The sequence below is a fragment of the Actinomadura sp. ATCC 39365 genome (assembly GCF_054392275.1).
In genome coordinates this window covers 1,743,821-1,799,969 of sequence record NZ_CP184335.1, presented here as the reverse complement: position 1 = coordinate 1,799,969, position 56,149 = coordinate 1,743,821, and the positions used below count along the sequence as shown (strand labels likewise).

Genomic DNA, 56,149 nt, shown 5'->3' with positions numbered 1-56,149 from the left:
CGTCACGACCCTCCTCGGCCGGACCGCCCTGGCCGTCGCCCGCGCCCAGCCCCCTTCACAGGCCCTCGCCGACGCCTACCTCACCGTGTTGCTGGACGGCCTGCGCCCCACCGGATGACCGCTCGGCTCGCCTGCCGCATCACTTCTTGATGCAGTATTCGATCTTCGCGGCGGCCATCGTGATGTTGACGACCCGCTTGCCCAGCCACTTGTCCTGGAAGTCGCAGAAGTATTCCCAGGTGCCGTCGCTGTAGTCGATGTACCCGGACCAGCCGCCGGGCTCCAGCTTGTAACCCTTGGAATTGAGCGAGTGGTCACCGCTGCAGTTCTGGCTCCAGCGGCCGATGGTGCCGTCCGACTTCCAGTACTTGTAGACCAAATAGCTCGACTGGCACCAGGCCGACGCCGACGCGGCGGCCGGGCCGGGGGTGGCCACGATCGTCAGCGCCGCTCCGGTGGCGGCCGCCACGGCGAGCAGTTTCCTCGTCCGCTTTCCCGTTCCGAACATTTCTCGTCCTCTCCGGCCGCGCGGAACCACGGCGACACGAATGTTCAGCGATTTCACCGGGCCCTGTTCGCCCCGATGACGGAGAGCCTGCCTCACCGGAAACCCGCCCCACAATGCCTTTTAGCCCAGGCTAAAAGGGCCGCCACCTGCCCGGGAGCCGCACTTGATTGGCGATTCATTGAATACGCCTTGACCCGGACCGAGATAGGCTTGAGCACCACCCCTGCGGATAAGAGCAGTGAGGGGGAATCGAAATGCCGAATCCCAGAACATTCCTCAACGCGATCGCCGCGGCATTCTTGGCATTCGCCGTTCAACCGCCCGCTCTCGCCGACGTGGACAGCAGTCGCGACCGCGGCCCCGACACCTGGATCACCAACCCGATCACCGGCGGACAGCTCTTCGTCGACATCCCCAACACCTGCCGGTACAACTTCGAGAACCCTGACTGCGTGCTCGGCTCACGCGTCCGGCTGGGCGCCCGGGTCGGCGGAAACTACCATTCCTTCTTCTTCGAGAGCCCTCCCGGCGGCGGCAGCGGTGACCTGATCAAATGGACCAACCTGAACGGCACGAAATGCCTCGACGTCGCGAACGACGGCAGGGGCAACGGCACACCCGTCGTCCTGTGGGGCTGCCACGGAGGCCCCAACCAGCAGTGGGTGACGCATGCGTTCTACAAGGGCCCGCACAAGGGCTTCAGGATTCTGGTGAACGTCAGCAGCGGCAAGTGCCTCGACGTCGAGAACGGGGCCTACCCCGACTGGCCGCGCCCCGACGCCCCGCTCCAGATATGGGACTGCTTCCATCCCACGGACCTGCGAAAGGCGGCCAACCGCGTCAACCAGGTCTGGGAGTACCGGCGGAGGTGACAGCGGCCTGCGGCCTGCCCCTGGTCGCGGCCCGGCTCACAGCAGGACCCTAGAATCGGCGGTCGAACACCGATCCGAGAAGGGCTGGGGGCGGAGCGTGGAGCCGAGCGGTGCGCCGGCCGGGGCCGACTGGCAGTCGCATCGCTCCGCCGTGTTCGGGGCGGCCTACCGGATCCTCGGCAGCGTGGCCGAGGCCGAGGACGTGACGCAGGAGGTCTGGTTGCGCGCCGCCGCGGCCGACCTGTCCGACGTGCGCGATCTGCGGGCCTGGCTGGTGACCGTGGCCGCCCGCACGTCCTACAGCGTGCTGAAGTCGGCGCGGGTCCGGCGGGAGTCCTACGTCGGGCCCTGGCTCCCCGAACCGCTGCTGACCGTGTCCGACGCCGCCGCTCAGGTGCTCGTGGACGACTCGGTGGGCACCGCGATGCTGGTGGTCATGGAGACGCTCACCCCGGCCGAGCGCGTCGCGCTGGTACTGCACGACGTCTTCGACTTCCCGTTCACCCGGATCGCCGAGGTGCTCGGCAGCACGCCCGCCGCCGGCCGCAAGCTCGCCTCCCGCGCGCGGGCGCGGGTCGCCGCGGTCAAGGAGCGGCCCAGGGCGTCAAGGGCCGAGACCGAACGCCTGCTCAGGGCGTTCAAGGCGGCCGCCGACGCGGGGAACATGGCTGAGCTGGTCGAGCTGCTGCACCCCGAGGCCGTCTACGTCGCCGACGGCGGCGGCAGGGTGACCGCCGCGCGCAGGCCGGTCCACGGGGCCGAGACGATCGCCCTGCTGGCGGTCAGGCAGATCGAGATCAGGCGTCCCGACGCGTTCCAGATCATCGAGGTCAACGGGCAGCCGGCCCTGGCGACCTACCGCGGCGGCGAACTGGTCTGGCTCGACACCGTCGAGATCACCGACGGACGCATCACGACGTTGCGGAGACTGGCCAATCCGGAGAAGTTCCCCCACATCGGTCACATCTGAGCCCGCTGTCTTGTCTCCCTGCCGACCCCGGCTCACCAGGGGCAGGCTGAGAGAGGACGACACCATGGCACATGTTGTGATCATCGGAGGCGGTTTCGCGGGCGTGTGGAGCGCGGCGGGCGCGGCACTGGCACGCGAGCGGTCAGGCGGAGCCGCGGACCCGCGCATCACGCTGATCGCGCCGAACGAGCACCTGGTGCTGCGGCCACGCCTGTACGAGCCGGAGCCGGACCTGGCCAAGGTGGAGCTGCGCAGGATCCTCGGGCCGATCGGCGTCAGGCACCTGCGCGCCTCGGTGAGCACGATCGACACCGGCCGCCGCACGGTGGTGGCCGACGGCGAGGAGATCGGCTACGACCGCCTGGTGCTGGCGGCCGGCAGCCGGCTGGTACGGCCCCACGACCTGCCCGGCGCCGAACGGCTCTTCGACATCGACACCCTCGACGGGGCCCGGCGGCTCACCGGCTTTCTGCGCGACCGGGAGGACTTCACGGCCGTGGTCGTCGGCGCCGGGTTCACCGGCCTGGAGGCCGCGACCGCGCTGGCCGTCCGCGGCCGGGTGCTGCTGGTGGACCGGTCGCCGGTGGTCGCTCACCAGCTCGGCCCCGGCCCGCGCCCGCAGATCGAGGCGGCACTGGACGGGCTGGGCGTCGAGCGCCGCCTCGGTACGACGGTGACCGAGGTCGGCGAAGGGTACGCCGTCCTGTCCGACGGCACCAAGGTCGAGGCGGACGCGGTGGTCTGGTCGGTGGGGATGCGGGCCAGCGAGCTCACCCGGCAGATCTCCGCCGAGCTCGACCACCTCGGCCGGATCCCGGTGGACCGGTGGCTGCGCGCACTCCCCGAGGTGTTCGTCGCCGGGGACACCGCGGCGGCGGCGTTCGACGCCGAGCACACGGTCATGCAGGCGTGCCAGCACGCCACCCCGCTCGGCAAGGTCGCCGGGTACAACGCGGCGGCCGACCTGCTCGGCGTGCCGCCGCGCGACTTCACCCCCGGCCCGTACGTCACCTGCCTGGACCTGGGCGACGCCGGCGGGATCTTCACCCGCGGCTGGGACCGCAGGGTGATGGCCTCGGGCGCCGACGGCAAGGACATCAAGGTGCGGATCAACCAGGCGATCCACCCGCCGGTCGACGACGCGGAGAAGATCCTCGCCGCCGCCGACCGCGTGCACATCGAGCTGCCCTTCTTCCCCCGCGACGAGGAGACCGCCGGCTGACCCCGCACCCTCCACCACGAGCGGCCGGGGTCGTCCTGTCGGGCGTCGGCGTCAACGGCCGCTCCGCACGTTCCCCGGCCTCGCCGCCGAGTGGGCCGTGCCGGACGGCGTCGGGGCCAGGTGGCCGAGCGTGAGGGGCGGCGGGGGCGGCAGGGGCTCGGCGTGGTCGGCGCGGAAGGACTGCAGCAGATACGCCACCAGCCGCCGCGACGCCGCCGCCACCCCCTCCCCGGCGCCGGCGCCGTCGTTGGCGCCGGCGACGATGCCGCAGTTGGCCCTCAACAGCAGCACCAGGTCCGCGGAGGCGAAATCGGCCCGCAACCGCCCGGCGGCCTTGGCCCGCCGCACCACCTCCGCGAAGCCTCGCTCGGCCCGCTCGCGTGTGCGCTCGTAGTCGACCGCATCAGGGAACGCGGTGAGGAAGGCGTCGGTGAACCCGCGGTCGGCGACCTGCATCGCGCACACCTTCTCGATCGCCCCGCAGAACCCGTGCCAGGGATCCGGGTCGGCCAGCGCCTCGTCCACGACCGACGCGCACGCCGCCAGCTCGTCCGCGAACACCTCGGTGATCAGGGACTCGCGTGACGGGAAACGCCGGTAGAGGGTGGCCACGCCGACCCCGGCGCGCCGCGCGATCGCCACCATCGGCACGTCCAGACCGCGCCTGGCGAACGTCTCCCGCGCGGCCTCCAGGATGCGCGCCCGATTGTGCCGCGCGTCGGCCCGCATTTCCCTGGCGGGCGCCAACTGAGAGCGAGGAATGGGCATCTTTCTCACATTAGCGTAAATGGAGAGCCCCGTCCGTTTAGCGGGCTAGCGTCGTCCCATGGAGACGAACGAGATGCGCGCGGCCCTGTTCGACCGGTACGGACCGCCGGAGGTCCTGTACGTGGGCACGGCGCCCAAGCCGGTCCCCGCCCCCGGACAGGTGCTGGTGCGGGTGCACGCCGTCAGCGTGAACGGCGGCGAGGTGCACGGCCGGACGGGCCGGCTGCGCCTGGTGACCGGGCTGATGCAGCGGGGCTTCCCGAAACGGGTCGGGATCGACCTCACCGGCGAGATAGTCGCCCTCGGGGCCGGGGTCACCGGCCCCCGGGTCGGCGCCCGGGTGTGGGGCACGCTGGGCCGCACGTTCGGAAGCGCCGCCGAGTACGTGGCGGTCCACCCCCGCCGCCTGTCCCCGGCCCCGGCGTCCGTCGACCTGGTGGCGGCCGCGGCGCTTCCGGCAGGCACGACGGCCATCACGGCGCTGCGCGACCAGGCCGGGCTCAGGCCGGGCGACCGGCTGCTCGTCCGCGGCGGCAGCGGTGGGGTGGGCGCTGTCGCGGTGCAGCTCGGCAGGGTGCTCGGCGCCCACGTCACCGCCCTCGCCGGGGCAGGCAACCTCGACCTCGTCCGCGACCTCGGCGCGCACGAGGCGTATGACTACGCCGCCGTCGTCCCGGCGGATCTGGGCAGGTTCGACGTGATCCTGGACACCGCCGGCACCGAGCACGCCGCTTTCCGCCGCCTGCTGACACCGTCCGGCCGCATGGTGGCGATCGCCTTCGATCCGCGCAGGATCGCGGCGTCCGTGGCGTACATCGCCGCCTCGGCCGTCCACGGCCGGCGGCGCGTGCGCTTCTTCAGCGGCAACCCCACCACCCGGCTCCTCACCGACCTCACCCGGTACGTGGACGGCGGCGCCATCCGCCCGGTCGTCGACACGGTCTTCCCGCTCGACGACATCGCCGCGGCGCACCGGACGTTGGAGGCGGGCGGCGTACGCGGCAAGGTCGTCGTGCGCATCGCCTGAGAGCCGTACCCGGCCCCGGGCGGGCCGGTACGGCTCTCACGAGGGACGAGGGCCGTCACCTGCCTCTTCCAGAGCACGGAAGGAGATCCGGGTCGCGGCCAGGTCGGGATCGCGGACGTGCTGCTTCGCCTCGGACTGCGGAACCACCCGCCGGTGCTGTATCTCGAACTCCGGCGCCCACTCCTCGAGCCGGACCTCCGCACGCCAGTAGGAGCGGACGAGCACCAGGCCGAGCTCGCGCCCGCGCACGCATTCGCTGCGGACGTACCCGAGCAGGCGGCTGCCGATGACCGTGACGCACGCTTCTTCGAGCATCTCCCGGCGCAGGGTCTCCTCGATGGTCTCCGTTCCTTCGGGCCGCCCGGCGGGGAAACCCCAGTGCTCGCCGTCATGGCTGATGAGGACCAGCTCATCGGCGGCCGTCACGCAGATGCCGGCGGCTCCGTGAGACCTGCCTTCCGGCGGGTCGTCGGCCGGGTGCCAGGACACCTGCCAGTCCTGGCCGTTCGAACGCACGGGCATCCGCTCCCCGTCACGGGCGGGGACGACAGCTGCCATACGACTCTCCCCGTCTGATTGCTCCCAGCCATTGAAGACGGTATTCGGATTACTCGGAAGCCCTTTCCGCCCACCGACCGCATGGTCGTACAGGAAGGCGGAAACGCCCGCGGCGACCAGCTTCCGGAGCGCGTCCTCGTCGTGCGGGTCCGCCCGGTGACGCACACCACACGGCCACGGCGTCACAGGATCCCCGGGAGCGGAGTCTCCATGGACAGCGCGGCGACGTCCGCGACACATCACCCGCCCGGCACGGAAAGGAAGTCCCACCCATGAACGAGTACCCGTCACAGCCGAAGGTGGCCCTGATCACCGGCGCGAACAAGGGAATCGGCCGCGCGGTCGCCGAACTGCTGGCCGCGCAGAAGGTGACCGTCCTGGTCGGCGCCCGTGACGCGCGCCGCGGCGAGGAGACCGCGGCGGCGATCCGCGCCACGGGAGGCGACGCGCACGCGCTCGAACTGGACGTCACCGACCCCTCCACCGCCCAGGCGGCCGCCGCCTGGATCGGCGACCGCTTCGGCCGTCTGGACGTGCTGGTCAACAACGCCGGGATCACCGGATCAGGCCAGGCCGCGCCTCAGGACGCCCTCGACCGCATCCCCAGCGCCGTCGACGTGGAGGTGGTCCGCGAGGTGTTCGACACCAACGTCCTCGGAGTGATCAACGTGACCAACGCGGTGCTCCCGCTGCTGCGGCGGTCCCCCGCCGCCCGGATCGTCAACCTCTCCAGCCACGCCGCTTCGCTGGCGCTGACCGCCGAGGTCGACGGGCCCTTGTCGGGGCTGACCTCGGCGGCCTACTCGCCGTCCAAGACCGCGCTGAACGCGCTGACCCTGCAGTACGCGAACGAGCTGCGCAAGGAGAACATCCTGGTCAACGCCGCCGCCCCTGGTTACGTCGACACCGACATCAACGGCCACAGCGGCTTCCTCACCCCGGCGCAGGGCGCGGCCGTGGTGGTGCGCCTGGCCACCCTCGGCGAGGACGGCCCGACCGGCGGCTTCTTCAGCGAGGACGGCCCACTGCCCTGGTGACGATCCGGCAAGAGGACATGGCCGACGGCCGTCCGAACTGGTCACAATCGGGCGGTCGTCGCCATGGTGACGGCGGTCAGCGCGGCGAGCAGCGCCCAGGCGGGCGCGAAGCTGCCGGTCAGGTCCGTGAGCAGGCCGAGCACGGGCGGCGCCAGAATGACCGCCACCTGGTTGACGGCCATGGCCAGGCCCAGGGCGAATCCGGTGTGGTCCGGCGGCGCCGATTCGGCGGCGTAGGCCACCCAGGGGCCGTACCAGCCGATGCCGAAGAAGCCGAGCCAGATGAACAGCAGGCAGGCCGCGACGGCGGATCGGCCGACGGGGGTGGCCAGCACCGTCATACCGATGATCACGGCGGCCAGGCAGACCGCGACGCAGGCGTAGCGGCCGGATCCGTGCCGGTCGCTCCAGGCCGCCAGGCAGATGCGGCCCAGCGCGCCCGCGCACTGGACCGCGACGTAGACCAGGGCCGCCGAGGCGGCGTCCATGGACGCCACCTCGTGCAGGTGCAGCACGGTGAGGACGCCCACGCCACTGTGCACCGACACCATGCTCGTGCCGGACAGGATGATCTTCTTCAGGTACGGTTCGCGGAGCAGTTCCAGCCGCACGCGGGACGCGGTCGGCACCGGACGCCGGCCCGGTGGGCGGCGGTAGAAGGCCATGAAGACGACGGCGCCCGACAGTGCGACGAGCGCCCCGACCACGAGCGTCGACCGCAGGCCGAAGGTCGTCGCCAGTGCGGGAAGCGCGAACGCGGCGAGGACGCCGCCGAGCGGAAGTCCCGCCTGGCGGATGCCCATGGCCAAGCCGCGCTTCGAGGCATCGAACCAGGACGCCACCGACTTACTGCCGCCCGGCTGAATGGCGCTGTACCCCGCACCGACGATCAGCAGGACGACGAGCAGGGAGACGTACCCCGAGGCCGCGCTGCCGGCCGCCAGCGCGGCGGCGACCACGAGAGCGCCGATCCCGACGACCCAGCGTTCGTTGTGGCGGTCCAGCAGCCGTCCCGCCACGAGCAGTCCGGCCAGAGGTAGCAGCTGGGCCGCCGACTGCAGCAGGCCCAGCTGGGTCGTGGTCAGCTTCAGGTCCCGTTGCAGGTGCACACTCATCGCGCCGACGCCCTGCACGAAGAACGCGGCCGCGGCCTGGGTGAAGGTCGCGACACCCAAGATGATCCAGCGGTATCGCGATGTCCTCACGGCTTCCGGCACAACAGGGGGTCGGGGTGGTCGGCGAAGCCGAGCTGCCGGTAGAGCGGTTCCGCCCCGCGGGAGGCGGTGAGATCGACCCGTACGGCGTCCCGGTCACGGAACCAGTCGAGCAGGCCGAGCATGATCGCCCGGCTGTGCCCACGCCGCCGGCACGACGGGTCGGTGACCATGCCGATGACGTGGCCGATCCTCCCGTTGCGGGAGTGGGGGCCGGGGAACCACTGTTCGATCGTGCCGATGCCGCAGGCGGCCAGGCCGGTGTCGCCGTCCACGACCAGGATCTGACAGTCGGGTTCGGCCAGCTTCTGCCTGAAGACCCGGGCGAGCGCGTCGCGCCAGTCGTCATCGGCGTTCGGAGGGTTGAAGAAGTCGCCGCCGAGGTCGTCGAAGAGCAGTGCCCGAAGGCGGACGAGTTCCGGAACATCCTGCTCCGTTGCTGTTCGCGTCATGACGTACAGGCTGATGTAATGAGCTTGTGCACCTCAACCCTTACGGCGCGGACGTGGTGAATTTCGCCGCGGAACTGGCGAACCGCCCACCGGCGAGCGCCGACGAGCTCGCCCACCGCTGCCGCACGGCGGGTCTGGTGCTCGAACGCCCCGTCGAACCGTCGGATCTCGACCAGACCCTCGCCGTCATCGCCGCCTGGACGAACGTCGTCGACGCCGCGGGCGAGCGCGAGAAGGCCGAGCTGGTCAACGAGATGCTGGCCCGGTCGTCCGCCTACCCCCGGCTGACCGACCACGCCCATGGCTGGCACCTGCACTATCGCGACGACCTGCAGCCGCTCGGCGCGGTGCTGTTCGCGCTGATCTCCGTCGGCACGGCGATGCATCTCGTCAGCCGCGGCATGGACCGGCTCGGACGATGCGCCGCCGCCGGCTGCGACACGATCTTCGCCGACACCTCACGCACCGCACGTCAGCGTTACTGCTCCCCACCGTGCGCCAACAGAGACGCGGTACGCCGCCACCGCGCCCGCCAGCCCGCACCGGCCACCAGCGCCTCTCAGAAGCCCCCGAAACGACAGGATCCCGCCTGATCCCGATGATCAGCCGGGACCCCGTCTACTTCAGTCCATCGGAGATCGCGGCCACGAGGACGCAAGGTGCGACCGGGCTGCCGGCCTGGGCTGGCCAGGTGCCGAGGGACCAGGCCGTTCCCGGGTGGTTGCCCGGCCGGAACTCCAGCACCAGCGTCTCCCCCTGACGGATGTAGCTCGGGGAGATACCCCCCGCCCCGGAGCCTCTCCGGGCGCACACCGAGCAGCCTCGTGCACGCGACATGGCGCTCACCCAGCAACAGGAAGGGGCCGTCCTCAAGGCGCTGGGACCACGTCGTCGCCGGGATGCCGGACCTCAGACAGTGGTAACCCGGCACCGAGGTGCGGTTCGCGCACTACGTATGGCGACCAGAGAAGAGTGACACCAAGACCCGCAGGTCATGGCGCACGCTGGAACCGCCCCGTGAACTCGATCTCCGGCGAGAAGCCACGGGTTGAGAGTCCGAGCGAGATGCTCCCCGATTGGCTCCCATCGACTTCCAGACATGAGAAAAGGGCCTCCGGATTGCTCCAAAGACCCTTCTCACCTGCAACTTCCTGGTGGAGATGAGGGGATTCGAACCCCTGACCCCTTCGATGCGAACGAAGTGCGCTACCGGACTGCGCTACATCCCCAAGGACTCGACCAGATTAGCAAACTCCCAAGGGTCCTCGCGCCATCCTCTCAGTCCCCCACCGCCCGTTTGGGCGGTTCGGCGTACTGGTCGAACAGGACGTCGGCGTGCAGCGCGGTCAGGTCGATCACCTCGGCCTCCACCTCGGCCTCCGCCCGGCGCCGCTCGCGAGCCCGTCGCAGCCGCTCAGAGCGCGCCTGGAGCGCCCGCTCGCGGCGTTCGCGATCCACCTGTACGGCGATCCGCAGAAAGGCCATGTACGACAGCATGACGACCACGGACGGCGCCACACCCCACCACGGGATCATCTCGACACCGGCCGTGACCACCGAGGCCAGCACGAGCAGCGCGGTGAAGAACAACAACCTCCGGCGGCGCGCTACGATGATCGCCCTACGCCGAAACCGGAACTGCCGGACATCGACCTTTTCGACCTCCGGCGCGTCCTCGTCGCCGAGGGTGGCGTCGAGGTTGTCCAGGTCGGGCAGGGCGTGCTCGCCGGTGTAGTGCTCTTCGAGTTCGGCCAGCTCCTGGAGGTTCGTCTTGTCCCGGCGCAACCACATCGGGATCAGGACGCACAGCCACATCACCACAATGGCGACATAGAGGAAGGCGCTGCTCACGACCACCTCCGGGCAGCACGAAAGCGCGTCTGTGCTCGTCGCGCCTTCATTGTGCTCACGTCACGCACCGTAAGACCGTGTGTCACTGATTGACGAGCATTCGGTGCGGTGTGTCGCGAGATCGTCAAACCTCTTCGATCGGAGATCCGCCGTGAGCGGCCGCCTCACGGGCGCGCCGCCACTGTACGAGCAGCCCGCCGGGGACGTCCTCGACGGTCAGCGCGTAGCAGATGTGGTCGCGCCAGGCCCCGTCGATGTGGAGTTGGCGACGCCGAATGCCTTCTTCCCTGAACCCGAGCTTCTCCACCACCCTACGGCTGGCCTGGTTCTCAGGACGGATGTTCGCCTCTAGCCGATGCAATCCGGTGGTGAAAAAGCAATGATCGACGGCCAGGGCCAGGGCGGTGGGGATGATGGCCCGCCCGGCCAGCGCGCCGTCCACCCAGTAACCGACCTGGGCGGAACGGGCAGATCCCCACACGATGGCCCCCACGGTGAGCTGCCCCGCGAAGCGGCCGCCGTAGGTGACCACCCAGGGCAGCGCCAGCCCCTGTCTGGCCTCGCGGCGCAGGGTGCCGACCATGGAGATGTACGGGCCGAGCCCCGTTCTGAACAGCGGGGTCTCGGGGTTGCTCGGTTCCCAGGGACGCAGCCAGTCGGCGTTGCGCAACCTGGTCTCGCGCCAGACGCGTACGTCGCTCAGCCGCAGCGGCCGCAGACCTACCGGGCCCTCGTTCAGAATCGCCGGCCAGCCACGAAGTCGATCCACGCCTCTCATCATCCCCCCATCGGGCTCGATGTCGCCACGGATCATCGATCGGCAGACCGAAACCTGGTCAGCGGGGGTGGTCGCCGCCCTTCATCTGCTCGACGGCGTGCCGCAGGACGGGCGCGAGCACGGCCACCCCATCCCGGACGCCACCGGACGAGCCGGGCAGATTCACGATCAACGTGTCACCCGCCTGACCGGCCAGCCCCCGGGACAGGACCGACGTGGGCACCTTGTCGCGATTCGCCAGGCGAATGGCTTCCGCGATACCGGGAATTTCCCTGGTGATCACGCGGGCGGTCATCTCCGGCGTCAGGTCGAGGGGCGTGAGCCCGGTGCCGCCGGTGGTGACGATCACGTCGTAGCCCTGCGCGACACCGTCCCGTAGGGCCGCCTCGACCGCGTCGCCGTCGGGGACGACCACAGGCCCCGTGACCTCGCAGCCGGCGTCGGACGCCAGCAACTCGGCCAGCAACGGCCCTGATTTGTCGGCATAAATCCCGGCGGATGCGCGGTTCGACACGGTCACCACGAGCGCCCTGATCACGTGGCTTCCCTGGTCCACAGACCGGTCTTCCCGCCGACCTTCTCCTCCACCCGGACATCGGTGATCACGGCGGCCGGATCGACCGCCTTCACCATGTCGATCAGCGCCAGCGCGGCCACGGTGACGGCGGTCAGCGCCTCCATCTCCACCCCGGTGCGGTCGGCCGTCTTCACCCGGGAGGTGATCGCCACGCCCCAGTCCTCGACGTCGAGCACGACCTTGACTCCGTGCAACGCGATCGGGTGGCACAGCGGGACGAGGTCGGGCGTGCGTTTCGCCCCCATGATCCCGGCGATCCGGGCCACCCCCAGCGCGTCGCCCTTGGGCACCTCGCCCGACCGCAGCAGCGCCACGACCTCGGACGACAGCAGCACCCGCCCGGTCGCCGTCGCGGTTCGGGCGGAGACGTCCTTGGCCGAGACGTCGACCATGCGCGCCGCGCCCGTCTCGTCGATGTGCGTGAACTCGCTCACAGCCGGATCACCTCCACGGCGGCCCCTTCGGGCACCTCGGTGACGTCCTCCGGCACCACGATGAGCGCGTTCGCCGAGGCCAGGGCCGCGAGCTGGTGGGAGCCCTGCCCGTGGACCGGCGCCACCGTGCCGTCGGCGGCCAGCACGCCGCGCAGGAACGAGCGGCGGCCCGACGGCGAGCGCAGCGCCGCGGTGGCCCGGGCGGTCACCGTCGCCGGGCGGCTGGGCAGGCCGCGCATCTTGTCGAGCGCGGGGCGGACGAACAGCATGAACGACACGAAGGAGGACACCGGGTTGCCCGGCAGGGCGAAGATCGGCACCCGGTCGTCGCCCAGGACGCCGAACCCCTGCGGCATGCCGGGCTGCATCGCGACCTTCTCGAACCGGACCGTGCCGAGCGGCGACAGCGCCTCCTTGACGGGCTCGTAGGCCCCCATGGAGACCCCGCCGCTGGTGATGATCGCGTCGGCGCGCACCAGATGGGTGTCGAGCTGGTCGAGCAGCACGGCGGGATCGTCGCCGACGGACCCCGCGCGGAACCCCTCGGCGCCCGCCTCGCGCACCGCGGCCGTCAGGGTGAAGCTGTTGGACTCCCAGATCTGCCCGCGGCCCAGCGGCGCCCCCGGCTCGACCAGCTCGGCGCCGGTCGAGATGACGACGACGCGCGGCTGCGGACGCACCCACACGCGCCGCCGGCCCACACCGGCGATGATCCCGAGCTGGGCCGGCCCGATCACCGTGCCGGCCTTGAGCACCACCTCGCCCGCCTGGACGTCCTCGCCCGCCCGGCGAATCGCGTTACCCACCGGGACATCACGATTGATCCGGACGGAGACCGTGCCGCCGTCCGTCCACTCCACCGGGACGACGGAGTCCGCCCCGGCCGGCATGGGCGCCCCGGTCATGATGCGTACGGCATGCCCGGGGCCCACCGCCCGCAGCTCGTCGGACCCGGCGGCGACGTCGTCGATCACCGGCAGCGTGCCGGGGACGTCCTCGGCCCTGACCGCGTAGCCGTCCATCGCGGAGTTGTCGAACGGCGGCAGCGGCACCGGCGAGGAGACGTCCTCAGCCAGCGTCGTGCCCAGCGCCCGCTCCAGCTCCAGCTCCAGAGGCGCCAGCGGACGCACAGTGGCCAGGATCTCGGCCAGATGCGCGTCAACCGATCTCATCGAGGAACTCCCGCAGCCACGGCACGAACTCCGGCGCCAGATCGGGACGATCGGCGGCGAACTTCACCACTGTCCGCAGATAGTCGAGCTTGTCGCCGGTGTCGTACCGCCGCCCGCGGAACAGCACGCCGTGCACCGGCCCGCCCTGCTCGGAGCCGCGGCCGGCCAGCGTGCGCAGCGCGTCGGTGAGCTGGATCTCGTTGCCGCGCCCCGGCGGGGTGTTCTCCAGGACCTCGAAAATGGCGGGATCGAGCACGTATCGCCCGATGACCGCCCACGTGGAGGGCGCCTCGTCCACCGGCGGCTTCTCCACCAGGTCGGTCACCCGCACGACGTCGTCCTCGACGGTGCCGGCGATGGTGGCCACGCCGTAGAGCGAGACCTGCTCCCTCGGCACCTCCATCAGCGCGACCACGCTTCCGCCGAACGTGTCGCGCACCTCGATCATGCGCTTGAGCAGGTGGTCGCGGTAGTCGATCAGGTCGTCACCGAGCAGGCAGGCGAACGGGTGGTCGCCGACGTGCTGCTTGGCGCACAGCACCGCGTGCCCGAGCCCCTTCGGCTCGCCCTGCCGCACGTAGTGCAGCGTGGCGAGCGAAGCGGGCTCGCGGACCTGGGACAACCGTTGCTCGTCGCCCTTGGCCTCCAGGGCCTCTTCCAGCTCGAACGCGCGGTCGAAGTGGTCTTCGATGGACCGCTTGTTCTTGCCGGTGACCATGAGGACGTCGAGGAGCCCGGCGGAGGCCGCCTCCTCGACGACATACTGGATCGCGGGCTTGTCGACGATGGGCAACATCTCTTTGGGTGTCGCCTTGGTCGCCGGGAGGAACCGGGTGCCCAGACCCGCGGCGGGCACGACGGCTTTCGTCACAGGGTCGAAGTCAGCCATGAGTAGACCCTAGTGGAGGTACCTGTGGACAAGCTGAACCTGCGTCGCCGACTGCTCGCGGCGCGTACCGCTCTGCCCCCCGAACAACTGCGGGCAAACGCCACCAAGGTCCGCGAGACGCTGCTCGAACAGCCGTGGGTCCAGATGGCCGGTCTGGTGGCCTGCTACTGGTCGGCGGGGTCGGAGCCGGAGACGCACGGTCTCGTGTTCGCTCTGTGGAAACACGGCGCGACGGTGATCCTTCCGGTGCTGAAAGACGACAATGACCTGGATTGGGCGGTCTACGACGGCCCGGACACGCTCGCCCCTGGCCGCTTCGGCATCATGGAACCGGTCGACACGCGCCGGGGCGTCGACGCCGTCCGCACGGCCGCGCTGGTGATCGTGCCCGCCCTCGCGGTCGACCGCCGCACGGGGGTGCGTCTCGGACGCGGCGGCGGTTCGTACGACCGCGCGCTGGCCAGGGTGGGGCCCAACGTCCCCACGGTGGCCCTGCTGCACGACGGCGAGCTGATCGACGACGTGCCCGCCGAGCCGCACGACCACCGGGTCCGTTTTGCGATGACGCCACACGGACTCACTAGGCTTATGTGACCGAAGGGACGAGAGGGGGCTGGATGACGCTTGATGTCTGGCTCCTGATCGGCGCCGGAATTGTCATCGCGGCCATCGCGTCCGTACGCATCGCACATCGCAGCGGTCTGCCCAGTCTCCTTCTCTTCCTGGCCCTCGGTCTGGTTCTGGGAGCTTCGGGGTTCGGCGCCAAGCTGGAAAGCCCGCAGGCCGTCCAGCAGATCGGCCTGATCGCGCTGGCAGTGATCCTGGCCGAGGGCGGTCTGACCACGACCTGGTCGCACGTCCGCAAATCGGTGCCTCTCGCCCTGATCCTGGCCACCGTCGGCGTGACGGTGAGCATCGTGGTCGTGGCGCTGGCCGTCCAGGGGCTGCTCGGCATGGATCCGAACGCGGCGCTGGTCCTCGGCGCCGTGCTGGCCTCCACGGACGCGGCCGCCGTCTTCTCGGTGCTGCGCAGGCTGCCGCTCCCGACCCGGTTGGCGGGGGTTCTGGAGGCGGAGTCCGGATTCAACGACGCTCCCACGGTCATCGCCGTCGTACTGCTCAGCGGGGCCTCGCAGCGGCCGGCGTCCGTGGGGACGTTCCTGCTCGAAACGGCCATCGAGCTGGTCATCGGCGCGGCCGTGGGGCTCGCGGTCGGGCCGGCGGGCGCGTACGCCCTGCGCCGCGTCGCCCTCCCCGCCTCCGGCCTCTACCCGATCGCCGTGCTCGCCCTCACCTTCGTCTCGTACGGCGGCGCGGTGCTGCTGCACGGCTCCGGCTTCCTGGCCGTCTACCTCACCGCCCTCATCCTGGGCAATTCACGCCTGCCGCACCGCGCCGCGACCAGAGGGTTCGCCGAGGGCGCGGCCTGGCTGGCGCAGATCGGGCTGTTCGTCATGCTCGGGCTGCTGGCCGCGCCCAAGGAGCTGCCGTCGGCCATCGTGCCGGGTGTGATCGCCGGGTCCGTGCTGGCGATGGTGGCCCGTCCGCTGTCGGTGCTGGTCAGCTCGACCGTGGCCCGGGTGTTGCGGCTGGATCGGGTGAGCTGGCGCGACCAGGCGTTCCTGTCGTGGGCGGGGCTGCGCGGCGCGATCCCCATCGTGCTGGCGACCATCCCGTGGGCGTCCGGCGTGCAGGGCTCGAAGGAGATCTTCAACCAGGTCTTCGTGATCGTGATCGTGTTCACGCTGCTGCAGGGGCCCACGCTGCCGTACGCGGCCCGCCTGCTCGGGGTGAGCGCGCCGGGTGAGGCGCACGAACTGGAGGTGGAGTCCGCGCCGCTGGAGGAGCTCAAGGCGGACCTGCTCCAGGTCAAGGTGCCCGTCGGGTCGCTCCTGCACGGCGTGGAGATCTTCGAGCTGCGCCTGCCCGCCGGAGCGGCCGTGACGCTGGTGGTCCGCGACGGCAAATCGTTCGTACCGGACAACAGCACCCGCGTCCGGGCCGACGACCAGCTCCTGGTGGTCGCCACGGCCGCCTGCCGTGACCAGGTCGAACGCCGCCTGCGCGCCGTGAGCCGCAGCGGCAAGCTGGCCGGTTGGCGCGGGGAGCGGGGGTTGGAATAGGTGTTTGGCCCAATCGGTTAGCATTAGCAGTCGCATCGCTCGAGTGCCAGAACGTATAAGGAGGAGCGCGTGCCGACCTACCAGTACGCCTGCAACGACTGCGGCGAGCAGCTCGAAGTCGTGCAGAAGTTCACCGACGATGCGCTGACGGTGTGCCCCAACTGTCAGGGCAACCTGCGGAAGGTGTTCTCCGCCGTCGGCATCGTGTTCAAGGGTTCGGGCTTCTACCGCACCGACAACCGCTCGTCCTCGACGTCCTCCACCTCTTCGACCACCCCGTCGAAGCCGGCCGAGAGCAAGTCGAGCGAGTCGTCGTCCGCGTCGTCCTCGTCGTCGTCCACCCCGGCGCCGGCGTCCGCCGCGGCTTCCAACTAGGCACGTCACCCCGCCCGCACGGGCGGGGGCCTCATCGAGGCCGGTCGGCGTACGCGCCGAGCAGTTCCGGCGCGATGCGATCGACGAGCCGCGCCAGCTGTGGATCGGGCCCCCAGTCAGCCACGAGCCTGCTCAGCCCCTCGCGTGAGCAGCGCACGAGCCCCAGGGCCGCCCGGTCCCCCTTCGGCGTGAGCCGCAGCCGCTCGCCGTCCCCAGAACGCTCCACCAGCCCCTCGTCCACCAGCTGGTCGACGTGGGGCCGTCCGTGTGCCCTGCTGACCTTGGCGCGCTCGGCCAGCTCGGCCGCCCCGACCCAGCCCTTGCCGTTGAGCCTGGCGAGCACCCACACCCCTTGCGGCGCGACGCCGCTCAGCCCGGCCAGCGCCCCGAGCCTTTCGTAGTAACCCCTGCGCAGGTCGGCGTCGGCGAGCCGCATGAGCCCACGTTCGACCTCCTCCAGCGACGACCGCTCGGCCGACGTGGCGCCCAGCCCCTCGCCCAGGTCCGCCGCCTTGGTGGTCTCCCTGAGCCGCGTCTGCGGGATGAACCAGCTCAGCGCGAACGCACCGAACATCACCGGCGCGGCCACCCGGAAGACGGTGGCGATGGCGTCGGCGTACACATGGAGGAACTGACCGGCCAGCGCGGGAGGCAGCCGCTGGATGACGGTCGGGTCGCGCTGGATCCTGGACGGGTCGAACCCCGCCGGCAACCGGGCCCTGGCCAGCACCTCCCGCAGGTCGCCGTTGAGCGTGCCGGTGAAGACCGCCCCCAGCGTGGCGACCCCGAAGGACCCTCCGATCGACCGGAAGAACGTCGCTCCCGACGTGGCCACGCCGAGGTCCTTGAAGTCGACGGCGTTCTGCACGACGATCACCAGCACCTGCATGGTCATCCCGAGCCCGACGCCGAGCACCAGCAGGTAGCCGCCCATCGTCAGCAGGCTGCTGCGCTCGCTCAGCCCGGACAGCAGGAACAGCCCCACCGTCGCCACGGCCGTGCCCGCGATGGGCAGGAAGCGGTATCTGCCGGTCTTCGAGATCACCAGCCCGCTGACGATCGACAACGTGAGCATCCCGGCCATCATCGGCAGCAGGTACACCCCGGACAATGTGGGACTCACCCCATGCACGACCTGCAGGAACAGCGGCAGGTACGTGAGCGCCCCGAACATCGCGAACCCCACCACGAACCCCACCGCGGACGACATCGCGAACGCCCGCACCCGGAACAGCCCCAGCGGCAGCACCGGCTCGGCGGCCCGTCGCTCGACGGCCACCCACGCCGCGACCAGCGCCGCCGCCCCCAGCGCCAGACCGGCGATGACCGGGCTCGCCCAGGGATAGGTCGTGCCGCCCCAGGTCGTGATGAGCACCAGGCACGAGGTCGCGCCGCCGAGCAGCACCACCCCGGCGTAGTCGATGCGATGGCTGGTGCGCGTGTCGTCGCCGGGCAGCGCCGCCGCGATCACGCCCAGGGCGATCGCGCCCAGGGGGAGGTTGACGTAGAACACCCAGTGCCAGGACAGGTGGTCGACGAACAGCCCGCCGAGCAGCGGCCCCACGATGCTGCTGACGGCGAAGACGGCGCCGAAGAAGCCCTGGTAGCGCCCTCGTTCGCGGGCCGAGACCACGTCGCCCACGATCGCCTGCGCGAGCACCATGAGCCCGCCGCCGCCCAGCCCCTGGATCGACCGGAACCCGATCAGCTCCCCCATGTTCCGGCTCAGCCCGCACAGGGCCGATCCGAGGAGGAAGATGATGATCGCGGCGATGAAGAGCCTTTTGCGGCCGTACTGGTCGCCCAGTTTGCCCCACAACGGCGTGGAGACGGTCGAGGCGAGCATGTAGCCCGTCACCACCCAGGAGAGCTGCTCCAGCCCGCCCAGGTCGCTCACGATCGTCGGCAGGGCCGTGGAGACTATGGTCTGGTCGAGCGAGGCCAGCAGCATGCCGAGCATCAGCGCGAGGATGATGAGGCCCAGCCCTTTTTGCCGCATGCGGTGATCCTACGCTTCGTACTGGCGTGCGTACGCTCCGCGTTCGGGCGGCCTGCCGGCGCCGGTTCGGTTATCCACAGAACGGCGTTCGGCGTTCTCGTGGCCCCCGGCCGTCCGGCTACTCTCGGCGCCATGGTCACTCGCGCAGACATCGGCGTCCTCGGCGGCTCGGGCTTCTACTCCCTCCTCGACGACGCGGAGGAGATCGAGCTCTCCACCCCCTACGGGCCGCCCAGCGACGTCGTCACCGTCGGCCGCATCGGCTCGCGTTCGGTCGCGTTCATCCCCCGGCACGGCCGGGATCATCGCTTCCCTCCCCACCGCATCCCCTACCGCGCGAACCTGTGGGCGCTGCGCTCGCTCGGCGTGACCCAGGTGCTCGCCCCCAGCGCCGTCGGTTCGCTCAAGGCCGAGTACGGCCCCGGCGCCATCGTCGTGCCCGACCAGATCGTCGACCGCACCTCGGGCCGGCCGCAGACGTACTACGACGTCTCGGGGGCCGTCCACGTCTCCTTCGCCGACCCCTACTGCCCGTCCGGCAGAGCCGCGGCCGTGACCACGGCCCGCTCCACCGGCTGGGGAGACGTCGTCGACGGCGGCACGCTGGTGGTCATCGAGGGCCCCCGCTTCTCCAGCCGGGCCGAGTCCCAGTGGTTCGCCGCCAACGGGTGGTCGATCGTGGGCATGACCGGCTACCCCGAGTCGGTGCTGGCCCGCGAGCTGGCCCTGTGCTACACCTCGCTCTCCCTGGTGACCGACCACGACGCCGGGGTCGAGGCCGGCCAGGGCGTGACCCACGACGAGGTTCTGGAGTTCTTCGCCCGCAACGTCACCCGCATGCGCACGCTGATCGCCGAGACCGTCCAGGCCCTGCCCACCGACCGCACGTGCTCCTGCGGCTCGGCCCTCGACGGCATCAAGCTGCCCTTCGAGCTGCCGTGAGCAGGCAGCCCGCCTGGCTGCGGCCGTGGGCCCGGCGTCGTCGGCTGATCGCGGCGGCCCTGGCCGCGGTGGGCGTCCTGTCGGCCTATGTCGCCCTCCGTCCCGCCGCGGGCCCCGAGGTCCTCATCGCCGCCCGCGACCTCGCCCCCGGCCCCCTGCGTCCCGGTGACCTCCGTCCGGCGCCGCTCGCCCACCCTCCTGACGGGGCCGTCCGGTCGTACGCGGGGGGCCGCTACCTTGCCGGGCCCATGCGCCGGGGCGAGCCGCTGACCGACGCCCGCCTGCTCCATCCCCTGCCGCTGCCGCCGGGCACGGTGGCCGCCCCCGTGCGCATCGCCGACCCCGACGCCGTCGCCCTCATCTCCCCCGGCTCGACCGTCGGCGTCCTGGCGGCCTGGGAGGGCGGTCAGCCGGCCCAGCTCATCGCCGACGACGTCCGCGTGATCACCATCCCGCGTCCCGCCGCCGATTCCCGTACCGGCGGCGCGCTGGTGGTGCTGGCGGCCACCCCGTACCAGGCGGCCCAGCTGGCGGGCGCCCAGACATCGGGCCGCCTCTCCATCACCTTCAAGAGTTAACCGAGAGTAATCGTTCGACTACGATTCTCGGCCATGAACGGATTCAAGAAGTTCCTCATGCAGGGCAACGTCCTCGACCTGGCCGTCGCGGTGGTCATCGGGGCGGCCTTCAACTCGATCGTGCAGTCGTTCGTCGCCGACCTCCTGACCCCACTGATCTCCGCCTTCGGCGGCCTGCCCGACTTCTCCACGCTGAAGATCACCGTCGGCGCGTCCCACTTCATGTACGGCAAGTTCCTCAACGCGGTGATCTCGTTCCTGATGATCGCGGCGGTGATCTACTTCCTGGTCGTCAAGCCGTACACGCATTTCAAGGAGCGCGCGGCGGCCCAGGTCGAGGCCAAGACCCGCGACTGCCCCGAATGCCTGTCGGAGATCCCGAAGGCCGCCTCCCGCTGCGCCTTCTGCAGCGCCGAGGTCGTGCCCGCCTAGAGCTGCGAGTCGATCTTCGGGTCGTACTCCCAGTGCCACGGCTCGAACGGGCTGCTGTAGGCCCAGGCGGGATGGAACCACCCGTACCTCTTGGAGTTCTTCTCCATCCACACGAACTCCGTGGACCGGAACCGCTCCACCCCGCCGCACAGGTCCACAGCCAGCCCGAGACCGTGGTTGCTCCGCCCCGGCACGGCCGCGAACCCCGGCCGCCGGTAGTAGACGGACTGCTGCTCGGCCAGGCTCCGATAGGCGTCCGTCACACAGATCGCCTTGCCGAACCGCCTCCGGTAGGCCTCGTTGAGGCTGACGAAGGCGATGGTGGCGTCCGCCCGCAGACTGAACCCCTTCTGCTGCAGCGGACAGAGCATGCTCTTGGGGATGAGCCCGTTGGGGTAGTTGTTGGCCGTGGCGGCCTGGAGGGGATTGCAGCCCAGCGCCGCCCGCCCGACCTTGTCGATCTTGATGCCCAGCTTCACCAGCGCCGCGGTGAGCGACTTGACGATCTTGTCCGAACGCTGCCTGAGCGTGTCGATCTCGGCCGCCATCTGGGCCTCGGCCAGCAGGTTGCCCGCCCTCAGCTCCTGAGCGTCGGCAGCCAGCCGTTCGGCCTCCTTGTACAGGGTGCTGGTCTGCTCCACGGCCTGCTGCCGGACCCTGACCATCTCGGTCGAGTCCGAGAGCGCCCGCAGGGTGCCGACCCCGGCGTCCCCCGACAGGAACGGCACCACGCCGTCCGCCCCGACGGGCTGCTCGTAGAGCAGCTCCGCAAGCTGCGAGACCGGCTGCCGGATCACCGCGAGCCTGCGTTCCAAGTCCTGCAGCCCGTTCAGCTTGGTCTTGAGCTCCTTCTCGGACGCCGCGATCGTGGCACGCCGCTTCTCCAGCGCCTTGGTGGCGTCCTCAAGCTCCTTGGCCGACTTCTCGGCCTCCTTGCGCAGCTCCGCCAGATTGCTCGGATCCCGCCGCTCCACCTGGGTGCGCGCCTGCGCCTGAACCGCTGATGGCACGAAGAGAGAAGCCATCGCCATGACGACCGCGATCAGACCCGCTGATCGAGGGGATGGCACGTTCGACTCCTCCGTTTGCACACTCGTTACCCGGGTCAGGCACGCACGTTACTACAGCCCCCCGAGTGTCCGGACCGAACTCCGAAGAGCTGCTATGAGACAAAAAGCGCACTATGTACGGCTCCCCCTCCCCACCAGCGACATCGCCCCCTACGCCCGACTCCCGGCGGAACCGTGCACCGTCCTGGACCTTCCTGTCAGGGTTTCTCCCTTCGGCGGCCCGGGACAAGCTGTCACGGTGCAGCCTGGGGACGGCTGCGGGAGTGCGTGCACCGGATGGGTGAGCCAGCCGCACCGCTGCGCCGCTTTCATCCGCCCTGACCTGCAGTCACCGCGGTACGTCTCCGCCTCTTCCTACGTCGGCTCGTTCCTCTCCGATGTCCGCCACAGCGCCCTTCTCACTTCTCCGCACCCTCCGACGTCCCCTTGTCATGTGGACCCGTAATGCGCGGAACCACCCATGACTTGAGCTTCGACGGCTCTGAGCCTGTTTCAGGAACGGTGCTCACCACTCCCTTTTCGGCCAGTCCCCTGGGATCACCGGCGACAGCGTCTCCCTGTCGCAGCCTGTTGGGTACGACGGGCGGTCACCCCCAGAGCTGCGCCACCCGACCTGCAGTCCCTCCACACGACACGCAACGCCCTCCGGCCTCTCGTGACCTCGTCTCGGCCCTCCGGCCAAGAGCCTCCACCGCAGCCGCCACGCAATCGCACGCAGACCTGCCACCAAGACCACCGAAGCCGACGCCCTCTATCTCAGCGGCGAAGTACCTCCTGAAAGGAAGCCCCAACAGCAGCCAACACGAAGCCACTCAAGCCACTCCCCCCGCCGAGACAGCACGCGGGAAGAGCCGGTCATTGACCTCACCCGCCAGCGGCCTGCGCGACACCGCGCCACAGCAGCACACCTTCTTCAGCCAACACCCGTCGTCGACTTCACAAGCCCGACAACCAGCCATAGCGGGCATTCTGTGCCGCTTCCTGCTCACGCTCCCGGCACATGTCCCACAGCCAGGTGTCCTCCCACTCCCCCGCACACCCTGGCAAGGACCGCGAAGCCTCAGGCACGTACGGCTCCTCCTCAACCACAGGATCCGGCTCCGGCGCGGGCATAGGCACCGAGGACCGCACCTCCAACGCCTCGGACACCTCGGAGACCTTCCGCACAGGCGCCGGAATCACCCCTTCGTACCGCCGATCAGGATGCGCAGGCGCGGGCACCCACACAGGCTCGAACGCCAACCGCACCGCCCTCCGCTCCTCCATCCCCACCGGCGCACCAACTCCCTCGAACCCCCGCATCTCCCCCGCCAACAGCCCGCCGGCAAGAATCGCCGGCGCCAGCAACGCCCCGAACAACACAACGGGCCGCCTACGAGCTTGCGTGGATCGCCTCCTGGTCACAGGCAGAAGCTAGCCACGCACGAAGCGCAGGAATCTGACCGCTTGCCATGCCTTTACCGCAGCTCAGAGCACCCATAACCAACCTCACCAAACTGACCCCGGCCCGGCGGCCCACGCACTGCCCAACTTTCGCTAGGCTTACGAGCGTCCGCCTCCGTAGCTCAGGGGGATAGAGCACCGCTCTCCTAAAGCGGGTGCCGCAGGTTCGAATCCTGCCGGGGGCACTCATCTTGATCAGGCGTTTCACCTTCTGACCTGCGGTTTCTTGACCGCAGGTCTTTTGCTTGCCAGACCCTTGATAGGCCGCCGAGTGCACCCGAATGCAGCCGTAGGACAGCGCTCTGGGGACATGCGGGGGATGATCTTGGTGACGTCCCAGGGGCACCTGTGCCTGGGTTCATAGCCAGCCGAGTTCCCCTCTGCCGCCCATTTTCTCCTGCAAGGACGAGCTCGGGTGAGCCTCGACAGGCACGGCAGTGAACCCTCCGACCGTCCCGCGCCGCTATTGGAGCCGGCTACGCACTTCGTTGATGAAGTCCCACCATTCGCCGACCCGTCCACCTGAATAGCCGTGCCCCTTCAGCGTCAGTTGAAGGGTCCGCTTCAGCGGATGCGGTGACTGCATGATCGCCTCGTTCCGCAGAGCCAGACGAGTGAGCTCACCCTGTGAGGGCGGCTGGTTGCTCTTCTGCCCGTTGCAGAGCCGATGTGCAGGGGCGAGGTTCCAGATCGCGTCCAGATCGACTTTCGTACCGCTCAGGAGCCGCTTGAAGGAGTACGGAAACACGTGGTCGACCGCGACCTCGTCGACACCGGGGATGAGCGGTTGAGCACAAATGATGCAGCGGCCATGCTGAAACCCGATGACAGCGTCAGTAACCCCGGCAACTGAGCGTCGCCGTTCTTTGTCGGTGATCCGCAGCGTCGTCAGATCGACCGCGACGCCCTCCTCCACAAGACTTCGCCCTACGCCCGCGGCGAAGGAGGTCTCAACGATGCTCCACCTGGCGGCCAGTTCCGCCTGCAGGGTTGCCCTCTGCTCCGACAGAGCGACCTCACGCAGAGGCTCTGTCAGCTTGACCACCCGTTCGCGAGCGCTGCCGGTCACCTCGTAGAAGCGATGAGGTATCTCGGCGCCGCCATTGCCGCGCAGATTGTGAAACTTCTGCATCACCATCTCTGGCATCGACTTCATCGCAGCGGCGAGCAACTTCTCCGTGGGCGAACCAAGCCGTACGGACTCTGCGGTCTCCTCCTGAGCCACGGTCAGGAAGTCAGCTCCGCTGGTAGCGCTCCGTTGCGAGGTCTGCGGCGCCTGCGCCAGATGTTCCACCAGGCTCATCGCGTACGGCCTGGCCAGCTCCCGTAGAGGGATGTCGGTGCGCCCCTCGGCAGCGGCGCCCAGCAGCGCCTCCCCCAAGGCGAACTTGTAGGTACGCGAGTTGGCGCCCATGAGCACCGCCAGCCTCCATGAGGAGCGAGCGGTTGGTTCTTCGCGAAAGAACTCCACAGTCATCCGTACATACCAGCCTTGATCGCGTTTCGACCGGTTCAGGGTAGTTCGCGATCACGTGGATGTCACTGAGGCTCGATAGGCTCAGAAGCCTTGCAGGTAGGGCGCTCGAAGTGAAGGACGTGGAGCATGGGCAAACTGGTTCGGGACAAGATTCCGGACATCATCCGCCAGGGCGGTGAAGAACCGGTCATTACCGTGCTCGACGGCGTCGACTACCGGAATGCTTTGCTGACCAAACTGTTTGAAGAGGCCACCGAACTTGGCGAAGCGTCTCCCTCCGAAGTCGCGGAAGAGATCGCCGATGTGTACGAAGTTCTGCGTGCGCTAGCTACGGTCCATGGGCACGACTGGAGTGCGATCGAGAAGGTGGCGGCCAACAAACGCGAGGAGCGCGGAGGGTTCCACCACGGTCTCTACCTGGCGTGATTGGTCCTTGCCTCATCTGAACCATGAGGATCTCTGCTCAGATGTGACTTGTAGCAGAATGAATGGCCCCATGAGCCGCGCGAGTCATAGGCAGACATCGAAGTCCCCGAGGATTCACAGCGTCCTGTAACTCCCCAAAGGTGTCAGTCGACGTGATCTCAAGCATCCTGAAACAGCGATGAGCACACGCGTGACGCCAGCCGCAAGCTTCAAGAGCTGATCGGCAGGCTGCGAGCATGGGCACGCGCCGAGGAGCGGAGACCACTCAAGTACGGATGAAAAGCATGACAGCGGTTCTGATCCAAATTGAGGGGAAGATTCAACTGAGAGATCAGTGCAGACTCCCCCGTCCAGGGCTCGTCATGACGGACCCAACACACCCGGGCGTGTTCCGCCATCCAATCCGTCAGTTCCTTCTCACCGGCCTGCCCGAAGGTCAACCGCTTCCCACTACCTACCCGTCGGAGCTCGAGCCCGAGCAGGCAACCGAGACTGAGCCGCAGGGTGGAGCCCTCAGCATTGCCGCGGAAGTGGTACCGCACCCTGCTCCGGAGATGCTGCCTGCTGGCTCGCGTCGCCATACGACGGGGAGCAATCCCAACGTAGAGGAGACGGTCAGCCGGCAGGCTTGGATGCGGAGCCTGGGTGAAGTACCACCCATAGATGCCCGCGGCGCTCGGCACCGGACTCGGGCGGGCGAGGACCTCGGCCGCTTCCCACAACCTGATCGGATTTAGCAGCCCAGCGGTGTCCATCCTTTGCCTCCAATCTCAGCCGTGCAGGAAGGTTAAAGCACGCCACAGACAATCCGGATGGAGGTGCTGCCGCGGGTACCGAGCAGATTCAACCGCTGGCCGGTCGCTCAGACCTACGAGGCGCCGCACCACTTGACGCGACGCGATGATTCGGAAGGCACTGCCCAGTGCGCACCAGGCCACAAGACGAACTGTTGTCGGCGTGACGTTCCGACCTAGGGTGTCATCGTGCAGTACCTTGCCCTCTTTGACCTCGACAGGACGCTCATTGACCTCAGCGGCGCGTTCCTGCGGTGGGCCGAGGAGTTCGCTGAGCACCATCACCTGAAGCCGGAAGACACCTCCTGGCTCACCTCCCTGGATCAGGGCGTACACCCTCACCGGGACGTCTTCTTCACCAAGGTGCGCGAGCACTTCGCACTGGCGGAGCCGGTCGAAGAGCTGTGGGCCGGCTACCGTCAGCGGATGCCGTACCTCGTGAAGTGCTACCCAGGCGTCCTGGTGGGGTTGGCTGACCTACGGGCCGCGGGGTGGCGAGTAGGAATCGTCACGAATGGCATGGCGGACAATCAGCTCGGCAAGCTCCACCGAACCGGCCTGGCCGATGCGGTTGATGGCTACGCCGTGTCGGGGGTTGAGGGTGTCCGAAAACCGGATGCTCGCCTGTTCCAGATCGCCGCCGAGCGGTGCGGAGCCAGCCTCATCGATGGCGGTTGGATGGTGGGTGACAACCTCATCGCGGACATCGCAGGTGCTCAGGCTGCTGGCTTGCGCGGGATCTGGGTCGATCGAGGTACGTGGCCGGGGCACGAGCATCGGGCCGATCACGTGGTGGCGGACGTAGCCGAGGCGATTGCCATTATGCGTGATACGCATCAGCTGAGATAAGCGTTGAGATTATGCCGTATGAGTCATTCGACTCGACGGCACCACGACCGCCCTTTATCGTCACATTGATCCCATAGATAGTCGTCCTCAAGATCCGAAGGATCCAGGATGATGGCGTCCCAGGAACAGATCGCCGCCGCCCGGCGGACGATCGAGCAGTTACGCGACCAGCACGCTAACGACGTGCGCAAACTCGTCAGGCTGCTCGAAGACGGCGCGATGAAGGGCAAGGCCGCCGACAAGCTGCTCAAGGACTGCCAGGCATGGGAGGCGGCCTATAAAGGCGCCTTCAACCGAGCCTTGGCACTGGTCGAGTCCGCACGTCCCGATCCTGCCGAGCCGACGACCGCATTGGGGCAAGGCTGGACCCCACCGGTCAATCTGCCGGGAAGGGCCGGCTGATGAGCCCATCTGCGAACCGGATCGGCATCGACCCGGCGCTGATGACTCAGCTGATCGGCGAGATCAAGCGCCTGAAGCAGTCATGGCCGGACGCGGATGCGCAGATCGGTAGAGCCTTGGGCTCGATCGGCGCCAGCATGACTGGGCCGGGCACACTGGCAGACGTCGCATCTCAGATCGCCCAGCAGATTCCCGACCTTCAGCGCCGCCTGGACTTGATCGTCTCCACTCAGAAGATCGCGCTCGACAAGGGTGTTGTCTGGGCGGATGAAACGCTGTGGGCTTCGAACTCGCCGGCAAGCGGCGCCGCAGCCGCCAAGTCCGTAGCCGACCAGCTTCGCAAGGCCATGAAAGACGCTCTCAGCGCTAGGGGCGGCCTCACCAAGGAAACATTGGATTTGCTGGAGAAGCACCAGCACGATCCCTACTTCGCGGTCGCCTTCTTCAAGGAGATGCCCCCCAAGGAGTTGAAGGTGCTCCTGACGAACCTCTACCTGAAGCACCGCGGCTCTGCGGAAAAGCCTTGGGGGAAAGCGTCGTTGTCGTCGCCCGTCATGGACGGTGTGGCACGTGCTTTGAGCGTCACCTTGGGAACGGCCTCGCGTGGAGTCGGCGAGATGAAGCTACCCAAGAGCTACGTCGACGAGCTGTTGTCGACCGACGATCTGCTGAGCGATACCGTGGTTGACGAACTCCTACGGTACGGCACATTCGACGACGCGTTCCTGCGCGAGATCGCCAACAAGGTCTTCGACAACGCCAAGAAGCCACCATCCCAACAGGAGGCCATCATCCGGTTCGGTGCCGGCCTGGCAGCTGCTTTGGCTAACAACGCCAGAGTTGCGCAGGATTTCTTCACCGATCCCGCCCGTAAGCCCCTGGCCTTCCTGATGCGCGACAACCGCTGGGGCCACAGCAGCGGCGACCTCGGCCGGGCTATTGAGGCGGCCACCACGAGGTTCCGCGACCACGGCCAACCTCCCGGCAGTTCACGAGGGTACAAGTCAGCCTTGATCGCGTCCTGGGCTGTCCACTTCTGGTCAGACCCGCGAGCTCAGGCCAACCTCCCTGACACACGCATGAGCGCAGGCCGTGTTTTCTCGGCCTACATGGGCGACGTTCATCGCATCTCTGGTAGTAGCAACAAGGAGTCGATGGGTGTAACAGAGTTACCGGACCCAGACCCGAGCCTTCCCGGAATTCAGCCTTATGGAGCTCTGTTCAATCAGGACGCGGTCAAGAACGTGATGACATGGGCCTTCAAAGATCCCCAAGCGCTCAAGGCGGCCGCCGAGGCACACGGAGAGTACAGCGTGAAGGTCTTCGATTACCAAGGAATCAATATCGGAAGAGAGATCAGTTCGGCATTCAGTGCATGGCACAGTAGTCATCCAAACGCTACGGACGCCGAACAGCGCGCATACCGTCAGAAGTTGCTGTCTGATGGCATGACAGGAAAAATGGGAGACCTCTTCAATGCCAGAGTTTATGGCCTGAGCAAGTCGCTGCATCTCATAGTCGACGCCGGAAACCTTGCGAACATCAAGGAAGCCGACCGAAGAGATGAGGCCAACAACGCACTCAAAGACGCGTTCACCAGAACGCTCAAGCTGGCGCTCACGCCCGCCGGGGACTGGGTCGTCTCGGGGTATGAATTCGCAGAAGCATATGCCAGCGACAGCGTCAATTTCACTGAAGGGAAGGCGGCCCGAAGCAAGGCAGTAGATACGCTCGTCGAGAGTCAGAACCTATTCAAAGATCTCACCGTCGATGCGATGATGCGACATGGCCTGTTCGGCGATGAAAAAACTCCAGGAGCCATTCATCCTCACGCCTTTGATAACTATAAAAGAAATTCTGCAGGAGACTTCATCGCCAGTGGCCAGATAATACCGCGAAGCGAGATGACCTCCGAACAGGCGTTCGCCTACGACGAATGGCTAAGACTTTCACCAGCGTCAGGCCTCTGGCGCAAGACTGACAGTTCTGTCTGGGAGGGGTTCCAACGGCCTAGCGATGACTATCCAGAGGCGGAGGAATGAGAGCACGGCGTTCAGCGGCAATACTGTCAGCCGCTCTTGTCACTGCGGCAGCATGTTCGTCGCCGCCATCTCCCCCTACCGACAGGCGGCCGCTAGGCAGTGTTACAACACCACCCTTAGAGTGCGATTTTCTTTCCAGCGAGGCCATATCTCGCGCCATTGGCCTGGACACTTTCTACGCAAGCGGCACCGACTCGCCAAAAGACTCCTCTCGCTGCATTGTTACCAGATCCCCGAGCATTCGAGACAAGGCGCTACTTTTCATCGAGCTGCACAGCCCCTTCACTTCCACGCTGGGGAGCCTAGAAAACACCAAGTTCGTCGACAAGGGAACCGACTTGCCGATCGACTCGAGGCCGGGCTATAGCGCAGTCATAAAAGACACGGATGGAAACCCGACTGGAGCAAAGGCGCTCGCATGGACGCGTAACGGTTCCAAGATGCTTGAGATCCAAATAGTCCGCGGCGCACCGGGCCGAGATCACCGTGCAGACGCCATCGAGTTCGCCCGGCAACTCCGCCCCATTCTCCTCAGTTCCAGTCGGGGATGATGGCGCTATCCGTAGAGAAAGTGACATGCCCGATTGCGGATGAGGAACTCTGATCGGGAAGGCGGAAAGAGCTCGTCACACTTCGTGGCGATCCAAGGAGCCGGGCTCGTCCTGTCGCGTTCCTCAGGAACCATGGGCCTGAACCTTCTCGGACGACGAGGGGGTGTCGCAGCCGTCGTGTGCGGCGTCCGGGGGATGGCTTTATAGCGCTGAGGTGGCACAGTCAAGTCCTGTGCTTGATGGTGGCTCCCGAGCCGTCTCGTCTTGTTCTTCGACTGCTTGCGGTCTGCCCGCGGCACTGTCGAGGGTGGAGGCGCATGGGAAGCGGGTGCGTGCGTCGCTGGCGGGGTGAGCACGGCAGGGCGATCAGTAAGGCTCGGGCGGGGTGTCGGCAGCGAGGTAGCTGTCGTTCGAGGCGACGCGTTGTCATTGCCCCACGCGCTCGACCAGAGGCTGAAGCTGCCACAGGCCAAGAGGCCCGCGATGAGCACCGACCGGATCAAGCGACCCCGCCTTCGCAGACCTGATCGCTTGGGCGATGCAGGGGGTGAATACGTTCGCCAGTCGAGGGAGTCGGACGTATTGAGGAGCCGGGGAAGGTCTCGAAGCGACCGGCCATGCGGCGGTTGCCGCGGCGAGGGTGGCTCTGCGGGGAGCAGCGCGGGGTGGTTGGGGTCGGTGTGCATGGTCCTCCTCTCGCTGCGCGTGCATGACAGGGTGGCGCAGCGTGATGGGTTTCTGTGGGAACGACGCGGCATGGCGAGCAGCGTGAAACCAAAGGGCCCCGGCAGATCCGGGGCCGAAGGGGGACAAGGGTCAGTTATGTGTCGAGGGCGTTGTTGATTTTGCTGTTGATCTGCTCTTGCTGGCCGTCGATGCATTTGGCGTAGACCCGCAGGAGCACGTCCACGCTGTGGCCGGCACGTTTGGCTACCTCGGGGGCCGGGACGCCGGCGTTCAGCCAGAGGGAGACCGCGGCGTGGCGGAGGTCGTACGGTCGTGCTGCCAGTGAGGAGGCGGCCTGTTCCGGGGTGAGGGCCAGTTTGCGGGCTTCTTGCCAGACGTAGGAATGTGCCGAACTGGAGTAGGTGCCGCCTGTGGCCGTGCTGAAGATCCTGCCGTCCTTGGCCGTGCCGTACTCGGCGACGTGGTCGCGGAGCAAGCTGACCAGGGTGGGCGGAATGGGGATCTCTCGTGTCTCCTTGTCCGCGCGGTGCTTCAGGCTGCGGGACTCGTGGGTCTCGCCGGAGTTGGTCCAGCGTTTCGTGCCTTGGGGACGGGCCTTCTCCAGGATGATCAGGCCCCAGCCCGTTTCAGGTAGCGTGCAGTTCTTCAGCCGGAGGTCGGCCGCCTCCTCTGGCCGGAGAGCGGCGTAATAGATACAGGCGAACAGGGCTTGGAGTCGAGCGCCCCGCTTGCGGCCCACCTTGGGCAGGGCATTGAGGAGTTGCCGTGCTTGGGCGGGATTGACCACCGTACGAGGGTCGATGACTGTGACGGCCCTCGGTGCCGTCCACTTGATCTCGTCCAGCGGGTTGGTGTTGAACACCTTCTGCTCTACTGCGTGTTCCAGCAGGTGATGCAGGATGGCGCGCTTGCGCCGTACCGTGTTCGCCCCCGCTGGAGTGCCGGCGAAGGTGACCGAGATGGCGTCGAGGGCCGTACGGAGAACGTGTGCCTCTCCCAGCGCCGAGAGCGGGAGTGACGCCCTCTCCAGCCAGGCCAATGCCGCTGCTTGGGCCGTCGCCAGAGCGTCACGTCTGCCCTCCGGGAGCAGTGCGTGAATCCTGAGGACTTCCCGCAGTTCCTCAGCGGCGGGCCGGCGGGGTGCATCGGACACCAGGGCTGGAATCAGGGTTAGGAGCGCGTACGCGTCCGTCTCGCGGGTCCGGGCCGCTGAGGTGTTCCAGCGGCGGAGAACGTACGCCTGAGCGAATTCCAGGAAGGACGGCCCGGAGGACCCGGCGGCGAGCATCGACACCGGCAGGCCGGTGGCGATGTCGAACTCCTCCCCCGCCTTGGCAGCCTGGCGCAGGTCAGAGACGAAGGCGTTGGCCAGGCCCTTGGTCCTGAAGCTCTTGGACTTGGGCTTGCCCGCGACCCGCCAGCGGGCGATGAATGTAGGAGTCTCGCGGTCCGTACGGTGCTGGATTTCGCCGAGCTTCACGTCGTAAGTCGTGTTCATACGGCCCCCCGTCGCGAGTCGAGCCAGGCTGTGAGGTCGCTCCGCCAGACGCGGAGTTCGAGGTTGGGCAGTTGGACGCAGACCGGCGCGCGGCCAAGCTCGCGCCAGCGGTAGAAGGTGCGCCGGGAGACGCCGCCCAGTTCGGCGAGAACCTGCGGGACGGTCAGCAGTTCGTCGCGCCTACTCATCGGCGGTCACCAACTGCGTGGCGAGTGGTGTGCCAGTGAGTGCAGCCGCGAGGAGTTGGTCTCCGAGGGAGAGGCCTTGTCCGGCGTACTCCCAGTGAGCGACGACGAGGACGGTGTCTTCGTCGAAGAGCGGCAGCCGCCCGAGGCTGATCTCTTCTGTTCGTATGTGTTCTTCGCGGGCGGCGCGGAGGTCGCCGAGGGTGGTGGAGTAGTGGCGGCTCTTGGTGGAGAAGTGGCCGCGGAAGCCGAGCATGTGGGCCCAGTGGGTCAGCCGCAGGTCGGCCAGGTCCTCGTCGCTGCCCAGTCGCATGCAGGCGGCGATCAGGCGGCGGGCGTGGTCGCGAACGGGCAGTGTTTCTAGGTTGTCGAGAGGTTGGATGCGGCGGTCCAACGTCCCCACGCATTCAGCAGCCTTGGTGGCGTACTTGGCGATGTAGGCGGCGACAGCCTGTTCGGTGAGGTCGCCCTTCATGGTGATGCGGCGGACGTCGAGCTGAGTGCCCCATCGGAACGTGCGGCCCAGCGGCTTGATCTCGGCGGCCACGGCGGTTGTCGCGTGCTGGACGGCGTCGGCCAGGGCGTCGGCGGTGGCCCAGGCCGGAGGTGGCGAGTTGGGGCCGTCGGGTCCGTCGAGGCGGATGACGGCGTGGAAGTGGACGACGCCGCGGCGCTGGTATTCGGCGACTTTGGCGAAGGCGATGGTCGCCTGGTCGCGCAGGGCTTTGACGGTCAGGTCGTTGAGGCGGGCGAAGCGGCGGCGTAGGGCGAGGGTGAAGCGGCGCCAGAGTTCGGGGCTGATGGCGTTGAACAGGACGGAGCCGTCGTAGTCGTAGCAGTCGGGGCACAGCGGTTCGCCGAGACGCGGGTCGTCGGCGTGGTGCCGGTCGGTGCAGGACATGAGCTGTCCGTGCGAGCACGTCTGGGCGTTGCGGCGGGCGTGGCAGCGCTGGACCTCGCCGTTCTTCTCCCGCCGCACGTGGACCGCCCCGAAGGACGGTGCGGTAAGGGTGACGAACAGGCACGGATGCGAGCTGACCGTCGCCGGGACGCCCTTGCCACCGACGAGGCCGGCGCGGACGAGTTGGTAGGTGTCGGCGCGGTAGACCTCGGCGCAGGCCGGGCAACGGGAGGCGCGGCGAGTCTTACACGGAACGCGCAGGACGCCGCCCGGTTCCCGGTTGGTGCTGTAACGGTGGAGCAGTTGGCCGGTGGCCTGGTCGAAGTGCTCGACCTTGCCACGCAGATGGATGGGCTGTCGGCAGCCGCCCGTGCGCTTGATCTGGCAGGCCCAGCGGTCGTAGTCGGGCTGGTGGAGCCGGTCGATCATCCCGGCTACCGCGTGAGAGCGCGCAAGGTGGGGCAAGATGGGCTCCGTCCTATCCAGTGACGCTGGTGTGGATGGCCCCCGGCCTGGCGCGGATCTTGGCGGATGTGTGGCCAGGCGGGGGGCGCTGCGCGTTATGCGCCGTGGTTGTCGATGCCGCTGCCGTGGCAGTCGGCGCAGGTCTGGTCGTCGGTGATGCCAGTGCCGTTGCAGGTGCAGCAGCAATAGCGCGGGATCGGGATGGTCACCGGTTGTCCCGAGGGACAATGCGGACGTACACGCGGTACTTGCGCGGGTGAGCGCGGTCCGGGTACGCCCGGGACATCGCGGTGACGGTGAAGACCTCACGTAGATGGATCAGACCGAGGGTGATCTCCGCGCGGTTTCCTTCGAGGCGGATACGCATGTTGGTGAGCTCCTAGGTCTCGTCGTGCTGGATGGAGTCGCGGTAGCTGTTCACCGCGTCGTGGCGGGCTTGGGCGGCGGCGAGGATGGCCACGGCCCGGTATTCGACCGGCCCGAAGTGGACGGAGGTCGCGTAGTGGCCGTACGGCGAGTTGTCGAATTCGATGGGTGATCCGATCCGGGCGGCGATCTGGTCGATCTCGGCGCGCATGTCCTCGTCGGCTTCGTGGGCGGAGAAGTAGTGGAGGGTCGGGTCGGGCGGGGCCGGTACGTCGGGGTGGGTCTCCAGGAAGATGGCCAGGTTGAGCAGGCCGTTGATCAGTTCTCGGCGGTGGTCGTGCATGACGTTCCTCTCAAGGGGTCTCTGGTGTGGTCCGCAGGGTGCGGAGCAGGGTTGAGGCGAGTTGGTCGGACACGCCCAGGCGGGCGCGCAGCAGGTCGCAGGTGATGGGCTTGCCGTGCTTGGTCTGGTGTTCGACGGCCACGCGGCGGGCGTAGTCGACCAGGGCTGGTGCGGGAGCGGGACCGTTGTCGTCAGCGGGGGCGAGCGCGGGACGGTCCTCGTACGAGACGGCTTGGGACGTCTCGGGGACGGACGGGGACGCTTCTGCCCAGGACGAGGACGGCTGTAGGACGTCCTGGGACGGTTCGGTTCGGGCAGTGGTGGCGCGGCGTTCGAGCATGGAGACCGCGACGAGGAAGGCGCCGGCCGGAGTGGCTGCGGTGATCCAGCCCCACACGGTCGGTGCGGCTTGTTGCAGGTTCGCGGCCAGGGACAGGACGACGCCGCCGGACAGGACGAGTACGGGCCAGGAGATGAGACCGCGCCGAGCTTTGCCTGTCTTCTTGTCGCGCTGGCGTTCGCGGGCGGCCATGACGCAGGTCAGGTCGATGCAGACCGCGATGGCCCAGGCCATCCAGCCCTGCTGGCCGTTCTCGGTGGCGGTGTCGCGGATGTGGGTGAAGGATCCTGCTCCGGCGATGAGGGCCAGGGCGACGACGGGGCCGGTGTCGAGCAGCCAGGCGGCGAAGTGTCGCATCTTGTTCCTCCTCTCCGGCGAGTCAGGCGGTCTGGGAGTCGGGTGTCTGGTGAGGTTGTGCGGCCATGACCTCCGCCCACGTCGGTGCTCTGTCGGCGTAGGTGTGGGCGGCGTGTTCGGCGGCTTGTTCGCTGACGTAGAAGGACCGGGCCCGGTACCACTGGCCGTCCTGACCGGCGACGATGGCGACGCCAGGCGTCTCGGCGGCGATGGCGCGAGCCGAGTCGAGCGCCGCCGGATCGAGATCGCCAAGGGTCATGGTGGCGGTCTCGGGATCGTTCACCCGGTGGCAGATCCGTCCGGAGCACTGAGCCCGTAGGGCGGTGACACCGGGACCGAGGTCAGAGCCGATGCGCTGACCACAGCAGAACAGATAGATGCCGAACGCCCTACCGAGCTGTGCCACCCGCAGCAGCGCGGTCGAGGTCTTGGCGATCTCGTCCTTCTCCGACTTGTCGGCCATCAGGTACAGCTCGGCCAGCTCGTCGACCAGGACGACGACCGGGACCGGACGCATGCCTGGCGGGAGCTGCCAAATGTTGCGGGCCGAGGCCATCCGGCACAAGCCCATCCGGTCGGTCATGAGCTCCACCAGGTCATCGAGCAGCCCGCCGCACTCGGCGCGGCTCGTGGCCAGCGCGGACAGCCGCGGCGCATATGGCGTGAACTCGACTCCGCCCTTGAGGTCGAAACCGACCAGGGCGACGGGTTGCGGGGCCAGGCCGACGATGAGCGCGTTGGCCAGGTTGGACTTGCCCGACTGGGTGGCGCCGGCGTTCAGCCAGTGCGGGACCGTCCGGAAGTCGACGGTCCAGGGCTTGCCGGTTTCCAGCCGACCGACGGTGACCTTGAGCAGTTCCGTCGAGGGCGGCAGGTCATCAACCTGGACCAGCGGATCGCGCAGGGTGACGGCGATGCGTACCCGACCAGGCTTGTCAGAGGAGACGCGCACGGCGTGCACGCCCCAGGAGTGCGCCAGCCGTTCGGCGGCGTCGGAGTAGTCGGCCGGAATCTGGCCTTCAAGGGTGTGCAGCGTGACCCGCCAGCCGTAACGGGTCGGCAGCGGCAGCCACATGAACGGCTTGGTGTCCACGGCGACGCGCTGGAACTTGCGCCTCACGCGGACGACGCCAGTCGAGGCCACCATGCCCGGAACAGTGGTGAACCAGAACCGCTGCCGCTTCTTGGTCAGCCCGCATCCGAGGGCGACCTTGCGCCAGGACGCCCGCACGCTGATCGCGGTCAGCGGATAGCCGACGACGAGCCAGAACGACGGGTGATGCCAGCGGCGCCAGGCCCAGAGCCCGGCCGCGACAGCGGCCAGGACTCCGAGCAGGGTGTAGAGCTGATCAGACACTGGCTGCCTCCTGCTGCGGGAGCAGGGCGGCGGCCCGGTAGGCGATCCCCCAACGGCCGGCGATCTCCCAGACGTAACCGAGCAGGCCGACCGCGTTGACGGCGTCGCCAGCCTTGATGGGCGGTTCTCCGCTGATACCGATCTTCACGAGCTCGATCCGGCCGAACTCGTCCTCTACCGACACGGTCACCTCGTAGACGGTGTTGCCGTTCTTGTCGGTCTTGATCTCTCCGGTGTCCTTGTTGAGCAGCCGCGGGCGCGGCGCCTTCACGCAGGTGATCGCGAGCTTGCTGGTGTCCACAGGGATGGGGACGGTGCGCATGGCGTGAGTTCCTTACGTAGTGACGCTGTGACTCTTAGTATTCATGGAACACTTGGCGTTCTAAGTTGTCAAGGGATTCCACGAAGACTTGGTTGGCATGTCGCGCGGGGTGTGCTGAAGTAGAGGCCAGACGACCTCACGGAAGGCGCGGAATGGTCGAGAAGAGCGGTCGCCCCGGCTACCTCCAGATAGCGGACGACCTTCGTACGCAGATCAGAACGGGCTCACTCGCGCCCGGCGCTGCGTTGCCCTCGACCGCCCAGCTCGGCCAGCGCTATGACGTGTCCGCCAGCGTGGTCAAGGCCGCGATCAGCGTGCTACGCACCGAGGGGCTGATCGTCGGCCAGCAGGGCAAGGGCGTGTTCGTACGGGAGGGCGCGGCGGAGTCGCTCCAAGAGCCGGCCTCGTCGGACGTCATGGACCAGCTCTCTCAGATGCGGAGCACTCTGGCGACTCTCGGCGAGCGGATCGCCGACCTGGAGAAGGCAGTGTTCCAAGAGCGGAAGCGATCTCGCTGACCCGACAGGCCAACTCTTCCATCTCCGACCGAATGGCCTGAAGTTCGGTCAGAATTCGCTCGTTTGCGGTCACTCTCGGCACCCCCTTTTTGGTGGTTCGTAATCCCCCGCGGGATGCCGTTAGTTCATCGCGTATCGCCGCTGTTGAGTATCACGGAGCGTTAGCTAAGCTTCTGCATTGCTGCCTGCACGGCGGTTACACATGCGCTTACACACGCCCGCCCCTCCAAGCGCGCAAAAGGATGCGATGAAGACAATTCACCGCCCTGGATGGCAACCTCTGCTGCTGCGCCAGTACCGCGAAGCACACGGCCTCACCCTCGAAGCCGCAGGTGACCAGCTACGCCAAGTCGCCGCACGGCACGGGCTCACCGCGCCGGCCGCGAATTTCCAGACACTCTGGGCACACGAACAGGGATCGGTATATCCCGGGCCTCACTACCGACGAGCCTATTGCCTCCTATACCAGGCAAACGAACCAACACTGGGTTTCCGGCTGCCGCTTCCTGGCGAAATATCCGAAGTGGAAAATTCCATCTCGGATTTGCCCCAGCCCACCGACCCCGCCGTGGACAACGCCGCCGCCGAGGTGATCGAACAGGCCCTCGTCAAAGTCTCGGGCGCTCCCACCAACGGTGAGCAGAACGCCCTCCTCAACCGAGTCGTGGACGCCTGGCGACGCCGCCACGGCCAGGGCAGCCCCAAGCCCATCCTCACCCTCGTCGGCGGCTACGCCGGATCCGGCAAGACAGAGTTCTCCCGCTTCCTGTCCGACATCACCGGCTGGGCCTTCCTGGACAAGGACTCCCTGACGCGCCCCATGGTCGAGCGCCTACTGATCTCCCTCGGCGGTGATCCCCACGACCGGCACACTGAGCTGTACCTGAGCGAGGTGCGCCCACTGGAGTACCGGTGCCTGATGGAAACCGCGTTCGACAACCTCAAGGTCGGCACTTCGGCCATCCTCGCGGCACCGTTCATCGCCGAACTCCAAGACCCCGACTGGATCTCCCGCCTCACCAACCGATGCGCAGCCAAGGGCATCGACGTGGCCGTGGTCTGGGTTCGCTGCGACGCCGACTCCATGCGCGAGTACATCGAGTTCCGCGGCGCGCCCCGAGACGCCTGGAAACTCGCCAACTGGCAGACATACGTCAGCAGCCTCAACTCCGAGATTAGCCCGCCCACCGCGCACATCACCGTCGACAACCGCCTCGGCGCCGCCATCAGCCTTGCCGACCAGACCCGCGAAACGCTGAAGCGGATCCTCACATGAGGGGCATCGTCCTGTACGGGCCACCCGCCAGCGGCAAGAGCACCATCACCGCCGCCCTCAGCCGACTCGACCCGCGGTTCGCCCTGGTGCGCAAGCTCAAGGCCGGCAACCAGCGCGGCACAGAGTACGACTTCGTCACCATCGAGGAGCTGGCCAGGCTGCGAGCCGCCGGCCGCCTCCTCCTGGAGACGCGCCGCTACGGCAACACGTACGCCATCGATCGCCACCAGATCGACGAATTAGTCTCCGCCGACCGGGTGCCGATCGTCCACCTGGGCACCATCGCCGACATCCGCCGGCTGACCGAGGCAACAGCCTGGCTGGTCGTCCTGCTGTGGGTGCCACGGGCGGTCTGCGAGGAACGCTCGCGACAGCGCCTCGACATAGACACCCCACACCGCTTGGCAGCATGGGACGAAGCATTCGCCGACCTGCACACCCATGGCGAGAGCACGTTCCATCACCAACATCGAACCGACCTGATCGCGCCGGAAGAGATAGCGCAGCAAATCGCAAGCGCCTACTACGGCCGCGAAGTGGCGCCGATGGATCAACGCGCGTAGCCGGTGAGGATCTGCATCCATAGCTGCCGAGCAGCCCGAGCAGACATCCATTCAGTCTGAACGACGCGCGGACGGCCGTCCGATGACAAGCGTCGGATGAACGACAACCCGCCGGCCGCGCACAACTCGTACATCGGAGGCATGCAGGAGCACGTGTGCTCATGGACCCTGATGCGATCGCATCGCCGTACAACGTCTTGCCAGGCCACTTGAAGCACATCCTCCTGAGGAACTGCCAAGTGATGGCTGTGATGGTCGAAGCGCCACGACGGTACGTTCATACCTCGGCCCCCAACTGTGCCTGCGCGAGAAGCAGCCTGACGAAGGTCTCCAGGTCATCCGCGCTCACCGTCTGCTGCATCCCAGCGTCAACCTCTTTGTCGCTGAGCCGTACACCGCTCCGGCTCCCATAGAAGGCGCCTGCGTCACTCTGGAAGAAGGACCAACCGGGGAAGCAGGCGCGAAGCGCTACAAGGCAGTGACTCTTGGTCGCCATGTCATGAGCGTAGAAGTTGCAGGCAGAGCCTGTCTACCCCTAGGGGTACCGAGGGGTATCGATAGATCCCTATAGGCGAGTGACAACCCTTGAAGTCCCCTTTCTACGCTTGGGCCTCGTGATCGAATTCGAGCCGGATCGCCCCCGCTGGCAGCAGGTCGCCGACGTCCTCCGCGGACGCATCAGCAGCGGCGAATACCCGCCAAAGTACCTCGTCTCGGAAGTTCGCCTCGTCCAGGAGTTCGGCGTAGCCCGCGACACCATCCGCAAGGCGATCCGCCAGCTGCGCGACGAAGGGCTGATCTACACCGTGCCGAACCTCGGCAGCTTCGTCAGCCCACCCGGCGAAGCCGAATCCACGAAAAGCTAAGCCCCGGCACATTGGCGGAGTACTCTCCCCGAGCATGAGCCGCCGGATCGACTACTACGACGCCCCAGACACCCCTCTGCCGAACAGCCTCGTGCCCTCGGTCAATGTGGCCGTCACCAACGAGGCTGGCGCCCTGCTCCTGATCCGCCGTAGCAACAACGACAACTGGGCCCTCCCCGGCGGCGCCATCGACCTCGGCGAGTCCATCCCCGCCGCAGCCATCCGCGAGACTCTGGAAGAGACGGGAATCACCTGCGAGATCACCGGGATCGTCGGCACGTACAGCGACCCCAAGCACGTCATCCTCTACACCAGCAATGGGGAGGCGCGACAAGAGTTCTCCATCGTGCTCACGGCACGCCCGACCGGGGGCGAGCCGACTCCGAGCTCAGAGTCTCGCGAGGTCCGATGGGTAGCGCGACAGGACATCGAGAGCCACCCGATGGATCGGTCAATGCGCATGCGCATCAACCACTACCTCGAAGCAGCAGACCCGTACATCGGCTGAGACCTGAGACAACCGGCATGGAGCCATGGCTAAGCACTATGGAACTCCGACAGAGTCGCAGGTCAGAAGCGTGATCGACAAGTGGATGAGGACTTTCTCCACGGTTTTAAAGGCGAGCCGCCTGCGGCGTCTCGCCGCGCGTCGGGCGGTCGCTGGCCGCGCTGCGGCTCTTCGGCCGGTCGCGGCCAGCACCACCCACGCGCTGCAAGCAACACGGCGGACAGCAAGAACGTCGAGAGGCGCATCATGGCATAGGCATCGACCGTATGGATCTGGTGCCTCAGCACTACACCGCGTGAGGCTCCGCATCCTCAAGCTTGCCGGGTTGTACCGATAGGAGATCAAGCGGCGGCGCGGCGCGCCGCCGTACCCCCGCCCTCCGCCCGCACGCCGTTTGGGCGTGGGGCCTGGGGGCCGGTCCCGGACGGCGTGCGGGACACCGGGTCGGCCACCGCACGCCCGCCCCGCCGTACCAACTGAACGCGTCGACCGGGGTTGCCACGCCGCCGCACAGATGCAGCCCTACGATCGCCACAGCATGGCCGGGCATCGTGCATGGTCGGGGGCGATCGAAGGGCCAAGGCTTCGTTCCTCAGCCCTGGCCCGCCGGACTACGTGTGTCTCTCTGCGTGGCCCGAACCTCAGCGAATCTCAGGTAGACGATCAGGCGTGCACGGGCGCACAGCCCGGCCTCATTCCAGATTGGAGCCCAGCAGAAGACCGTGGAGATCCCAGCCTGTCGGAATAGGCATGTTGGCCGGATAATCGACCACTTGGAGCGAAGCCTCGTCGTAGAGCCGTACGTCGTGAGGTCGTCGCCTTGGGTCACGATGAGAAGATGCGAGCCCAGCCGCCAGACCGCATGTTGAACCGCCCCGGCTTTGATGGAGACCTTGGCCTGGACGTTGCTCATCGTCAGCAGCATGGCAAGCCTGGCAGCGAATGTCGCGGTTGCCGACCCGAACCTTGTGGCACAGATCGTCGCCGCCTGGCCCTCGTTCGCGCTGATCGGTGCCTACAAGATGCTGATGTGGCAGGAGCGCAGGTGCAGGGACATCAGAGTGTCCACCATCGCGCGGAAGAGCGCCTCGGACCTCCGCCAGGTGGCATGGTAATGGGCACAGTCCAACAGGCGCTCAGACGGCTCCCTTCCGTCGGGCGCCATGATCACGGAGCACTTCGAGGGAAGTCCTCGATGGGTGCGGTGGATCAAGAGTGCTGGTCTGACTGGGGATTTGAGCTGAAGCGCTGGACATCAACCGTCGCGTCATCGTTGCTCTCGGAGGAGCTTAATGCGCGGTTGTCGTCTGGCCAGCGAGTTGACCGGGCAGCAATGCAATCTCCTCAAGGGCGTCGCGAAGAGGGTAGTTCTGAATGACATCGGCTGATGGCCGAGGCACGTACCATCAGAACCGGCGGACGTACCTGATTGGAAGGAGTTCTACGTGGCTGCCGACCGATCGTGGGAGGCGACAGAGAAGGGAGCACACCTCCGCGGACGTCGTACGAGGAACACTAAGCCGGAAGTAGCGCTACGCAGTGCTGTTCACGCGCTGGGTTTCCGATTCCGACTCCACCAGCAACTCGTCGCTAGATGCACTCCGGATTTCGTTCTTCCCCGGTGGAGACTGGCGGTTTTTGTGGACGGTTGCTTCTGGCACGGCTGCCCTGATCACGCGCCAGCTTTCAGGGGGCCGAATGCGGAGCGGTGGCGCATAAAGATCGATACAAACCGCGCCAGGGACCGTCGGAACGACGCATCCCTTGAGGAGGCTGGTTGGCGCGTGCACCGTGTATGGGAGTGTGAAATTAGGAGAGACGTGCGTCTCGCAGCCGAGGAAGTTGGGCGTAAGGCTAGAGAAGGAAGCGTTCCCCGAGATCCGTCTGGTCGTTGACCTACCAGAGTGTAGAGGCGCGTGGACGTTCCTCGATGGAGTAACTGCACCAAGTCGTCAGCGGACAGGTGCTGCACAACGGCTCGTTCGGAGTGCAGGTCGTCATACCGAGTACTCGTAGAGCCGCCATGCGAAGGGGGGCCGGCTTACCGCCTCCGATGAGCCGCGCCAAATCAACTCTGCCGTCCGTAAGGCGATTGGTCTGGTCGGAGTTCGTGCCAGATACCCGAGCCGCAACCCGCAGGGACACCTGCGAGGTGAGCATGACGTCGTGCCCGCTAAGCAACGTAAGGAGGGATTCCTCTGCCGGCTTCAGGCGTAGCGCCTCGGCCAGGTCGGCGGGGTTCTTCCATACGTTGTGCTTGGCCGTGAGTTCCTGTAGGGGGGCAAGCCGGCTTTCCGCACGTGGGCCGAGACGGTCCATCAGGGAGCGGAGTTCTCTAGCCGTCACCTTGGCCACGCCGCGCAGCGGCTCCAAGGCTTGAGCAAGCCCGCGGGTCTCGGCCCTCCCGTTGGCGCTGAGCATTGCAACGACAAGGGCAACGGCCGGAGTAACGTCATCGCTAGGAATGTTGAACCAGTCCGAGCCCTTCCGCTGTTCTTCGGCCCAGGATGTAAGGGCCTTATGGATCAGTGCCCAGCGGGCGGGCGTCGAGAACAGCGTTTCCTGAATGGTGTTCTCGGGATTGATCGCCTGGGCGGCGACTCTGCCAAGTTCTGGAGGTACGGCATTTCCAATCTGCCGGAAGGCATCGCTTCGCGTACCGGAAAAGCGAAAATCGTCCGGAAAAGTTTGAATTCGAGCCGCTTCTCGCACGGTAAGTGTTCGATGCTGCTCGGGATGTATATACCAGTAGCCGTCCTTGGCGATATGGGCTGTAATGGATCTACTGAGTTCGTCCCAGCCCAAGCGGTTGTACTTGTCATCGAAGGTCTCGGCGGTATACCGACGAAGGTCGGGTCGGATGTCGCGGTACAGAGTTTTGTGGTCCATGAGCTTGAACGTCTCGAGGTCGTCACGCCGGACCGGCCGGGTCATGTGGTCCCAGACGAAACCGGAGTGCTCATTTTCTCGCATTCGCCTTGCGAACGCAGAGGCCAATGACTCCCCCTGGTATGGAAGGCGGCGATCGCCGACAGGGTCGTCTTCGGGCAGCACGGGAAGATCGCCGATCGCATCCCGCACTGTGACTTTGGGGAGAGCCTCGGGCCAAGGGAACTCATGGTGATCAGTTCGGGCGAGGACGATCAAGCGCTTCCTGTGCTGAGGAACTCCGTACTTCCACGCGTCAACCAGGCGAACGTCGGTGTGATAGCCGGCGCCCTCAAGGTGCTCGACGATTTCTCGAACGACACGGAAGTCATCGCCCAGCGCCATGTCGGGAACGTTCTCCATGAGAACGGCGCGGGGTTGGATGGCCAGCGCGACCTCGAGGAAGGCCTTCCATAGCTCCTTGCGCGCATCGTGGGGGTCGCGTCCCGCATAGTCGACGAGGCTGCGTATCTTGCTTCGACCGGCTCTACTGAAAGGCTGACATGGTGGGCCGCCGGCAACAAGATCGATCTTGGTTTGCTTCAGAAGAGCTATGAGGTCTGCTCTGGCGCGGACGTCGGACATGTCCACGTCCAGCGACAGTCCTGGGAAGTTGGCCCTGTGGGTCTCCAATGCGCGCCGATCATGATCCACTGCGGCGACAACGGTCCAACCAGCCCGTTCGAGGCCAAGACTTAGTCCACCAGCACCGGAAAAAAGATCAACCGCAAGTCGTTCACCCGCAGCCAGGCGCTTGTCGCACCACTCAACGAAGATGTCCTCGGTGCAACGATCGTCAGGATCGGGGAGCTGTAGGACGTCGCTGCGATGCAGCTTCACCCCGTAAAATGCCACGCGACCCTCCATCCCGTTGTACTCCCCAATGACCACCAGGAGAACACAGAGGCCCCGGTCGTGCAAGGCATTCTGCCTCAACAGGCGTCACTTTTGCCTCCCGAAGCGGCGCCAATCTCAGAAGGTACTCCTTTCCCCTCGACCTACCAAACTGGTCCTGCAGGCCCATGCGCCCTTCCTGGGGTTGCACTGTACGAGTCTCGAGGAGGCATCCCATGAGGTCTCGGACCGGCTGTGGACAACGAGGTGTCAGACGCCTACCCAGTGGATATCCATGACCCGCTTCGTGCACGCTTCCTTCTTGGCCCACTCGGTCACATTGCCGCCTGAGGGCGTGTCCAGCAACACCTCGCGGACGAGGGTGCTCAGGGGGCCGACGGCCTGCGTCACTTCCGAGGGGAGAGCCTGGTTGCGCCAGATCGCGCCGAGTATCGCCTCCAGAGCGACTTCTGGAACCAGTCGCGCGAGAGTGTGGGCGGTGACCTGGGCGGGATAGCCCGCACCTGGGTTGAGCCGCATGATCTCCCTGCGTGCCTGGGTGAAGAAGATGGCCTTCGCGATCAGGTTCCGAAAGTACTGTTCGTCCGGGAGCTCGGTCCGGTGCGAGAGGACGTCGAGGGTCCATTGCCGGAAGCATTTCTGCGCCCCCCAACTGGCAATATGAGGCAGCTGAAGGAAGACCATCTCGAACTTCGCCACATCCGTCTTGGTGAACCGCTGCAGGGAGGGGTTCTCCTTGACGAACTTCTTCTGTGGTGCGCCTTTCGGCTGGCGGCCTCGGTCGACATCGTACTGTCCACGTACACGCTCGTAGTACCAGTGGGTTTCCTGCTTTGACCCTGGGGGAGCAGGAGCCCAGAGCCGCCGTGACAGTCGCTCTAGTTCCACATGGAACGGGCTGTTGGACTGGAAGTCCGCCTCGTTGATGGCGTTCTGAGAGTTCGCGTAGAGGGATATTCGCGGGATGAGCTGGTCGAGCAACTCGGGTTCGACAACGGTGATCTTCGCCGGGACCTGAATCCGGCTCAGATCCGCCTTGTCGCGCTTCAAGGCATGGTGAAGGGAGGCGGTGGTCTGCCCGCCGTTCACAATCTGGAGGTCGCTCAGGCTTGCTAGGAGCGGTCCCGTTGGGCCCTCCGTGAGTTGGACGCCAGTGGCTGTCACCGAGATGCCGTTGTTGTAGGCCAGGAACCGGCCAGGATCGTTGCGGATGGTCTCGTTGAGCCCCTTGTTGACCTTGCCCCGAGCCTGCAGAAAGGCCCGCACATTCCGCTGGAGCAGCTTCGTGCCGTGCTTCTCGTACATGTCCGCGAGGACCTGGCCAGGGAGGATGGCCATAAAGCACTGGTGGTCGCCGTCGGTGCCGGATGCGGGGAGGCAGGCGACGGGGCTGCCAAGCTCCTTGAAGTCGATGTTGATCGGCTCCTCATGCCGACCTGATGCTACGAGTCGGTGCAGACGTTCGATGTCCCAGACGTGCTGGATCACCGGAAGGCTTCCTACGGAATCCTCCTCCAAGGAGTCGATGGTGGTCCGACCATCGGTTATAAGAAAGATCCGGATCTTGTCGAGCTCGGACCAGTGCGCGTTGATATCCTGCACCATGTCGTAAGCTGCGCTGGCTTCTTCCATCTTGAGGTGGTGACCTGCGTGGCATTGGATGGCGAAGTTCTTCGCCCAGCGAAGCTGTCGGATCGCCTGGTCCTTCGCCAGTGTCTGGCCGAGATGTCCATAGTTGGCCACGACCAGGTCGAGGACGTGCCCGTCGTCACTGAGGTGGTACCCAGCGACCTCCATGTAGCTCTGCGCGAGGGGGGGCCTTGAAGTAGCAGACGGTCAGGTCCTCCAATGCCCCGTCTTCGACAAGGTACTCGGCGGCGATCTGCACGAAGACGTCTCGCTTGAGGCGGCCTGAGTCCAATCCCAGCCGCTCTTCAACGTCCCTTTCGAGACTGAGCGCGAACTCTTCAGTGCTCTCGTCACCCATGTGCTACCTCTCCGCCGCGCCTGCCCCTATGAGGGACTCGCGGACCTTGCCCTCGTCCACTCGGTGGCTTTCGCAGGTGGATAGATCAATAAAATATGATACTCCAGACACTCCTACAGGGAGGTCCACAGGTGTCATTCGTGGAAATCCTGTCTCTATAGTGAAGCATTGCCGGCGGACCAACGCATAGCGATCATTGAGGTAATTGTCGCGGTGGGAGTCCAGCCACCCCGCCTCCATGAGGGAGTTCTCGAACCAGGAGAGCTCTGGGCCGATGAGGGGATCCTCGCGCAGGTCGTCCACAAGTTCGGGGAGCGAGATACCCTCCGGAGATTGGTCCACCACCTGGTGGACGAGGAACAGGCTATTCAGACCATCGGAGTCGAGTTGGTTCTCGTTACTGATGCGACAGCTATGCATCTCCTTGCGTGCCACGCTCTTGACCTCGACGGCTGTGGACCCGAGGACGAAGTCTTGGGGTGACTGACGTGGGCCGACCCAAGAGCGCACGGCCGCGGTTCCGAGAGCGGAGAGCATCAGGTCCTGGAGCACAAGCAGCTCCCCGAAGAGCCCCAGGCGTGCTTCTGGGGTGAGACCTGTGGGCAGCCCCCGGGTGAGCATCCGGCGCCAGGCATTGAGCCTGCGAACCAGTGTCCTCGTCGGCATCTTGCTGGGTAGCTGTAGGTGGCCGACCAGGTCGGCCAGGAGCGAGCAAAACAGGAGCCGATCCGTCTGCTGGTCCGCCAGGATCTCGACGGAGCCTTCTCGTATACGGCAGGTCAGTCCGTTGGTAAGCATGAGATCTCGGTCCTCAAGCTTCTCCCGGCTCCTCACCACCAGTGCCCATTCAAGGCCAGGGAACCGGACTTCGACGAAAATATCGACCTTCGACGAAGGCAGAATCCTCCGGCGTACGGATCCTTCTGGGGGCCCGCCCTTTTCCTCTGCCGCGAGGAAGGACTGTTCGAGTTCCTCCGGTGTGGGCGTGGTCACTGGTCCTCGTTTTCCTCTTCATCATCACCCATGGCGGTGGCGAGATTGTTCAGGAATATCTCATTTACGCGATATTTGACCTTCTGGGCTCGATCGGAGACAGGGAACACGACGGCATATCCCAGAGCGGGAAGACCGTGGACCTCGGCGGGGACGGCAACCTTGGATGTCGCGGGGTCGATCGGATAAATCAGCAGGAGGCCCTCCTCCGGGTCCCGGAGCCCCCTCAGGGACTCGCCGCTGGCTCTCGCAGGTTTCTTCTCTCTGCCGCTCTTCCTAAATTCCTCCACCGTGCGCTCGTACGCTCGCCGGTATCTTTCGCGCGACAGTCCCAGAGACTCATGGATCGGGCTGACCAAGACGCCGACCTCGAACTCTCCGTCCTGCACACGGGCGTGGCCAGTGATGGTCTTTCGTTTGACCATGGCGATGTCAGCGCCAGGCAGGGAGAGCATGTTGGAGGCATTTCCGGCGGTTACCGCGACTGTCCAGCGGGTGAGTTCACCGATGTCGTTCTGTGCGCGGATGTAGTCGGTCAGGTTTTCGGGATTAGCGGCGAGAACTCTGGGCGAGACCGCGAACCCAGTGAAGAAGTCCAAAACTGTGCTCGAGGGCACACCTTCCCGGAAGAATCCGTCTCCGATCCCCTCCCGCCGGTCCGGTGGAACCTCCCCGTACGGAAGTATTTCTGCAACAAGTTTCTCCAGCTTGGCATGGTTGTGTCGAAGAGCCTTGGCGCTGGTGAGCATCACCAGGGTCTCGACGCGGGTTCCGGAGAAGCTGACCGTCATGATCTTTGTTGAGCGCATCTTCGCGGAGGCGGTCACCTGGAGGTTGCCGACGCCGTCCATGACCCGCAGGCCGACACGCTTCGGGGTGCCACCGGCCCGCGCCACGGCGCTGGTGAGGTCCATAAGTTCGCGGTTCGCCCGGGTAATGTGCACGTAGTACCCGACGAGCTCCGGTGTGGTGTAGAGCCGGGTGGCATCGAGGTAGCCAGGACGATACCCAAACCATCTGCCCATCTGTAGCAGGGTGTCGTAGGTCTGGGAAGTGCGCAGGTAGTAGGAGACCGAGAGTCCTTCGAGGGTCAACCCTCGTGAGAGTTTGTCACCTCCCACAGCTACCACGGTGACGGGGGTGGTGGACTGGTAGTCGAGTACGTCGGCGGCAGTCCCGTTGATCCGCCTAACGCCATGGGCGGCGTTCTCCAACACTTCCGGGACGAGTCTCCGAACCTGGTCCCAAGTGACCTGTGGTCCGATCGAAGAGCTTACGTCGGTGTATTCCGCGAGCGTGTCATATGTGGGGGCGAAGTCCTTCTCCCACAGAGCAGCGAGACGCCTCTGGACGGATCGCCCGGCCTCGCCGTAGTCGCCCCAAGCGTCGGCTGTGGCACGCAGATGGTCTTGGACCTGTCTGGCCACCTGCCCCTGCACGTCAGTGAAGCGGGTGACGTGAATGAGCATGGTGTTGTGGCCGCCGCCCACGCTGTACTGGTCCCGACGGACCCCGCGCACGGCGGTGGACAGGACGAAGGCGTCCAATGCTTCTACCAGAGATGCCGGAAGTGGAAGCTCAGGCATGTGGCCCTTGCGGTGACCGTCGGGCATCCAGTCCTCGTGGTCGCCGATTTCCCGGATGATCGGGAGCGGCTCACGGATTTCTGCCGCGGAGGGGTCTTCAAGACCAAACACGACCTCGGGGCCACAGTAGTTCGAGGGAGGTTCCAGGGCCACCATAAAACTGCGGGGGAACAGGTCCGCACCGTACTTTTCATGGGAGGTCGACTCCGAGATGAAGATGTTGGCAAACGGTGTAGCCGTATAGGCGAGGTACACCCGCTTCTCGAAGAGCTCCAGGAGTTCGCGGATGGCTTTGTTGATCGCGGTCGGATCGTGGTCGGGGTCGCTCTGGGTGCGGCCCTTCGCGGCCTTCTTCGTGTCGACAGATGCGTAGTCGGCCTCGTCGTCGATCAGAAGCAGGGGAGCGTTGCGGATCAGCCGGGAGCTGTCAGGACCCGTTGTGGCGGCATTGGCAAGCCAGTCCCGGAGGTTCTCCAGGATCCTCTTGTTCTTCTTGGAGACGACCAGGACCCGGAAGGAGTGAATGTCGATCGCGCTGCCCTGAAATTTGGCCGCAGTGAAGTCGCTGTCGCGGGTGGTCAGGGTAAGGCAGGCAACCTCTGGCTTCTGGAGGCCCAGGGTACCGACCCCGATGTTCATCGAGTCCCCGGAGGTGGAATCCCTGGTGAACTTGCTGTTGAACCCGAGAAACTCCAGATCGAGGCGCGCCTGGGTCTGGTGGCGAAGACTCTCGTGCTGGCTAGTGAGAACGATCACGACCTGGTAGCCGGCGTCGACAGCCTTGGAGATCACCCCTGTGTAACTCGCGGTCTTGCCCGACTGAACCTGCCCGTAAACCATCCCATAGGTCTTCCAACTGCCGGGCCGTTTCGGATCCTCCATCAGACCGAGAATCTGGTCGGTGCTCCCGTCCAACGCCTCGATTGCTCCAGGTTTCCACCTCTTGGAGAGCAGGGTGCGGTATCGCTTCCAGTAGGAGAATTTGATGCCCGCTCGCCGTTGCTCCAGCCAGGGCTCGTGTCCGTCAGGGTCGCTGACCACCACCGGTGGAGTGATCCAGACATCGAACTCGGATTCAAGGACCTTAACCAGGTCGTCGACAGAGATCTCACCCTGGGTTGGCCTCAGTACAACAGCGACCTGCGACGCAATCTCCCGGAGACGTTCGGGGGTCCGCTGATGCCGCTCCAGGCTCAGAACCGCGTTCTTGGCCATTTCGATAGGGTCAAACACGTTCAATCCTCCTCGGTCGTCTCGGACTTGACGATCTCCTGGATGAGACCGGGGTACCGGCTGAAGGGCTCAGATTCCATGAGGGCGGAGGTGAGGGCGGCTCTGACCACCGGATCCTGTGGAAGTCCAGTCAGCATCGAACGGAACTCGGAGAGGATCTCCTCAACGTCAGGAGCTTCTACCTGCTCCTGCGCAGTTGACGTCGCCACCTCTTGGACGACCAGGTCGATCGGGAATGTCGTTTCGATAAGCCGCAGGAGGCCTTCGAGGGACTCTCCTCCGGGGCCGGTCAGCGCTGCGCTGACGAGCGGGTGGGAGCGGTTCACGAGGTACTCCGACATGCCAAGCCGCCGAACCTGTTGCCATACGAGTTGAACCTCGCCCCGAGCGCGATGGCCAGGGACCGGGGTGCCACGATGGGTGAAGACTCGTTCTGAGCCCGCTCGCAGGTCCTTCGCGATCTCGACCAGACGTTTCTCGATCGGAGATGGTGGTCGAACGGTGGATTTCCGGACGTCGACCTCCCAGTCGAGGTCCGCGCCGGGGGGGATCTCGACGGAGAGCCGGGCCAGTCGGGTGGGCTGGGAGTTGTAGAGGCCAGAGATCCCAAGCCAGCCGCCTGCTACCACGAGCCGGTCGCCCCGATAGACGTAGAACCCCTGTCGGGCAAGCATCCCACCCGACCCAGTGGACTTGGTGGTATCTCCCTTGGAGAGTCGTGAAGGATGGGGAAGGATCACCGGGTTAACCCGGATCCGGTGGTGGCCGTGCTTGAGGTCCTCGTAGCCGCGGTCCTGGGTCGCTGGGTGCGTGCGCAGGAAGGGATCCATCGCCTCCAGACGATTCCCACCGACCAGGATGGTGAGACGCTTGTTAGCAATGAAGCGGTGGAACAACAGAGAGAGCTCCCGGCCTGCTTCCTTGATCCGGCGAGAAAGATCGGGGCCGTCCCCCAGCCTGTCGGGGTTCCGCCAAAGGACGAGGGTGCCCTGGCCGGTGAATCCCAGTAGGTCGACGATTGCTCGAGCCCCATCGTCCAGTTCGGTGAGCACCATCCACTGGCGCTGGTGTGTGACGTGGTCGATATCCCACGTCCGGCTGGATAGCTCCCCGTTGGAGTCCCGCGACAGCACGGTGAGATTCCTGACCTGGGACAGGGACGCCGTCTTCAAACCGAGCCCAAACCGACCGAGGTCGCTGGCGGTGCGGTGTGCGTTGGGATTGCGAGCGAACCGCATGGCGGACCTCAGCTCGTTCTCGTTCATCCCGCGCCCGTCGTCCAAGACGGCAACCCATGCTGACCCCGGATCGGAGGAGTACTCCACCCGGACATTCTGGGCTCCGGCAGCAATACTGTTGTCGATCAAGTCGGCAAGGGCCGTTGGCAGGTCATATCCAAAGGCGCGCAGCGACTCGATCAGGTCCTCGGCACATGGGTCGAGGAGCTCGTCTGCTGGACCAGATGCCGTCATATTCAGCTCGGATCTCTCTCGTTCTCCGCTTTACCGAGAGGCTAGAGGAGGGGGCTGACAAAAGTGATGGACGTAACGAACCGAGATTGGTGTCATGCGGGCGCAAAAGGATTCTATGTAGCGGACTCAGTGTCGGGGAACGGGCAACCGGGGCTGATTCGGGCCGGATGGGCGGGAATAGACCTCGAAGCTCGGGTATCTCGCCATGGCACGCGTCGGGGGGCCGAAGGCCGCGGTTCTGGATGAGGACCTGGTGTAAGTCGGCGGTTGTGGACACCACCAGCGAGCACCGCACTAGATTCGAAGAGCCGTGATCTAGCGCGCCGCAAAGGTCTGTTCAGGGAGGGTCGGCTTTCCGAGATCGAACATCAGGACGCCGTGATCGGTTCCGATGGCAAGGCGACTGCTGGCATGGGCGAGTGCTCTCACGGAAGCCGAGAGGGGCAGGCCGTCGGTGGCGGTTGCGGTGGCGGGGTTCCAGAGCCGCACCGTCTGGTCGTGGCTGCCGGTGGCCAGTAGTGGGGTGCCGTCGGGGAGTGTCGCGAAGGCGACTGCCGACACCGCGCTTGCGTGCCCGACCAATGTGGTGCGTTGGCTGCCGGTGGCGGGGTTCCAGAGCCGCACCGTCTGGTCGTGGCTGCCGGTGGCTAGTAGTGGGGTGCCGTCGGGGAGTGTCGCAAAGGCAATCGCGGACACCGCGCTTGTGTGGCCGGTCAGGCTACCTACGGCGGAGCCGTTGGTGGGGTCCCACAGGCGCACCCGGCCATCGCGGCTGCCGGTGGCCAGCAGCGGGGTGCCGTCGGGGAGTGTCGCAAAGGCAATCGCGGACACCGCGCTTGTGTGGCCGGTCAGGCTACCTACGGCGGAGCCGTTGGTGGGGTCCCACAGGCGCACCCGGCCATCGCGGCTGCCGGTGGCCAGCAGCGGGGTGCCGTCGGGGAGTGTCGCAAAGGCAATCGCGTATACCGGGCTTGTGTTGCCGGTCAGAGTGGCGCGGCGGTGCCCGGTGGTGGGGTTCCACAGGCGCACCCGGCCATTGCGGCTGCCGGTGGCCAGCAGCGGGGTGCCGTCGGGGAGTGTCGCAAAGGCAATCGCATACACCAGGCTGGTGTGGCCAGTCAGAGTGGTGTGACGGCGCCCGGTAACCGGGTCCCACAGTCGGACCGCGCCGCCGTCTTGGCTGTTCGTGGCCAGTATTGAGGCGCCGTCTTCCAGGGTGCCAAACACTACTGCAGAGACCCCGCTTGTATGGTCGGGCGGACCATCTGCGCTGGTGACGCTGGTGGAGTCCCACAGTCGCACCGTATGGTCGTGGCTACCAGTTGCCAGCATCGAGGTGCCGTCGGGGACGATGGTGAAGGCGAGTGCGGATACTGGGCCGGTGTGGCCAGTCATCGTGGTGTGGTGTGTGTCGGTAGCCGAGTTCCACAGGCGGACGGTGCCGTCGTGGCTACCGGTGGCGAGTAGAGGGACGCCGTCGGGCAGGGTGCCGAAGGCGATCGCGTGCACCGGGCTGGCGCTACCAGTGAGAGTGGTGTGGTGTGCGCCGGTGGCCGGGTTCCACAGGCGGACGGTGCCGTCGTGGCTACCGGTGGCGAGTAGAGGGGTGCCGTCGGGCAGGGTGCCGAAGGCGACGGCGGAGATTGTGCTGGTGTGGCCGGTCAAGCTACCGGACGTGAGGCCAGTTGTGGGGTCCCATAGGCGGACGGTGCCGTCGTGGCTACCGGTGGCGAGTAGGGGGGTGCCGTCGGGCAGGGTGCCGAAGGCGACGGCGGAGACCTTGTTGTTGTGGCCGGTCGGGGTGGTGAGTTGCTGGCCAGTGGCCGGGTCCCACAGCCGCACCTGGCCGTCGTGGCTGCCGGTGGCGAGTAGGGGGGTGCCGTCGGGCAGGGTGCCGAAGGCGACGGCGGAGATTGTGCTGGTGTGGCCGGTCAAGCTACCGGACGTGAGGCCAGTTGTGGGGTCCCATAGGCGGACGGTGCCGTCGTGGCTACCGGTGGCGAGTAGAGGGGTGCCGTCGGGCAGGGTGCCGAAGGCGACGGCGGAGATTGTGCTGGTGTGGCCGGTCAAGCTACCGGACGTGAGGCCAGTTGTGGGGTCCCACAGGCGGACGGTGCCGTCGTGGCTACCGGTGGCGAGTAAGGGGGTGCCGTCGGGCAGGGTGCCGAAGGAGATCGCGTTTACCGCATCATTATGCCCTGTGAGAGTTCTGTGGAAAGCGGACGGCATCACATGTGCCCAGCGGGGCCGTAGCACCAACCGATGTGTTGGCGGGAAGACGCTGGCGATATGGGGGGCATACGCTAGGGCTGTGAGTCGTAGGATCCCCGCTCGTTCGTCGGGACTGGCCATGGCGAGGTTATGGGCGGCCCGCCAGTAAACTTGGGTCTGCGCATGCCGGCATGAGTTGACAGCACCCAGCACTTCGATGAGTCGCTCGGAGTCAGCATACGCGAGATAGCCCGGTTCCCCGCTCACCTCTCCGAGGCGCTCGGCGGGAGCGGCGTGCGCAGCCAGATGGCGTAGCACATAGGGGTCGGCATCGGCCCAATCCCGGCGGGGCGGCCCCTCCCCGGATTGCTCGGCCGACGGGGCGACGCTGCGGAGAAGGGCATCGGTGATCGCCCGTTGGATCTTGCGCTCATTCATGGAGCGCCTCTTGAAGTAGTCGGCGAACGCCTGATGGTAGAGCCGGTAGACGGCCTGTCCGTCCTCGCTGGACTGGCTCACGTGGTAGCCGGCATGGTCAAGAAGCCAGTCGACATCTTCGACCCCATAGGTCGTTCCGGGAGTCGCCAGCGCCGTGGCCGCCAATGCCCACAACTGCCTTGGGAACCCAGCGCCCTCCGCCCAAGCCAGGGGGAGTAAGGAGTTCCCGCACTCGTATTTCGTCAGGTCCGAACCGTGCGAGGTCTCGGGCGAAGACGTCTTGAACCTGTCCATGAAGGTAGTCGGCCGCCTCGGCCGAGCCGAGATCGAGCCGGGTCGCCCGTGCGGCGAGCGCATGGGCGACAATCCTGGCGAACAGGAAAACCTGCCCGCTGGCCTTGGCCACCGCATGTGCCACGGTCTCGGCCCCCTGAGCATCCGTGCTGTAAGGAGAAGTCGCCGTTGTAAGGCGCCGCTTGACATAGGCAGCGATTGCCGCCTCGGTCCCCGGATCGCTGTCCAGGATGTGCACGTTCTCCTGGCCTGGGTCCAGCAGCTCGAGGAGCGGCCCTTGTCCAACCATTCCGCCAGCGGGTTCCTTCCCCGCGATGTGTGCACGGGTCCCGACCACGACTTGGGCTTCGGGCAGCGCGGTGAGAGGTCGGATCAGGTCGGTCACGATGGCGAGGACGGAGTCCGGCCGCGCTTCGTCGAGCGCATCGACGATCACTCGTACCCGGCGGCCCAGCCGTTGCACCGACTCCATCAGTTCCTTGCCCGCCCGCCAGCCTCCAGCAGGAGTGGCGATGCCCAGCCCGGCGGCTAGCACGTCCTGGCACTGAGCCAGCGACTTGTTCTTGGCGTGGATGGCGACGTCGATCAGACCCACAGGTGGAATCGTGTCCGCTTCGGCATCCGCTAGTGCACCCTCGGCCTCAGCGATCCGCCGGTATGCAGGATCGGACAGGGTCGCGATTCGCCCGAGCACCGCCGATTTCCCTGCCCCGGGTGATCCAGTGACGACCCGTAGGCCGGGTGGTCCTTCCCTGAGCCAGAAAACCAGATCGGCGAGTAGCAGGGTGCGGCCAAAGAAGAACCACCCGGTCTCGTCGACCTCTACCCCACGCGCGGCCTCCCGAAAATGATCCTTTAGCCCGAGGTCGAGGATGCGACGCTGCCGCTGAATCTGCGTGTGTGCGTCGGCAGTGGGCAGACCTGGGACCGCACGGGGATTGAGGAAGACGCGATGTTGGAGACCGTCGGTCCAGAAATGAGCTGTTGGCTCCGTCGTCTGGCCCATCACGACAGCTTCCAACACCTCCTCGGGCTTCACCCGTTCGTTGCCTGGCGCCCAGGCGTGACCAGTGCCACCTCCGCGCAGCACATCGACAAACCGCTCGATGAAGTGGCCATCCTGGGTCTGCTCGTATGGTCCGCAGGAGGAGATGACTGATACGGCAGGTCGGCCCTCGGGAGTGGTGAGTTCAACCAGCGCCTTACCTACGGCCTGCGTCACCTCCTGGGCAGAAGCGCCCGAGTAACAGGTGTCAAGAACGATGACTGCATAGCGGAAATGCCAGGTGACGAGCAGGGTCACAAGCGCATTCGCGCTGATCGCGTTAGATGCGTTGATCCGCGATTCCTCTTCAGGAGAATCCTGTACCAGAAGGAACTCTCCTGCGGGCCGACGCACTCCATGTCCTGCCCAGTAGATGACCAGTGCGTCGGACTCCTCGGGCCCGTTGCCAAGTAGTTCCAATACTCGCGCGTGGGTGCCGCCGTAAGCCAAGCTGGGCAGTTCGTGATTGAACCCTCCAGCTGACAATGTTTCACACAGTGTCGGCACCAAATGCCGGACATGTTCCAGGTTGTCGTGGTGGTCATAGGAGACCATGCCGACGACGATGAACGAGCCACGGCCAGTGGGGACCTCGCTCACTGCCGGACTCCTCGACGGTTACTTGACGAACTCGTTGCTGCCATGATGGCGTGCGGTGAACATACCGCATCCGCGATGGGGGCAACCGATGCCGGATCGTATTGACGACTTGATCGTCGTCAT

At 66.5% G+C, this 56,149-nt stretch carries 55 protein-coding genes and 2 tRNA genes (2 of these 57 cut by a window edge); 26 read left to right on the top strand and 31 right to left on the bottom strand.

The annotated features are described in order from the left end of the window. Window positions 1–118, top strand: partial view of a TetR/AcrR family transcriptional regulator gene (locus ACNF49_RS09200; RefSeq protein WP_482943413.1) — the final stretch only. It extends 452 nt beyond the left edge of the window; only the last 118 of its 570 coding nucleotides appear in the window; the start codon falls outside the window, past its left edge; its stop codon occupies window positions 116–118. Window positions 119–139: 21 nt separating this feature from the next. Here the strand turns inward: ACNF49_RS09200 and ACNF49_RS09195 are convergent, their stop codons facing one another. Beyond that, entirely contained in the window at window positions 140–508 is a 369-nt protein-coding gene (locus ACNF49_RS09195; protein ID WP_357985511.1) for a hypothetical protein, read from the bottom strand. Between the two features lie 335 nt (window positions 509–843). Here ACNF49_RS09195 and ACNF49_RS09190 point away from each other — a divergent pair, with 335 nt between their 5' ends. The 3 genes from ACNF49_RS09190 (at window position 844) to ACNF49_RS09180 (ending at window position 3,572) form a co-directional block, all read left to right on the top strand. Next, window positions 844–1,380: an RICIN domain-containing protein gene (locus ACNF49_RS09190; RefSeq protein WP_482943412.1), complete on the top strand. Its 537-nt coding sequence runs from the start codon at window positions 844–846 to the stop codon at window positions 1,378–1,380. Window positions 1,381–1,477: 97 nt separating this feature from the next. After that, window positions 1,478–2,350 (top strand): RNA polymerase sigma factor SigJ, encoded by an 873-nt coding sequence (sigJ, locus tag ACNF49_RS09185; RefSeq protein ID WP_482943411.1) that lies wholly within the window; start codon window positions 1,478–1,480, stop codon window positions 2,348–2,350. Window positions 2,351–2,414: 64 nt separating this feature from the next. After that, window positions 2,415–3,572, top strand: coding sequence for an NAD(P)/FAD-dependent oxidoreductase (locus ACNF49_RS09180; protein ID WP_482943410.1), 1,158 nt, complete (start codon window positions 2,415–2,417; stop codon window positions 3,570–3,572). A gap of 51 nt (window positions 3,573–3,623) precedes the next feature. On the opposite strand, the gene ACNF49_RS09175 is transcribed toward ACNF49_RS09180, so the two are convergent. Beyond that, on the bottom strand, window positions 3,624–4,301 hold the full coding sequence (locus ACNF49_RS09175) for a TetR/AcrR family transcriptional regulator (RefSeq protein WP_482943409.1): 678 nt from the start codon (window positions 4,299–4,301) through the stop codon (window positions 3,624–3,626). Window positions 4,302–4,398: 97 nt separating this feature from the next. Here ACNF49_RS09175 and ACNF49_RS09170 point away from each other — a divergent pair, with 97 nt between their 5' ends. Continuing rightward, window positions 4,399–5,367, top strand: coding sequence for an NAD(P)-dependent alcohol dehydrogenase (locus ACNF49_RS09170; protein WP_482943408.1), 969 nt, complete (start codon window positions 4,399–4,401; stop codon window positions 5,365–5,367). 36 nt (window positions 5,368–5,403) lie between these two features. Here ACNF49_RS09170 and ACNF49_RS09165 read toward each other — a convergent pair whose 3' ends face one another. Beyond that, window positions 5,404–5,925: an NUDIX hydrolase gene (locus ACNF49_RS09165; protein WP_357985529.1), complete on the bottom strand. Its 522-nt coding sequence runs from the start codon at window positions 5,923–5,925 to the stop codon at window positions 5,404–5,406. A 272-nt stretch (window positions 5,926–6,197) separates the two neighbouring features. Between ACNF49_RS09165 and ACNF49_RS09160 the strand changes: the two genes are divergently transcribed. Then, window positions 6,198–6,962: an SDR family oxidoreductase gene (locus ACNF49_RS09160; RefSeq protein ID WP_357985532.1), complete on the top strand. Its 765-nt coding sequence runs from the start codon at window positions 6,198–6,200 to the stop codon at window positions 6,960–6,962. 41 nt (window positions 6,963–7,003) lie between these two features. Here ACNF49_RS09160 and ACNF49_RS09155 read toward each other — a convergent pair whose 3' ends face one another. Further along, a complete protein-coding gene (locus ACNF49_RS09155; protein WP_482943407.1) occupies window positions 7,004–8,137 on the bottom strand; it encodes an MFS transporter in 1,134 nt (377 codons plus the stop codon). A 26-nt stretch (window positions 8,138–8,163) separates the two neighbouring features. Then, window positions 8,164–8,628, bottom strand: coding sequence for a GNAT family N-acetyltransferase (locus tag ACNF49_RS09150; protein ID WP_482943406.1), 465 nt, complete (start codon window positions 8,626–8,628; stop codon window positions 8,164–8,166). Between the two features lie 26 nt (window positions 8,629–8,654). Between ACNF49_RS09150 and ACNF49_RS09145 the strand changes: the two genes are divergently transcribed. Continuing rightward, window positions 8,655–9,221 (top strand): CGNR zinc finger domain-containing protein, encoded by a 567-nt coding sequence (locus tag ACNF49_RS09145; RefSeq protein ID WP_482943405.1) that lies wholly within the window; start codon window positions 8,655–8,657, stop codon window positions 9,219–9,221. Between the two features lie 559 nt (window positions 9,222–9,780). Here the strand turns inward: ACNF49_RS09145 and ACNF49_RS09140 are convergent. The 7 genes from ACNF49_RS09140 to galU all read right to left on the bottom strand — a co-directional run bounded on the left by ACNF49_RS09140 (window position 9,781) and on the right by galU (window position 14,329). Beyond that, window positions 9,781–9,857, bottom strand: a tRNA-Ala gene (locus ACNF49_RS09140). 49 nt (window positions 9,858–9,906) lie between these two features. After that, window positions 9,907–10,479, bottom strand: coding sequence for a divisome protein SepX/GlpR (sepX, locus tag ACNF49_RS09135; protein WP_357985556.1), 573 nt, complete (start codon window positions 10,477–10,479; stop codon window positions 9,907–9,909). Window positions 10,480–10,603: 124 nt separating this feature from the next. After that, complete coding sequence (locus tag ACNF49_RS09130) at window positions 10,604–11,257, bottom strand: GNAT family N-acetyltransferase (RefSeq protein WP_352366396.1); 654 nt, start codon at window positions 11,255–11,257, stop codon at window positions 10,604–10,606. Window positions 11,258–11,315: 58 nt separating this feature from the next. Further along, window positions 11,316–11,780, bottom strand: a complete 465-nt coding sequence (locus ACNF49_RS09125; RefSeq protein WP_498702272.1) for a MogA/MoaB family molybdenum cofactor biosynthesis protein — start codon at window positions 11,778–11,780, stop codon at window positions 11,316–11,318. 11 nt (window positions 11,781–11,791) lie between these two features. Beyond that, window positions 11,792–12,268, bottom strand: a complete 477-nt coding sequence (gene moaC / locus ACNF49_RS09120; protein ID WP_498702271.1) for a cyclic pyranopterin monophosphate synthase MoaC — start codon at window positions 12,266–12,268, stop codon at window positions 11,792–11,794. Then, window positions 12,265–13,440: a molybdotransferase-like divisome protein Glp gene (gene glp, locus ACNF49_RS09115; protein WP_357985564.1), complete on the bottom strand. Its 1,176-nt coding sequence runs from the start codon at window positions 13,438–13,440 to the stop codon at window positions 12,265–12,267. Before glp ends, moaC begins: the two co-directional genes overlap by 4 nt. Next, window positions 13,427–14,329 (bottom strand): UTP--glucose-1-phosphate uridylyltransferase GalU, encoded by a 903-nt coding sequence (gene galU, locus ACNF49_RS09110; RefSeq protein WP_357985567.1) that lies wholly within the window; start codon window positions 14,327–14,329, stop codon window positions 13,427–13,429. The genes glp and galU overlap by 14 nt, the downstream gene beginning before the upstream one ends. Before the next feature lie 24 nt (window positions 14,330–14,353). Here galU and ACNF49_RS09105 point away from each other — a divergent pair, with 24 nt between their 5' ends. The 3 genes from ACNF49_RS09105 (at window position 14,354) to ACNF49_RS09095 (ending at window position 16,827) form a co-directional block, all read left to right on the top strand. Beyond that, on the top strand, window positions 14,354–14,923 hold the full coding sequence (locus ACNF49_RS09105) for a 5-formyltetrahydrofolate cyclo-ligase (protein WP_482943404.1): 570 nt from the start codon (window positions 14,354–14,356) through the stop codon (window positions 14,921–14,923). A gap of 23 nt (window positions 14,924–14,946) precedes the next feature. Beyond that, window positions 14,947–16,452, top strand: coding sequence for a potassium/proton antiporter (locus ACNF49_RS09100; protein ID WP_482943403.1), 1,506 nt, complete (start codon window positions 14,947–14,949; stop codon window positions 16,450–16,452). 69 nt (window positions 16,453–16,521) lie between these two features. Further along, on the top strand, window positions 16,522–16,827 hold the full coding sequence (locus tag ACNF49_RS09095) for an FmdB family zinc ribbon protein (RefSeq protein ID WP_482943402.1): 306 nt from the start codon (window positions 16,522–16,524) through the stop codon (window positions 16,825–16,827). Window positions 16,828–16,858: 31 nt separating this feature from the next. On the opposite strand, the gene ACNF49_RS09090 is transcribed toward ACNF49_RS09095, so the two are convergent. Next, entirely contained in the window at window positions 16,859–18,826 is a 1,968-nt protein-coding gene (locus tag ACNF49_RS09090) for an MFS transporter (RefSeq protein WP_482943401.1), read from the bottom strand. Window positions 18,827–18,958: 132 nt separating this feature from the next. Here ACNF49_RS09090 and ACNF49_RS09085 point away from each other — a divergent pair, with 132 nt between their 5' ends. Genes ACNF49_RS09085 through mscL form a run of 3 tightly spaced genes read left to right on the top strand, consistent with a single transcriptional unit; the run spans window position 18,959 to window position 20,778 of the window. After that, window positions 18,959–19,768 carry an S-methyl-5'-thioadenosine phosphorylase gene (locus tag ACNF49_RS09085; protein ID WP_482943400.1) on the top strand — a complete coding sequence of 270 codons (810 nt, stop codon included), beginning with the start codon at window positions 18,959–18,961 and terminating at the stop codon, window positions 19,766–19,768. Further along, a complete protein-coding gene (locus ACNF49_RS09080; RefSeq protein ID WP_482943399.1) occupies window positions 19,765–20,346 on the top strand; it encodes an RcpC/CpaB family pilus assembly protein in 582 nt (193 codons plus the stop codon). The genes ACNF49_RS09085 and ACNF49_RS09080 overlap by 4 nt, the downstream gene beginning before the upstream one ends. Window positions 20,347–20,379: 33 nt before the next feature. Beyond that, window positions 20,380–20,778: a large conductance mechanosensitive channel protein MscL gene (gene mscL / locus ACNF49_RS09075; RefSeq protein WP_482943398.1), complete on the top strand. Its 399-nt coding sequence runs from the start codon at window positions 20,380–20,382 to the stop codon at window positions 20,776–20,778. On the opposite strand, the gene ACNF49_RS09070 is transcribed toward mscL, so the two are convergent. After that, window positions 20,775–21,788, bottom strand: a complete 1,014-nt coding sequence (locus ACNF49_RS09070) for a D-alanyl-D-alanine carboxypeptidase family protein (RefSeq protein WP_357985588.1) — start codon at window positions 21,786–21,788, stop codon at window positions 20,775–20,777. The two genes, mscL and ACNF49_RS09070, sit on opposite strands and share 4 nt — an antisense overlap. 1,614 nt (window positions 21,789–23,402) lie before the next feature. Here ACNF49_RS09070 and ACNF49_RS09065 point away from each other — a divergent pair. Then, window positions 23,403–23,476, top strand: a tRNA-Arg gene (locus tag ACNF49_RS09065). Between the two features lie 278 nt (window positions 23,477–23,754). Here the strand turns inward: ACNF49_RS09065 and ACNF49_RS09060 are convergent. Continuing rightward, window positions 23,755–24,768 (bottom strand): HNH endonuclease, encoded by a 1,014-nt coding sequence (locus ACNF49_RS09060; protein ID WP_482943397.1) that lies wholly within the window; start codon window positions 24,766–24,768, stop codon window positions 23,755–23,757. 126 nt (window positions 24,769–24,894) lie between these two features. Between ACNF49_RS09060 and ACNF49_RS09055 the strand changes: the two genes are divergently transcribed. Then, window positions 24,895–25,194, top strand: a complete 300-nt coding sequence (locus ACNF49_RS09055; protein ID WP_482943396.1) for a nucleoside triphosphate pyrophosphohydrolase — start codon at window positions 24,895–24,897, stop codon at window positions 25,192–25,194. Window positions 25,195–25,403: 209 nt separating this feature from the next. On the opposite strand, the gene ACNF49_RS09050 is transcribed toward ACNF49_RS09055, so the two are convergent. After that, window positions 25,404–25,949 (bottom strand): GIY-YIG nuclease family protein, encoded by a 546-nt coding sequence (locus tag ACNF49_RS09050; RefSeq protein WP_498702270.1) that lies wholly within the window; start codon window positions 25,947–25,949, stop codon window positions 25,404–25,406. A gap of 228 nt (window positions 25,950–26,177) precedes the next feature. On the opposite strand from ACNF49_RS09050, the gene ACNF49_RS09045 reads away from it, so the two are divergent. The 3 genes from ACNF49_RS09045 (at window position 26,178) to ACNF49_RS09035 (ending at window position 29,281) form a co-directional block, all read left to right on the top strand. Continuing rightward, complete coding sequence (locus ACNF49_RS09045; protein WP_482943395.1) at window positions 26,178–26,837, top strand: HAD family hydrolase; 660 nt, start codon at window positions 26,178–26,180, stop codon at window positions 26,835–26,837. A 108-nt stretch (window positions 26,838–26,945) separates the two neighbouring features. Then, complete coding sequence (locus ACNF49_RS09040; RefSeq protein WP_482943394.1) at window positions 26,946–27,239, top strand: hypothetical protein; 294 nt, start codon at window positions 26,946–26,948, stop codon at window positions 27,237–27,239. Next, window positions 27,239–29,281, top strand: a complete 2,043-nt coding sequence (locus ACNF49_RS09035; protein WP_482943393.1) for a hypothetical protein — start codon at window positions 27,239–27,241, stop codon at window positions 29,279–29,281. The genes ACNF49_RS09040 and ACNF49_RS09035 overlap by 1 nt, the downstream gene beginning before the upstream one ends. 1,371 nt (window positions 29,282–30,652) lie before the next feature. On the opposite strand, the gene ACNF49_RS09030 is transcribed toward ACNF49_RS09035, so the two are convergent. From ACNF49_RS09030 to ACNF49_RS08995, 8 genes are all read right to left on the bottom strand, one after another. Further along, window positions 30,653–32,017: a tyrosine-type recombinase/integrase gene (locus tag ACNF49_RS09030; RefSeq protein WP_482943392.1), complete on the bottom strand. Its 1,365-nt coding sequence runs from the start codon at window positions 32,015–32,017 to the stop codon at window positions 30,653–30,655. Then, entirely contained in the window at window positions 32,014–32,205 is a 192-nt protein-coding gene (locus tag ACNF49_RS09025) for a helix-turn-helix transcriptional regulator (RefSeq protein WP_357999261.1), read from the bottom strand. Before ACNF49_RS09025 ends, ACNF49_RS09030 begins: the two co-directional genes overlap by 4 nt. Next, on the bottom strand, window positions 32,198–33,532 hold the full coding sequence (locus tag ACNF49_RS09020) for a replication initiator (protein ID WP_482943391.1): 1,335 nt from the start codon (window positions 33,530–33,532) through the stop codon (window positions 32,198–32,200). The genes ACNF49_RS09025 and ACNF49_RS09020 overlap by 8 nt, the downstream gene beginning before the upstream one ends. Window positions 33,533–33,773: 241 nt before the next feature. Beyond that, window positions 33,774–33,935 carry a hypothetical protein gene (locus ACNF49_RS09015; RefSeq protein ID WP_357696279.1) on the bottom strand — a complete coding sequence of 54 codons (162 nt, stop codon included), beginning with the start codon at window positions 33,933–33,935 and terminating at the stop codon, window positions 33,774–33,776. Between the two features lie 12 nt (window positions 33,936–33,947). Further along, window positions 33,948–34,277, bottom strand: a complete 330-nt coding sequence (locus ACNF49_RS09010; RefSeq protein WP_482943390.1) for a hypothetical protein — start codon at window positions 34,275–34,277, stop codon at window positions 33,948–33,950. A 10-nt stretch (window positions 34,278–34,287) separates the two neighbouring features. Further along, window positions 34,288–34,974: a DUF2637 domain-containing protein gene (locus ACNF49_RS09005; protein ID WP_482943389.1), complete on the bottom strand. Its 687-nt coding sequence runs from the start codon at window positions 34,972–34,974 to the stop codon at window positions 34,288–34,290. A gap of 22 nt (window positions 34,975–34,996) precedes the next feature. After that, window positions 34,997–36,331 carry an FtsK/SpoIIIE domain-containing protein gene (locus tag ACNF49_RS09000; protein ID WP_482943388.1) on the bottom strand — a complete coding sequence of 445 codons (1,335 nt, stop codon included), beginning with the start codon at window positions 36,329–36,331 and terminating at the stop codon, window positions 34,997–34,999. Then, the gene (locus ACNF49_RS08995) at window positions 36,324–36,653 is read right to left on the bottom strand and encodes an SCO3933 family regulatory protein (protein ID WP_357696286.1); all 330 of its coding nucleotides are present in this window, start codon (window positions 36,651–36,653) and stop codon (window positions 36,324–36,326) included. The genes ACNF49_RS09000 and ACNF49_RS08995 overlap by 8 nt, the downstream gene beginning before the upstream one ends. 152 nt (window positions 36,654–36,805) lie before the next feature. Here ACNF49_RS08995 and ACNF49_RS08990 point away from each other — a divergent pair, with 152 nt between their 5' ends. The 7 genes from ACNF49_RS08990 (at window position 36,806) to ACNF49_RS08960 (ending at window position 42,279) form a co-directional block, all read left to right on the top strand. Further along, complete coding sequence (locus ACNF49_RS08990) at window positions 36,806–37,171, top strand: GntR family transcriptional regulator (protein WP_357999276.1); 366 nt, start codon at window positions 36,806–36,808, stop codon at window positions 37,169–37,171. 247 nt (window positions 37,172–37,418) lie between these two features. Then, window positions 37,419–38,447 (top strand): P-loop nucleotide/nucleoside kinase family protein, encoded by a 1,029-nt coding sequence (locus ACNF49_RS08985; protein ID WP_482943387.1) that lies wholly within the window; start codon window positions 37,419–37,421, stop codon window positions 38,445–38,447. Beyond that, the gene (locus tag ACNF49_RS08980; RefSeq protein ID WP_482943386.1) at window positions 38,444–39,010 is read left to right on the top strand and encodes a nucleoside/nucleotide kinase family protein; all 567 of its coding nucleotides are present in this window, start codon (window positions 38,444–38,446) and stop codon (window positions 39,008–39,010) included. The genes ACNF49_RS08985 and ACNF49_RS08980 overlap by 4 nt, the downstream gene beginning before the upstream one ends. Window positions 39,011–39,624: 614 nt before the next feature. Then, window positions 39,625–39,876, top strand: coding sequence for a GntR family transcriptional regulator (locus tag ACNF49_RS08975; RefSeq protein ID WP_357696295.1), 252 nt, complete (start codon window positions 39,625–39,627; stop codon window positions 39,874–39,876). A gap of 34 nt (window positions 39,877–39,910) precedes the next feature. After that, the gene (locus ACNF49_RS08970) at window positions 39,911–40,384 is read left to right on the top strand and encodes an NUDIX hydrolase (protein WP_482943385.1); all 474 of its coding nucleotides are present in this window, start codon (window positions 39,911–39,913) and stop codon (window positions 40,382–40,384) included. Between the two features lie 893 nt (window positions 40,385–41,277). Continuing rightward, the gene (locus tag ACNF49_RS08965; RefSeq protein WP_397192431.1) at window positions 41,278–41,499 is read left to right on the top strand and encodes a hypothetical protein; all 222 of its coding nucleotides are present in this window, start codon (window positions 41,278–41,280) and stop codon (window positions 41,497–41,499) included. A 330-nt stretch (window positions 41,500–41,829) separates the two neighbouring features. Then, a complete protein-coding gene (locus ACNF49_RS08960; protein ID WP_397192432.1) occupies window positions 41,830–42,279 on the top strand; it encodes a very short patch repair endonuclease in 450 nt (149 codons plus the stop codon). 1 nt (window position 42,280) lies between these two features. Here the strand turns inward: ACNF49_RS08960 and ACNF49_RS08955 are convergent, their stop codons facing one another. From ACNF49_RS08955 to ACNF49_RS08925, 7 genes are all read right to left on the bottom strand, one after another. Further along, complete coding sequence (locus ACNF49_RS08955; RefSeq protein WP_482943384.1) at window positions 42,281–44,167, bottom strand: DNA cytosine methyltransferase; 1,887 nt, start codon at window positions 44,165–44,167, stop codon at window positions 42,281–42,283. A 249-nt stretch (window positions 44,168–44,416) separates the two neighbouring features. Continuing rightward, on the bottom strand, window positions 44,417–45,964 hold the full coding sequence (locus tag ACNF49_RS08950) for an AIPR family protein (protein WP_482943383.1): 1,548 nt from the start codon (window positions 45,962–45,964) through the stop codon (window positions 44,417–44,419). A 193-nt stretch (window positions 45,965–46,157) separates the two neighbouring features. Further along, a complete protein-coding gene (locus ACNF49_RS08945; protein ID WP_482943382.1) occupies window positions 46,158–47,147 on the bottom strand; it encodes a PD-(D/E)XK motif protein in 990 nt (329 codons plus the stop codon). Continuing rightward, the gene (locus ACNF49_RS08940) at window positions 47,144–49,948 is read right to left on the bottom strand and encodes a Z1 domain-containing protein (RefSeq protein WP_397311216.1); all 2,805 of its coding nucleotides are present in this window, start codon (window positions 49,946–49,948) and stop codon (window positions 47,144–47,146) included. Before ACNF49_RS08940 ends, ACNF49_RS08945 begins: the two co-directional genes overlap by 4 nt. A 20-nt stretch (window positions 49,949–49,968) precedes the next feature. Then, window positions 49,969–51,438: an ATP-binding protein gene (locus ACNF49_RS08935; RefSeq protein WP_482943381.1), complete on the bottom strand. Its 1,470-nt coding sequence runs from the start codon at window positions 51,436–51,438 to the stop codon at window positions 49,969–49,971. Window positions 51,439–51,753: 315 nt separating this feature from the next. Continuing rightward, window positions 51,754–54,252 (bottom strand): WD40 repeat domain-containing protein, encoded by a 2,499-nt coding sequence (locus ACNF49_RS08930; RefSeq protein WP_482943380.1) that lies wholly within the window; start codon window positions 54,250–54,252, stop codon window positions 51,754–51,756. Beyond that, complete coding sequence (locus ACNF49_RS08925; RefSeq protein WP_482943379.1) at window positions 54,185–56,026, bottom strand: hypothetical protein; 1,842 nt, start codon at window positions 56,024–56,026, stop codon at window positions 54,185–54,187. The genes ACNF49_RS08930 and ACNF49_RS08925 overlap by 68 nt, the downstream gene beginning before the upstream one ends. 109 nt (window positions 56,027–56,135) lie before the next feature. Between ACNF49_RS08925 and ACNF49_RS08920 the strand changes: the two genes are divergently transcribed. After that, on the top strand, window positions 56,136–56,149 hold the beginning of the coding sequence (locus ACNF49_RS08920) for an esterase/lipase family protein (protein WP_397192439.1). Its footprint extends 1,315 nt past the window's final position; 14 of the gene's 1,329 nt are visible here — the first part of the coding sequence; it begins with the start codon at window positions 56,136–56,138; its stop codon lies beyond the right edge, outside the window.

What these genes read in the sequence shown, in the direction of transcription:
- ACNF49_RS08980 (WP_482943386.1), top strand. Translation starts at nt 38,444, where the DNA reads ATGAGGGGCATCGTCCTGTACGGGCCACCCGCCAGCGGCAAGAGCACC.
- ACNF49_RS09005 (WP_482943389.1), bottom strand. Translation starts at nt 34,974, where the DNA reads ATGCGACACTTCGCCGCCTGGCTGCTCGACACCGGCCCCGTCGTCGCC.
- ACNF49_RS09195 (WP_357985511.1), bottom strand. Translation starts at nt 508, where the DNA reads ATGTTCGGAACGGGAAAGCGGACGAGGAAACTGCTCGCCGTGGCGGCC.
- ACNF49_RS09170 (WP_482943408.1), top strand. Translation starts at nt 4,399, where the DNA reads ATGGAGACGAACGAGATGCGCGCGGCCCTGTTCGACCGGTACGGACCG.
- ACNF49_RS09160 (WP_357985532.1), top strand. Translation starts at nt 6,198, where the DNA reads ATGAACGAGTACCCGTCACAGCCGAAGGTGGCCCTGATCACCGGCGCG.
- ACNF49_RS09030 (WP_482943392.1), bottom strand. Translation starts at nt 32,017, where the DNA reads ATGAACACGACTTACGACGTGAAGCTCGGCGAAATCCAGCACCGTACG.
- ACNF49_RS09100 (WP_482943403.1), top strand. Translation starts at nt 14,947, where the DNA reads ATGACGCTTGATGTCTGGCTCCTGATCGGCGCCGGAATTGTCATCGCG.
- ACNF49_RS08950 (WP_482943383.1), bottom strand. Translation starts at nt 45,964, where the DNA reads ATGGAGGTCGCTGGGTACCACCTCAGTGACGACGGGCACGTCCTCGAC.
- ACNF49_RS09180 (WP_482943410.1), top strand. Translation starts at nt 2,415, where the DNA reads ATGGCACATGTTGTGATCATCGGAGGCGGTTTCGCGGGCGTGTGGAGC.
- ACNF49_RS08990 (WP_357999276.1), top strand. Translation starts at nt 36,806, where the DNA reads ATGGTCGAGAAGAGCGGTCGCCCCGGCTACCTCCAGATAGCGGACGAC.
- ACNF49_RS09035 (WP_482943393.1), top strand. Translation starts at nt 27,239, where the DNA reads ATGAGCCCATCTGCGAACCGGATCGGCATCGACCCGGCGCTGATGACT.
- ACNF49_RS08935 (WP_482943381.1), bottom strand. Translation starts at nt 51,438, where the DNA reads ATGACGGCATCTGGTCCAGCAGACGAGCTCCTCGACCCATGTGCCGAG.
- ACNF49_RS09150 (WP_482943406.1), bottom strand. Translation starts at nt 8,628, where the DNA reads ATGACGCGAACAGCAACGGAGCAGGATGTTCCGGAACTCGTCCGCCTT.
- ACNF49_RS09175 (WP_482943409.1), bottom strand. Translation starts at nt 4,301, where the DNA reads ATGCGGGCCGACGCGCGGCACAATCGGGCGCGCATCCTGGAGGCCGCG.
- ACNF49_RS09040 (WP_482943394.1), top strand. Translation starts at nt 26,946, where the DNA reads ATGATGGCGTCCCAGGAACAGATCGCCGCCGCCCGGCGGACGATCGAG.
- ACNF49_RS09085 (WP_482943400.1), top strand. Translation starts at nt 18,959, where the DNA reads ATGGTCACTCGCGCAGACATCGGCGTCCTCGGCGGCTCGGGCTTCTAC.
- glp (WP_357985564.1), bottom strand. Translation starts at nt 13,440, where the DNA reads ATGAGATCGGTTGACGCGCATCTGGCCGAGATCCTGGCCACTGTGCGT.
- ACNF49_RS09015 (WP_357696279.1), bottom strand. Translation starts at nt 33,935, where the DNA reads ATGCGTATCCGCCTCGAAGGAAACCGCGCGGAGATCACCCTCGGTCTG.
- ACNF49_RS09060 (WP_482943397.1), bottom strand. Translation starts at nt 24,768, where the DNA reads ATGACTGTGGAGTTCTTTCGCGAAGAACCAACCGCTCGCTCCTCATGG.
- ACNF49_RS08995 (WP_357696286.1), bottom strand. Translation starts at nt 36,653, where the DNA reads ATGCGCACCGTCCCCATCCCTGTGGACACCAGCAAGCTCGCGATCACC.
- ACNF49_RS09130 (WP_352366396.1), bottom strand. Translation starts at nt 11,257, where the DNA reads ATGAGAGGCGTGGATCGACTTCGTGGCTGGCCGGCGATTCTGAACGAG.
- ACNF49_RS08985 (WP_482943387.1), top strand. Translation starts at nt 37,419, where the DNA reads ATGAAGACAATTCACCGCCCTGGATGGCAACCTCTGCTGCTGCGCCAG.
- ACNF49_RS08970 (WP_482943385.1), top strand. Translation starts at nt 39,911, where the DNA reads ATGAGCCGCCGGATCGACTACTACGACGCCCCAGACACCCCTCTGCCG.
- mscL (WP_482943398.1), top strand. Translation starts at nt 20,380, where the DNA reads ATGAACGGATTCAAGAAGTTCCTCATGCAGGGCAACGTCCTCGACCTG.
- ACNF49_RS08940 (WP_397311216.1), bottom strand. Translation starts at nt 49,948, where the DNA reads ATGGCCAAGAACGCGGTTCTGAGCCTGGAGCGGCATCAGCGGACCCCC.
- ACNF49_RS09010 (WP_482943390.1), bottom strand. Translation starts at nt 34,277, where the DNA reads ATGCACGACCACCGCCGAGAACTGATCAACGGCCTGCTCAACCTGGCC.
- ACNF49_RS09055 (WP_482943396.1), top strand. Translation starts at nt 24,895, where the DNA reads ATGGGCAAACTGGTTCGGGACAAGATTCCGGACATCATCCGCCAGGGC.
- ACNF49_RS09090 (WP_482943401.1), bottom strand. Translation starts at nt 18,826, where the DNA reads ATGCGGCAAAAAGGGCTGGGCCTCATCATCCTCGCGCTGATGCTCGGC.
- ACNF49_RS09165 (WP_357985529.1), bottom strand. Translation starts at nt 5,925, where the DNA reads ATGGCAGCTGTCGTCCCCGCCCGTGACGGGGAGCGGATGCCCGTGCGT.
- ACNF49_RS09050 (WP_498702270.1), bottom strand. Translation starts at nt 25,949, where the DNA reads ATGGACACCGCTGGGCTGCTAAATCCGATCAGGTTGTGGGAAGCGGCC.
- galU (WP_357985567.1), bottom strand. Translation starts at nt 14,329, where the DNA reads ATGGCTGACTTCGACCCTGTGACGAAAGCCGTCGTGCCCGCCGCGGGT.
- ACNF49_RS09025 (WP_357999261.1), bottom strand. Translation starts at nt 32,205, where the DNA reads ATGAGTAGGCGCGACGAACTGCTGACCGTCCCGCAGGTTCTCGCCGAA.
- ACNF49_RS09020 (WP_482943391.1), bottom strand. Translation starts at nt 33,532, where the DNA reads ATGATCGACCGGCTCCACCAGCCCGACTACGACCGCTGGGCCTGCCAG.